Origin of the sequence: Winogradskyella ouciana (genome assembly GCF_009709615.1) — a bacterium.
GTDB classification, from domain to species: domain Bacteria; phylum Bacteroidota; class Bacteroidia; order Flavobacteriales; family Flavobacteriaceae; genus Winogradskyella; species Winogradskyella ouciana.
This window is the reverse complement of record NZ_WJYA01000009.1, coordinates 1-57,671: the sequence shown is the minus strand read 5'-3', so window position 1 is coordinate 57,671 and position 57,671 is coordinate 1. Positions and strand designations below refer to the sequence as shown.

51 protein-coding genes (1 of these 51 running past the window's edge) are annotated in these 57,671 nt (G+C 36.0%); 31 read left to right on the top strand and 20 right to left on the bottom strand.

The features are described 5' to 3' along the window. The 14 genes from paaA to F1003_RS14105 all read left to right on the top strand — a co-directional run. On the top strand, nt 1–131 hold the 3' end of the coding sequence (gene paaA / locus F1003_RS14170; protein WP_155090091.1) for a 1,2-phenylacetyl-CoA epoxidase subunit PaaA. It extends 826 nt beyond the left edge of the window; the window shows 131 of its 957 coding nt (coding positions 827–957); its start codon lies beyond the left edge, outside the window; it ends in the stop codon at nt 129–131. An 11-nt stretch (nt 132–142) separates the two neighbouring features. Beyond that, entirely contained in the window at nt 143–430 is a 288-nt protein-coding gene (gene paaB, locus F1003_RS14165; protein ID WP_155090090.1) for a 1,2-phenylacetyl-CoA epoxidase subunit PaaB, read from the top strand. Between the two features lie 149 nt (nt 431–579). Further along, nucleotides 580–1,335 (top strand): 1,2-phenylacetyl-CoA epoxidase subunit PaaC, encoded by a 756-nt coding sequence (paaC, locus tag F1003_RS14160; protein WP_155090221.1) that lies wholly within the window; start codon nt 580–582, stop codon nt 1,333–1,335. 93 nt (nt 1,336–1,428) lie between these two features. Continuing rightward, on the top strand, nt 1,429–1,929 hold the full coding sequence (gene paaD, locus F1003_RS14155) for a 1,2-phenylacetyl-CoA epoxidase subunit PaaD (RefSeq protein WP_155090089.1): 501 nt from the start codon (nt 1,429–1,431) through the stop codon (nt 1,927–1,929). Between the two features lie 83 nt (nt 1,930–2,012). Continuing rightward, nucleotides 2,013–2,795 carry an enoyl-CoA hydratase-related protein gene (locus tag F1003_RS14150; RefSeq protein WP_155090088.1) on the top strand — a complete coding sequence of 261 codons (783 nt, stop codon included), beginning with the start codon at nt 2,013–2,015 and terminating at the stop codon, nt 2,793–2,795. Between the two features lie 43 nt (nt 2,796–2,838). Further along, a complete protein-coding gene (locus F1003_RS14145; protein ID WP_155090087.1) occupies nt 2,839–3,774 on the top strand; it encodes a pyridoxal-phosphate dependent enzyme in 936 nt (311 codons plus the stop codon). A gap of 62 nt (nt 3,775–3,836) precedes the next feature. After that, nucleotides 3,837–5,033, top strand: coding sequence for a 3-hydroxyacyl-CoA dehydrogenase NAD-binding domain-containing protein (locus tag F1003_RS14140; RefSeq protein WP_155090086.1), 1,197 nt, complete (start codon nt 3,837–3,839; stop codon nt 5,031–5,033). A gap of 76 nt (nt 5,034–5,109) precedes the next feature. Further along, on the top strand, nt 5,110–5,517 hold the full coding sequence (locus F1003_RS14135) for a PaaI family thioesterase (protein ID WP_155090085.1): 408 nt from the start codon (nt 5,110–5,112) through the stop codon (nt 5,515–5,517). A gap of 26 nt (nt 5,518–5,543) precedes the next feature. Next, entirely contained in the window at nt 5,544–6,404 is an 861-nt protein-coding gene (gene ypfJ / locus F1003_RS14130; RefSeq protein WP_155090084.1) for a KPN_02809 family neutral zinc metallopeptidase, read from the top strand. Nucleotides 6,405–6,655: 251 nt separating this feature from the next. After that, on the top strand, nt 6,656–7,867 hold the full coding sequence (gene pcaF / locus F1003_RS14125; protein WP_155090083.1) for a 3-oxoadipyl-CoA thiolase: 1,212 nt from the start codon (nt 6,656–6,658) through the stop codon (nt 7,865–7,867). 232 nt (nt 7,868–8,099) lie between these two features. Continuing rightward, nucleotides 8,100–10,637, top strand: a complete 2,538-nt coding sequence (gene paaZ / locus F1003_RS14120) for a phenylacetic acid degradation bifunctional protein PaaZ (protein ID WP_155090082.1) — start codon at nt 8,100–8,102, stop codon at nt 10,635–10,637. 55 nt (nt 10,638–10,692) lie between these two features. Beyond that, nucleotides 10,693–10,824 carry a GIY-YIG nuclease family protein gene (locus tag F1003_RS17310; protein WP_368732366.1) on the top strand — a complete coding sequence of 44 codons (132 nt, stop codon included), beginning with the start codon at nt 10,693–10,695 and terminating at the stop codon, nt 10,822–10,824. 199 nt (nt 10,825–11,023) lie between these two features. Beyond that, on the top strand, nt 11,024–11,776 hold the full coding sequence (locus F1003_RS14110) for an enoyl-CoA hydratase/isomerase family protein (protein ID WP_155090081.1): 753 nt from the start codon (nt 11,024–11,026) through the stop codon (nt 11,774–11,776). Between the two features lie 84 nt (nt 11,777–11,860). Then, nucleotides 11,861–12,460: an acyltransferase gene (locus tag F1003_RS14105; RefSeq protein WP_155090080.1), complete on the top strand. Its 600-nt coding sequence runs from the start codon at nt 11,861–11,863 to the stop codon at nt 12,458–12,460. Nucleotides 12,461–12,579: 119 nt separating this feature from the next. Here F1003_RS14105 and F1003_RS14100 read toward each other — a convergent pair whose 3' ends face one another. Continuing rightward, nucleotides 12,580–13,053 carry an Lrp/AsnC family transcriptional regulator gene (locus F1003_RS14100; protein ID WP_155090079.1) on the bottom strand — a complete coding sequence of 158 codons (474 nt, stop codon included), beginning with the start codon at nt 13,051–13,053 and terminating at the stop codon, nt 12,580–12,582. Between the two features lie 198 nt (nt 13,054–13,251). On the opposite strand from F1003_RS14100, the gene F1003_RS14095 reads away from it, so the two are divergent. The 4 genes from F1003_RS14095 (at nt 13,252) to F1003_RS14080 (ending at nt 19,227) form a co-directional block, all read left to right on the top strand. Beyond that, on the top strand, nt 13,252–14,523 hold the full coding sequence (locus F1003_RS14095) for a dihydrolipoamide acetyltransferase family protein (protein WP_235898389.1): 1,272 nt from the start codon (nt 13,252–13,254) through the stop codon (nt 14,521–14,523). A gap of 168 nt (nt 14,524–14,691) precedes the next feature. Further along, nucleotides 14,692–15,762, top strand: a complete 1,071-nt coding sequence (locus F1003_RS14090) for a branched-chain amino acid aminotransferase (RefSeq protein ID WP_155090078.1) — start codon at nt 14,692–14,694, stop codon at nt 15,760–15,762. Nucleotides 15,763–16,045: 283 nt separating this feature from the next. Beyond that, a complete protein-coding gene (locus F1003_RS14085) occupies nt 16,046–18,094 on the top strand; it encodes an alpha-ketoacid dehydrogenase subunit alpha/beta (protein ID WP_155090077.1) in 2,049 nt (682 codons plus the stop codon). A 32-nt stretch (nt 18,095–18,126) separates the two neighbouring features. Beyond that, nucleotides 18,127–19,227, top strand: coding sequence for a bestrophin family protein (locus F1003_RS14080; protein WP_155090076.1), 1,101 nt, complete (start codon nt 18,127–18,129; stop codon nt 19,225–19,227). 72 nt (nt 19,228–19,299) lie between these two features. Here F1003_RS14080 and F1003_RS14075 read toward each other — a convergent pair whose 3' ends face one another. The 6 genes from F1003_RS14075 to F1003_RS14055 form a co-directional block, all read right to left on the bottom strand. Further along, the gene (locus tag F1003_RS14075) at nt 19,300–19,491 is read right to left on the bottom strand and encodes a cold-shock protein (protein ID WP_155090075.1); all 192 of its coding nucleotides are present in this window, start codon (nt 19,489–19,491) and stop codon (nt 19,300–19,302) included. 132 nt (nt 19,492–19,623) lie between these two features. Then, on the bottom strand, nt 19,624–21,300 hold the full coding sequence (locus tag F1003_RS14070) for a SulP family inorganic anion transporter (RefSeq protein WP_155090074.1): 1,677 nt from the start codon (nt 21,298–21,300) through the stop codon (nt 19,624–19,626). A gap of 126 nt (nt 21,301–21,426) precedes the next feature. Next, nucleotides 21,427–21,981, bottom strand: coding sequence for a DUF4136 domain-containing protein (locus F1003_RS14065; RefSeq protein WP_155090073.1), 555 nt, complete (start codon nt 21,979–21,981; stop codon nt 21,427–21,429). Between the two features lie 20 nt (nt 21,982–22,001). Next, on the bottom strand, nt 22,002–24,002 hold the full coding sequence (gene hutU, locus F1003_RS14060) for a urocanate hydratase (protein WP_155090072.1): 2,001 nt from the start codon (nt 24,000–24,002) through the stop codon (nt 22,002–22,004). Next, nucleotides 24,002–24,172: a C1orf53 family protein gene (locus tag F1003_RS16585; protein ID WP_162306989.1), complete on the bottom strand. Its 171-nt coding sequence runs from the start codon at nt 24,170–24,172 to the stop codon at nt 24,002–24,004. Before F1003_RS16585 ends, hutU begins: the two co-directional genes overlap by 1 nt. A 468-nt stretch (nt 24,173–24,640) precedes the next feature. Beyond that, nucleotides 24,641–28,807: a DUF8693 domain-containing protein gene (locus F1003_RS14055; RefSeq protein WP_155090071.1), complete on the bottom strand. Its 4,167-nt coding sequence runs from the start codon at nt 28,805–28,807 to the stop codon at nt 24,641–24,643. A 149-nt stretch (nt 28,808–28,956) separates the two neighbouring features. Here F1003_RS14055 and F1003_RS14050 point away from each other — a divergent pair, with 149 nt between their 5' ends. From F1003_RS14050 to hemL, 3 genes are read left to right on the top strand one after another with little or no spacing between them, the layout of a single operon-like run. Next, nucleotides 28,957–29,847 (top strand): 1-aminocyclopropane-1-carboxylate deaminase/D-cysteine desulfhydrase, encoded by an 891-nt coding sequence (locus F1003_RS14050; protein WP_155090070.1) that lies wholly within the window; start codon nt 28,957–28,959, stop codon nt 29,845–29,847. Continuing rightward, nucleotides 29,829–30,647 (top strand): glucosaminidase domain-containing protein, encoded by an 819-nt coding sequence (locus tag F1003_RS14045; protein WP_306461434.1) that lies wholly within the window; start codon nt 29,829–29,831, stop codon nt 30,645–30,647. Before F1003_RS14050 ends, F1003_RS14045 begins: the two co-directional genes overlap by 19 nt. A 3-nt stretch (nt 30,648–30,650) precedes the next feature. Next, nucleotides 30,651–31,937 carry a glutamate-1-semialdehyde 2,1-aminomutase gene (gene hemL, locus F1003_RS14040; protein WP_155090069.1) on the top strand — a complete coding sequence of 429 codons (1,287 nt, stop codon included), beginning with the start codon at nt 30,651–30,653 and terminating at the stop codon, nt 31,935–31,937. A 49-nt stretch (nt 31,938–31,986) separates the two neighbouring features. On the opposite strand, the gene F1003_RS14035 is transcribed toward hemL, so the two are convergent. The 3 genes from F1003_RS14035 to F1003_RS14025 form a co-directional block, all read right to left on the bottom strand. Beyond that, nucleotides 31,987–32,316 (bottom strand): hypothetical protein, encoded by a 330-nt coding sequence (locus tag F1003_RS14035; RefSeq protein ID WP_155090068.1) that lies wholly within the window; start codon nt 32,314–32,316, stop codon nt 31,987–31,989. A gap of 81 nt (nt 32,317–32,397) precedes the next feature. Then, on the bottom strand, nt 32,398–32,805 hold the full coding sequence (locus F1003_RS14030; RefSeq protein ID WP_155090067.1) for a DUF4890 domain-containing protein: 408 nt from the start codon (nt 32,803–32,805) through the stop codon (nt 32,398–32,400). An 81-nt stretch (nt 32,806–32,886) separates the two neighbouring features. After that, nucleotides 32,887–34,383, bottom strand: a complete 1,497-nt coding sequence (locus F1003_RS14025; protein ID WP_155090066.1) for a hypothetical protein — start codon at nt 34,381–34,383, stop codon at nt 32,887–32,889. 336 nt (nt 34,384–34,719) lie between these two features. Here F1003_RS14025 and F1003_RS14020 point away from each other — a divergent pair, with 336 nt between their 5' ends. The 6 genes from F1003_RS14020 to F1003_RS13995 all read left to right on the top strand — a co-directional run bounded on the left by F1003_RS14020 (nt 34,720) and on the right by F1003_RS13995 (nt 38,423). Further along, entirely contained in the window at nt 34,720–35,187 is a 468-nt protein-coding gene (locus F1003_RS14020; RefSeq protein WP_155090065.1) for a hypothetical protein, read from the top strand. Nucleotides 35,188–35,214: 27 nt separating this feature from the next. After that, nucleotides 35,215–35,694 carry a hypothetical protein gene (locus F1003_RS14015; RefSeq protein WP_155090064.1) on the top strand — a complete coding sequence of 160 codons (480 nt, stop codon included), beginning with the start codon at nt 35,215–35,217 and terminating at the stop codon, nt 35,692–35,694. Between the two features lie 70 nt (nt 35,695–35,764). Next, nucleotides 35,765–36,460, top strand: coding sequence for a CPBP family intramembrane glutamic endopeptidase (locus F1003_RS14010; protein WP_155090063.1), 696 nt, complete (start codon nt 35,765–35,767; stop codon nt 36,458–36,460). 7 nt (nt 36,461–36,467) lie between these two features. Beyond that, complete coding sequence (locus tag F1003_RS14005; protein ID WP_155090062.1) at nt 36,468–36,734, top strand: hypothetical protein; 267 nt, start codon at nt 36,468–36,470, stop codon at nt 36,732–36,734. Between the two features lie 32 nt (nt 36,735–36,766). Beyond that, nucleotides 36,767–37,645 carry an alpha/beta hydrolase gene (locus F1003_RS14000; protein WP_155090061.1) on the top strand — a complete coding sequence of 293 codons (879 nt, stop codon included), beginning with the start codon at nt 36,767–36,769 and terminating at the stop codon, nt 37,643–37,645. Continuing rightward, complete coding sequence (locus F1003_RS13995) at nt 37,605–38,423, top strand: alpha/beta hydrolase (protein ID WP_155090060.1); 819 nt, start codon at nt 37,605–37,607, stop codon at nt 38,421–38,423. Before F1003_RS14000 ends, F1003_RS13995 begins: the two co-directional genes overlap by 41 nt. A gap of 52 nt (nt 38,424–38,475) precedes the next feature. On the opposite strand, the gene F1003_RS13990 is transcribed toward F1003_RS13995, so the two are convergent. The 5 genes from F1003_RS13990 to F1003_RS13970 all read right to left on the bottom strand — a co-directional run bounded on the left by F1003_RS13990 (nt 38,476) and on the right by F1003_RS13970 (nt 45,566). Further along, nucleotides 38,476–40,977: a zinc-dependent metalloprotease gene (locus tag F1003_RS13990; RefSeq protein WP_368732365.1), complete on the bottom strand. Its 2,502-nt coding sequence runs from the start codon at nt 40,975–40,977 to the stop codon at nt 38,476–38,478. Nucleotides 40,978–41,072: 95 nt separating this feature from the next. Then, nucleotides 41,073–42,053, bottom strand: coding sequence for a hypothetical protein (locus tag F1003_RS13985; protein WP_202913899.1), 981 nt, complete (start codon nt 42,051–42,053; stop codon nt 41,073–41,075). A gap of 141 nt (nt 42,054–42,194) precedes the next feature. Further along, nucleotides 42,195–43,883 (bottom strand): lysine--tRNA ligase, encoded by a 1,689-nt coding sequence (gene lysS, locus F1003_RS13980; RefSeq protein WP_155090059.1) that lies wholly within the window; start codon nt 43,881–43,883, stop codon nt 42,195–42,197. Between the two features lie 107 nt (nt 43,884–43,990). After that, nucleotides 43,991–44,398, bottom strand: coding sequence for a DUF1573 domain-containing protein (locus F1003_RS13975; protein WP_155090058.1), 408 nt, complete (start codon nt 44,396–44,398; stop codon nt 43,991–43,993). A 109-nt stretch (nt 44,399–44,507) separates the two neighbouring features. Beyond that, entirely contained in the window at nt 44,508–45,566 is a 1,059-nt protein-coding gene (locus tag F1003_RS13970; protein ID WP_155090057.1) for a response regulator transcription factor, read from the bottom strand. A gap of 108 nt (nt 45,567–45,674) precedes the next feature. Here F1003_RS13970 and F1003_RS13965 point away from each other — a divergent pair, with 108 nt between their 5' ends. From F1003_RS13965 to lipB, 3 genes are read left to right on the top strand one after another with little or no spacing between them, the layout of a single operon-like run. Next, the gene (locus F1003_RS13965; protein ID WP_155090056.1) at nt 45,675–45,833 is read left to right on the top strand and encodes a YqaE/Pmp3 family membrane protein; all 159 of its coding nucleotides are present in this window, start codon (nt 45,675–45,677) and stop codon (nt 45,831–45,833) included. 39 nt (nt 45,834–45,872) lie between these two features. Then, nucleotides 45,873–46,676: a hypothetical protein gene (locus tag F1003_RS13960; RefSeq protein ID WP_155090055.1), complete on the top strand. Its 804-nt coding sequence runs from the start codon at nt 45,873–45,875 to the stop codon at nt 46,674–46,676. 3 nt (nt 46,677–46,679) lie between these two features. Further along, nucleotides 46,680–47,378 (top strand): lipoyl(octanoyl) transferase LipB, encoded by a 699-nt coding sequence (gene lipB / locus F1003_RS13955; RefSeq protein WP_155090054.1) that lies wholly within the window; start codon nt 46,680–46,682, stop codon nt 47,376–47,378. 102 nt (nt 47,379–47,480) lie between these two features. Here the strand turns inward: lipB and F1003_RS13950 are convergent, their stop codons facing one another. From F1003_RS13950 to rnhB, 5 genes are all read right to left on the bottom strand, one after another. Further along, nucleotides 47,481–48,125, bottom strand: coding sequence for a DNA alkylation repair protein (locus F1003_RS13950; RefSeq protein ID WP_155090053.1), 645 nt, complete (start codon nt 48,123–48,125; stop codon nt 47,481–47,483). A 135-nt stretch (nt 48,126–48,260) separates the two neighbouring features. Next, nucleotides 48,261–49,310, bottom strand: a complete 1,050-nt coding sequence (locus F1003_RS13945) for a nucleoid-associated protein (protein ID WP_155090052.1) — start codon at nt 49,308–49,310, stop codon at nt 48,261–48,263. A gap of 154 nt (nt 49,311–49,464) precedes the next feature. After that, nucleotides 49,465–51,030 (bottom strand): OmpA family protein, encoded by a 1,566-nt coding sequence (locus F1003_RS13940; RefSeq protein ID WP_155090051.1) that lies wholly within the window; start codon nt 51,028–51,030, stop codon nt 49,465–49,467. An 81-nt stretch (nt 51,031–51,111) separates the two neighbouring features. Continuing rightward, nucleotides 51,112–53,469 (bottom strand): ribonuclease HII, encoded by a 2,358-nt coding sequence (locus tag F1003_RS13935; RefSeq protein ID WP_155090050.1) that lies wholly within the window; start codon nt 53,467–53,469, stop codon nt 51,112–51,114. A gap of 30 nt (nt 53,470–53,499) precedes the next feature. Next, complete coding sequence (gene rnhB / locus F1003_RS13930) at nt 53,500–54,102, bottom strand: ribonuclease HII (protein ID WP_155090049.1); 603 nt, start codon at nt 54,100–54,102, stop codon at nt 53,500–53,502. A gap of 214 nt (nt 54,103–54,316) precedes the next feature. Here rnhB and F1003_RS13925 point away from each other — a divergent pair, with 214 nt between their 5' ends. Further along, nucleotides 54,317–57,577 carry a SusC/RagA family TonB-linked outer membrane protein gene (locus F1003_RS13925; RefSeq protein ID WP_155090048.1) on the top strand — a complete coding sequence of 1,087 codons (3,261 nt, stop codon included), beginning with the start codon at nt 54,317–54,319 and terminating at the stop codon, nt 57,575–57,577. The last annotated feature ends 94 nt before the right edge of the window (nt 57,578–57,671 follow it).

Sequence of the window (57,671 nt, the reverse complement as noted above, 5' to 3'; positions counted from 1 at the left end):
GCCATGGTCCAATGAATAGAGAAAGAATGAAGGCAAGAGTCGGAGCATGGGAACGCGGAGAATGGGTTAGAGATGCAGCAATGGCTTATGTCGAAAAGAAACAAGAACGAAAAGAAAAACAAGCAGTTTAAATAATAATATTATGTCAACAAAAAACTGGCCACTTTGGGAAATCTTCGTTAGAAGTAAAAACGGTTTAGAACACAGGCATTGTGGAAGCCTACACGCTACAGATGCAGAAATGGCACTAGAAAATGCGCGAGATGTTTATACTAGAAGGAATGAAGGTGTTAGCATTTGGGTTGTAGAGTCTAAAAATATCACAGCCTCAAATCCAGAAAACAATGGAGAATTATTTGAACCTGCTCAAGACAAGGTCTATCGTCACCCAACATTTTACGATTTACCAGATGAAGTGAAGCACATGTAAGAAAAACTCTGTTTTGTCATGCTGAACTCGTTTCAGCATCTCATCAAAAGAAGAAACTAAATGTCACCTTGAGCATTGATAGAGATGAAATAGAAATTTCATTAAAAGCACGTTGCGAAGCAATACGAAAGGTCTCAATTGAAGTAAACATGAAAAACGAAAACTTATACAATTATATCCTTGGAATAGCAGATAATAGCCTAATTCTCGGACAAAGAATGGGAGAGTTGTGTGGTCATGGACCAACATTGGAAACCGATATTGCCTGTACTAATATATCTTTGGATTTATTTGGGCAAGTACGCAGCTATTTCCAATATGCCAGTAAGATTGCTGGTGATGGTAGAACGGAAGATGATATTGCCATGCTACGTAAAGAGAGAGAATACATCAATGTTTTACTTGTAGAACAACCAAATACTGATTTTGCATACACTATGGCACGTCAGTTTTTATTCGACGTATATCATTTAGCCTTTTTAGTAGAATTACAAAAGAGTGCGGATTTAACACTATCTGCTATTGCTAGCAAAAGCATCAAAGAAGTGAGCTATCACGAGCGTTTCTCATCAGATTGGGTAAAGCGTTTAGGTGATGGTACAGAAGAAAGCAATACCAAAATGCAAGAAGCGATTGATGCATTGTGGACCTATACTGATGAATTATTCCATCAAACTGAAGCAGATAAAGCTATGGTTGCAGAAGGTATTGGCGTAGATGTCACTAAATTAAAAGATAGCTATTATAGACATGTCAGTGAACTTTTAGAAGAAGCAACACTTCAGGTGCCTGAGTCTAAATACTTTCAAAAAGGAGGTAAAGAAGGTATTCATACAGAGCATTTAGGGTATATGTTAGCTGAATTACAATACATGCAACGCACTTACCCAAACATGGAATGGTGATAAATTTTTGATTTGTCATCCTGAACTTGTTTCAGGATCTAATCAATTGAAATTAAGTATTACTCTGAGCGCAGTCGAAGAGTCTCAATACATATGACAACAACAGAACAAGACATAGACAAAAAACTAATTCCAATTTTGGAAGGCGTTTCTGATCCAGAAATTCCGGTACTATCCATAATGGATATGGGAGTCGTGCGTTCTGCTGTGATAAAAGATAACACGGTAAAGGTCCAAATTACACCAACCTACAGTGGCTGCCCTGCCATGGATGTTATTGGTGATGATATAAAAGCGGCTTTAAAAGAAGCAGAGTATAATTCAGAAATCGAATTAATCTTGCATCCAGCTTGGACGACCGATTGGATTACACCTAGAGGACGAAAAGCATTAGAAGAATACGGAATAGCAGCACCTTTAGATGCAGAAGCAGATAAAGATGTTTTATTAAATGGAAAACGAATTGTAAAATGTACTAATTGTGGTTCGCAAAACACGAGATTGGTAAGTCAGTTTGGTTCAACAGCGTGCAAAGCACAATTTCAGTGTGAAGATTGTCAAGAACCGTTTGATTATTTTAAGTGTTTAAAATAATAACGTCATTCCGAGCGAAGTGAAGGAATCTCTTGGTGAGATTGCCGCGTCCTTCGTCCTCGCAATGACAATTAAATATTAAGATGAAAGAAAGTATACTACTAAAAATAGAAAACAAAGTAGCCACAATAACACTTAATAGACCTGAAGTGTTCAACAGCTTTAACCGTGAAATGGCATTAACCCTTCAGGATATCCTAGATGATTGCGAAGCTAATTCTGAAGTAAGAGCAATTGTCCTAACAGGAAATGGAAAAGCATTCTGCGCAGGTCAAGATTTAAAAGAGGTGACTTCCCCAGAATTAAAACCAGGATTCAAAAAAATTCTTGAAGAACATTATAATCCAATCATCACAAGAATCAGAAACATTAAAAAACCAATCATCGGAGCTATTAATGGAGTAGCAGCAGGTGCAGGAGCTAATATTGCATTAGCTTGTGATATTGTCGTTGCGCACGAAAAAGTAAGTTTTATTCAAGCTTTCAGTTTAATCGGGTTAGTGCCAGATAGTGCTGGTACATTCTTTTTGCCGCGCTTAATTGGTTTTCAAAAAGCACAAGCATTGGCAATGTTAGGAGATAAAATTTCAGCTGAAGACGCAGAAAAAATGGGAATGATATATAAATCAGTTCCTTTAGAAGAGTTTGAAGAAACAATATCTAAACTAGCAATTAAACTGGCCAATATGCCAACAAAAGCATTAGGTCTTATTAAAGAGTTATTTAATAAGTCAATGACAAATACTTTGGAGGATCAGTTGGCATTAGAATCAAAATTACAAATAGAAGCAGCAAGCAGTAATGACTACGCAGAGGGAGTTGCAGCATTTATAGAAAAACGTAAGCCTAATTTTAAAGGGAATTGACAGTTTATTGTCATCCTGAACTCGTTTCAGGATCTCATTACATATGAATAAACAAACCCTCATACAAACACAAAACCGAATAAAACCATTTATTCACCAAACACCTGTGCTAACATCACAATTGTTAAATGAAAAAGCTGGTTGTAATTTGTTTTTTAAGTGTGAGAACTTTCAAAAAATGGGTGCGTTTAAAATGCGAGGAGCAACCAATGCTATACTATCGTTATCAGAAGATGAAAGGCAAAAAGGAGTAGTTACACATTCGTCTGGTAATTTTGCACAAGCAGTTTCATTAGCAGCACAAAAATTAGGTGTAAAAGCCTATATCGTTATGCCAGAAAACGCACCTCAAGTAAAAAAAGATGGTGTAAGAACTTATGAAGGTGAAATTATAGAATGTGAATCAACACTGCAAGCGAGAGAAGCTGCAGCCAATAAAGTTAGAGAAGAAAAAGGTGCATCATTTCTGCATCCATCAAATCAAGATGAGGTGATTTACGGCAACAGTACAGCTGCTATGGAGCTGTTAGAAGAACAGCCAAATTTGGATGTCATTTTAGTGCCAATTGGTGGTGGCGGACTTATAGCAGGTACAGCTTTAGCAGCATATTATTTTTCAATAAACTGTAAAGTCATTGGTGGTGAACCGATAGAAGCTGATGATGCTTATCGTTCTTTCGCTTCGGGTAAAATTGAAACTAATAAGGGAGCAAACACCATAGCGGATGGGTTGAGAACACATTTGGGAAATAGAAATTTTCCAATTATAAAAAAGCATGTCGATAAGATTATTCGTGTTGAAGAAGATGAAATTATAAATACGATGCAACTCATTTGGGAGCGTATGAAGGTGTTAGTAGAACCATCAAGTGCTGTACCTTTTGCAGCAGTATTAAAAAATAAAGAAGAATTTAAAAATAAAAACGTCGGAATCATTTTATCTGGCGGAAATGTAGATGTGACAAACCTTCCCTTCTGATTAATTGAAGGATTGTCCCCTTGACGGGACTTTAGGGGTGTTTTCAAAATGAAAAATAAAACATGAACGTAGGAATCATAGGAAGCGGAACAATGGGAAGCGGCATCGCTCAAGTAGCGGCTACTGCAGGTTGTTCTGTAAAATTATATGACACTAGTCAAGTAGCATTAGATAAGGCTAAAGCAAGTCTCGAAAAAATATTGAACAGACTCGTTGAAAAAGGTCGTATTGATAGTAATGAAAAAAACAGAATTCAATCTAATATTTCATATGTCGATAGCTTAAAAAATTTATCAGACTCAAACCTAACCATTGAAGCGATTATTGAAAATCTTGACATCAAACAAAAGGTGTTTTCAGAATTAGAAAGCTACGTGGCAGATGATTGTATCATAGCATCAAACACATCGAGTTTATCAATTGCTTCTATCGCTGCCTCATTAAAAAAGCCAGAGCGTTGTATTGGAATTCACTTTTTCAACCCAGCACCATTAATGAAATTAGTTGAGGTAATTCCTGCGATTCAGACCTCAAAAGCGGTTTTGGATACATCTGTTGAAACTATTAAGAATTGGAAAAAAACAGTAGCTGTTGCAAAAGACACACCTGGATTTATAGTGAATCGTGTTGCAAGACCATTTTACGGTGAATCATTAAGAATCTATGAAGAAGGTATAGCCGACCTGCCCGACGGTCAGGCGGGTTTTGCAACCATTGATCACAGCTTAAAAACACTAGGAGGTTTCAGAATGGGACCTTTCGAGTTGATGGATTTTATAGGTAATGATGTCAATTACACAGTAACTGAAACCGTATTCAAAGCCTTTTATTTCGATCCAAGATACAAGCCAGCTTTCACCCAAAAACGATTTGCAGAAGCAGGTTATTTAGGTCGTAAATCTGGAAAAGGGTATTACGATTATGACGAAAATGGAAAGAAGATTGAAAGTAATGCGGTCACTCTGAGCGCAGTCAAAGAGTCTCTAAAAGAAAAAATTTTCAATCGTGTATTAGTAATGCTAATCAACGAAGCTGCAGACGCCTTATTTTTAAATATAGCATCCGCAGAAGATGTTGACAATGCTATGACAAAAGGTGTAAATTACCCAAAAGGATTATTGGCTTGGGCAGATGAAAAAGGCATCGATTGGTGCGTGAGTAAAATGGATGAATTGTATAACGAATATCACGAAGATAGATACCGTTGCAGTCCACTTTTGCGAAAAATGAATAAAGAAAATAAAACGTTTTTTAACTAAAATATCATTCAGAGCGAAGCGAAGAATCTCTCAATGAGATTACCACGTCCTTCGTCCTCACAATGACAAAATAAATATGAAAGGAGAACAAATCCCACATAAAATGTTAAGTCAAGACGCATTCAGCACTTGGATGGGAATCGAGATTATAGAATCTGAAATTGGTCGCGTTAAAATCGGAATGACTATTCGTAAGGAAATGTTGAATAGTATGAACTATGCTCATGGAGGTGTTAGTTATACTTTGGCTGATACTGCATTTGGATTTACATCAAATACACATGGGAAATATGCTGTTTCAATTGAAACGAGTATTAACCACATTGAAGCATTAGAAGAAGGCGATTATTTGGTTGCAGAATGCATTATCGAAAAGGTAAATAACAAACTAGGTTTTAACATCGTAGAAGTGAAACGTGGAGAAGAATTAGTAGCTTTGTTTAAAGGAGTCGTTTATCGAACTCAAAAACAATGGGAAGAATAAAATAAAAACCAATCAAATTTTTAGATATGAAATGGCAAGGCAGAAGAAAAAGCGGTAACCTAGAAGACCGTAGAGGTATGAGCAACAAGGGTAAATTAGCTGCTGGCGGTGGAGTTATAGCTGTCGTTGTAATTCTGTTACAATTGTTTGGAGGGGAAACAGGTCAACAACTAGCACCAATTATTGAGCAAGTTGGTGGCGGACAGACCACACAGCAGGTAGAGCAGCGCGAGTTGACCGAACAAGAAAAAGTCATGGGAGAATTCATGAATGCAGTACTTGTCGATACAGAAGATATTTGGAACCGCCTTTTTAGAGAAAACAACTTGGGCGATTATAAAGAACCAACTTTAGTTTTATTTACTGACGCTGTTTCAACCCAATGTGGAAATGCGAGTGCTGCCTCAGGTCCATTTTACTGTCCAGCAGACCAAAAGATTTATATGGACTTAAGATTTTTTGATGAGCTAAAAACCCGTTTCGGAGCAAAAGGTGGCGATTTTGCCATTGCCTATGTAACGGCTCATGAGGTTGGCCATCATATTCAAACGATTTTGGGCACATCGAGTAAAGTACGTCAGCTACAAAGCCAGACGAATCAAACGCAAGCCAATAAATTATCCGTAGCACAGGAGTTGCAAGCTGATTTTTACGCAGGAGTTTGGGCGCATCATAATAAGAAATATTTACAAGCTGGCGATATAGAAGAAGCTATGAGCGCAGCAAGAGCGGTTGGAGATGATGCCATACAGAGACGAACCAGAGGAAGCGTAAATTCAGATAGTTTTACACACGGTACATCAAAACAGCGTATGGATTGGTTCATGAAAGGCTATAACACAGGAGATATGAGAAAGGGAGATACGTTTTCGGCACTTTTGAATTGACCAATTCCTACGTGTCACACTGAGCTTGTCGAAGTACAGATAGGAATATCTTGGCAAAAAGACAATTGACTTGAGTCATTAAAAAAATATAGCAAGTAAGTGCGTTAGGGATTGAAGCGGCATCCTTTTTTAGTGATGGCTGAGGTTCTGGAAGCCAACATCAAAAATGATATAGCGGAAAGCCCGACCTTTAGGTAACGCAAAAAATTATAATAAAATTAAAAAGATACCTGTCTACGCAGGCATTCAATATGAAAGAAGCATATATAATAGACGGAATTAGAACACCAATAGGAAGTTACAAAGGAACACTATCGGCTGTTCGTACAGACGATTTAGGAGCCATTGTGATTGAAGAAATCGTAAAACGAAATCCAAACATTCCAAAAGAAGCATACGATGATGTGATAATGGGTTGTGCCAATCAAGCAGGAGAAGACAACCGGAATGTAGCACGTATGTCTGCGTTATTGGCAGGACTACCCTTTACAGTACCAGGTGAAACCGTAAACCGTTTATGTAGTTCGGGTTTATCAGCAATAATCCACGCAAACAGAGCGATTAAAGGGGGTGATGGCGATTTGTTTATTTCAGGTGGAGTTGAAAACATGACGCGTGGGCCATACGTCATTGCAAAACCTTCAAGCGCTTTTGGTAACGATTCAAAAATGTACGATTCTAGTTTCGGGTGGAGATTCGTTAATCCAAAAATGCACGAAATTTACGGAACGGATGGCATGGGAGTGACTGCCGAAAATCTAGTAGAAAAATATAATATCTCAAGAGAAGACCAGGATAAGTTCGCTTATTGGAGCCAAATGAAGGCGACAAAGGCGCAAGAAAATGGAAGACTTGCAAAGGAAATTGTAACGGTTAAAATTCCACAACGCAAAAAAGATCCCATTAAATTTTCTGAGGATGAATTTATTAAACCTAATACCTCATTAGAAGTTTTAGGTAAACTAAGAACAGCCTTTAAAAAAGAAGGCGGAAGTGTAACGGCAGGAAATTCTTCAGGTTTAAATGATGGTGCAGCAGCAACGATTATCGCCTCAGAAGACGCGGTTAAAAAATACAACCTAAAACCGTTGGCTAGAATCGTGAGTTCCGCAGTAGTTGGAGTAGAGCCAAGAATTATGGGAATCGGTCCAGTGGAAGCTTCAAACAAAGCACTCAAAAAAGCAGGCTTAACTTTGGAGGATATGGATATTATCGAGTTAAATGAAGCTTTCGCTGCTCAGGCATTAGCATGTACTCGAGAATGGGGAATTGCAGATGATGACCCAAGATTAAATCCAAATGGAGGATCTATTGCGATTGGGCATCCACTTGGAGTTACAGGAGCAAGACTAGCATATTCCGCAGCTTTAGAGTTGCAAGAGCAAAACAAGCGCTACGCTTTAGTGACTATGTGCGTTGGTGTTGGTCAAGGATATGCTGCTATTATTGAACGAGTAGAATAGAAAATAGACCGCTACGCTCTTAGAATATAGAATAAAGATAGCAAGAGGTGGTCGTTGAAATGCAGAATATAAAAATCAAATCGTTAAGAATTTCTGAAGCCTTGGAAGAAATTTAGATTTTATTTTTGGTTTTCAAGCTCAATAAGAGATTGAAAAATTCCTCATTTCAACTTGAATTTTTGGTTCGTTTTGTTTCAAGATAAAATGAACATAAATAAAAACAAATAGGAAAATGAATAAAATACCCCATTATATATTAGGTTCATGGACAACAGGAACAGAGGAAGGAACACCAATTCACGATTCGGTAACAGGAGAAGCCTTCACAAGTATCGCAATTGAAGGTCTCGACATTCCTGAAATTCTAAACTACGGAAGAACAAAAGGAGGAGAAAAGCTTCGTAAAATGACCTTTCAAGAGCGTGGAAATATGCTAAAAAAGTTAGCATTATATCTTACCAAAAGAAAGGATTCATTTTACGACTTAAGTTACAGAACTGGAGCAACCAAAGTAGATAGTTGGATAGATATTGAAGGTGGTTTTGGCAACCTATTTGCCAATGCATCCTTACGAAAATTGTTTCCAAACCAACCCTTTCACGTGGAAGGCGATCCAATCGATTTATCGCGTGGTGGACGCTTTATGGCGCATCATATTATGGTGCCTAAACGAGGAGTCGCAGTACACATCAACGCTTTCAATTTCCCGGTTTGGGGCATGTTAGAAAAATGTGCAGTAAACTGGATGGCAGGAGTGCCTGCGGTTGTTTTGCCTGCGCCTTCATCGTCTTATCTAGCCGAAGCTGTAGCAAGAACAATTATCGATTCAAAAATATTGCCAGAAGGTGCACTTCAAATAATTAACGGGACCGTTAAAAATATTTTAGATACGGTCGAATCCCAAGATGTTGTAACTTTTACTGGTTCTGCTTTAACAGGTCGATTGCTAAAAGCACATCCAAGATTAATTGAAGAATCCGTGCCATTTACTATGGAAGCCGATTCGTTGAATGCATCAATTTTAGGAGAAGATGCTAAACCTGGTACACCAGAATTCGACTTGTTCATTAAAGAGGTCCGAAAGGAAATGACCGTAAAATGTGGACAAAAGTGTACCGCAATCCGAAGAGTTATCGTTCCTGAAAATTTAGTTGAAGACGTTCAAATCGCTTTAGGAAAAGCATTGGATAAAGTCACGATCGGAGACCCAAGGTTGAAAGAAGTTAGAATGGGTTCTTTGGTCAGCCGTCAGCAAGTTGAAGCCGTAAGAGATTCAGTAAATGATTTAGCAAAAGAAGCTCAAATCGTTTATGGAGATTTAGATAAAATTGAAACCATCGGAGCTGATGCCAAAAAAGGTGCATTTATTAGTCCGATATTATTACGAGCAGATCATCCATTTCAAAATACAATTATTCACGAACGTGAGGCATTTGGTCCTGTAAGTACTTTAATGCCTTATAAGAATTTGGATGAAGCTATAGCATTGGCACAAATGGGTAAGGGCTCATTAGTGTCTTCAATCGCTACAAGCGACGATAAGATAGCTAAGGAATACACCATAAATGCGGCATCGCATCATGGACGAATTTTAGTGATTAATCGTGAAATGGCGAAACAAAGTACAGGTCACGGTTCACCATTACCATATTTGGTACATGGTGGTCCAGGACGAGCTGGTGGTGGAGAAGAAATGGGTGGCATGCGAGGTATTAAGCATTATTTGCAACGTACAGCTATTCAAGGTTCGCCGACAACCATTACGGAAATCACTGGCATTTATCAACAAAACGCAAAATATAAGGAGGCTGAACAGCACCCTTTTCAATATCATTGGGAAGACATCGAACCTGGAATGTCTCTTAAAACGCATAAGCGTACTTTAACTGATACGGACATCATTAATTTTGCAAATCTCACTTGGGATCATTTTTATGCGCATACAGATATCACCTCTTTAGATGGCAGTATTTTTGAAAAACGTACGGCTCACGGTTACTTTATTATTTCGGCCGCAGCAGGGTTGTTTGTATATCCTAATAAAGGTCCTGTAGCTGCAAATTATGGCTTGGATAGCATTCGGTTTTTAAGACCATTGTATCATAATGACACCATTTATGTGCGCTTAACATGCAAGGAAAAAGTCGATAGAGATGTGGTATCAACAGAGCATCCAAGCGGAATCGTAAAATGGCATGTCGAAGTCTTTGATGCTAATTTTGAAAACAGACCTGAAAGCGAAAAAACTGAAAAAGATAGTCCTTTAGTTGCTGTCGCAACCATATTAACTATGGTTCAGAAAAAACAGGAAACGTTTGTAGAAATGACTGACGAGAAAATAGATGAATTACTATCAAAGTTGAAGTCAGACATGAGACCAGAATGGGGAATCATGACACCACAACACATGGTTGAACATCTGGAATACACTTATAAAATCGCTTCGGGAGAAATTCAAGATTTTGATGTGAATACACCAGAAAAGATTTTGGAAAAGGTACACGCGAGTTTATATAATTACGATAAGTTTCCTAAGAACAGTCAGTTTCCTCTATTAGAAAAAGACACCTTAGATGAATTAAGGCATGCCGATTTAGAAACAGCAATTGAAAAGTTCAAAGAACAACGCAAAAAATATATAGAATATTTTAAAGAGAACCCTGAAGCTATATTAAACAATATGGTATTTGGAGAAATGAATAAGTATGAGTGGTATTTGTTAGAGCGTAAGCATTTAAATCATCATTTCGAGCAGTTCAATTTGTTATAACAATTTGAACTGCTCGAAGCACCCGAGAAATCGGGTGTCTCATAATAAAGAAAGTATGAAACACCACGTTTACATTATAACAAATAAACCAAACGGAGTTTTATATATAGGCGAAACAAATAGATTGAAAAAAAGAATATATCAACATAAACCCAAAGCACATCCAAACACATTTTCAGCAAAATAATTTAAATAAATTAGTTTATTTTGAAGAGCTAGAAACAAATGAAAAAGCTAAGCTAAGGGAGAAGAGAATGAAAAAATGGAATAGAGATTGGAAAGTAGAGCTAATTGAAAAAACAAATCCTGATTGGAAAGACTTATATGATAAAATAAAGTAGAACCAAAAAATAAAAGATTCCCGTTTACACGGGAACACTGACGTGATGACCAAACCATACGTAAAACAAACCATAGAAAACGAAGTAGCATACATAGAATTTTTCCACCCAGCACACAATTCCTTACCTGGAGATGTTTTGGCAGAATTAGCCCAAACCATTGCAGATGCAGGAACTAACGACGAAATAAAAGTCATCGTCTTGAAAAGCGGAGGTGATAGAACATTCTGCGCCGGAGCAAGTTTTAAAGAGTTGATAAATATAAATGATGCAGCCACAGGAAAAGTCTTCTTTTCAGGATTTGCCAATGTGATTAATGCGATGCGCAAATGTCCAAAATTCATAATCGGTCGTATCCAAGGAAAAACCGTTGGTGGTGGAGTAGGATTGGCAGCTTCAACCGATTATTGTATGGCAACAAAATTTGCCGCAATTAAATTAAGCGAATTAAATATTGGCATCGGACCATTTGTGGTTGGGCCAGCAATTGAACGCAAAATGGGATTAAGCGCGATGTCACAAATAGCTATTGATGCCAACTCTTTTTATCCACCAGAATGGGCAAAACGAAAAGGACTGTTCACACAGGTTTATGATAGCACTGAAGAACTTGATGAAGCTGTAAAAACAACAGCTGAACATTTATGTACCTACAACCCTGAAGCCATGAAAGAAATGAAGAAAATTTTCTGGAAGGGTACTGAGGATTGGGACAAACTATTAGCTGAGCGTGCAGAAACGAGCGGAAGATTAGTGCTTTCTGAATTTACGAAAGAGAAGTTGAAAACTTATAAATAACAACTGTCATTCAGAGCGAAAGCGAAGAATCTCACCAAGAGATTGCCGCGTCCTTCGTCCTCGCAATGACAATAATATATAATAATGGCTATCTATTCTTTTAAAGACTACACACCAGTTGTACACAAAAGCAGTTTTGTGCATGCATTGGCTGCCGTCACTGGCAACGTCATCATTGGCAAAAACTGTTACATTGGTCCAGGAGCTGCAATTCGCGGTGATTGGGGACAAATTATTTTAGAGGATGGCGTCAATGTTCAGGAAAATTGTACCATACATATGTTCCCTGGAAAATCTATCGTGTTAAAAGAAAGCGCTCATGTTGGTCATGGAGCCATAATTCATGGAGCAAATTTGGGGAGAAATTGCCTTATCGGAATGAACACAGTCATCATGGACGATGCCGAAATAGGTGATGAAAGCATTGTAGGAGCAATGGCTTTTGTAAATGCAGAAACTATAATTCCAAAGCGAAGTTTAGTAGTTGGAAATCCAGCAAGAGTAGTTAAACAGGTCAGTGATGAAATGATTGCTTGGAAAACGAAAGGGACTGAACTCTATCAACAATTGCCCAAGGATTGTCACGAGTCATTGAGAGCGGTTGAACCTTTAAGAGAAGTACCTGAAAATATGAAAGTTCAAGAAGATGTTTATAAAACGCTTCGAGAGACTTTCAAAAAATAATACTTTAGCCAACAGCCAACAGCCAACAGCCAACAGCCAACAGCCAACAGCCAACAGCCAACAGCCAACAGCCAACAGCCAACAGCCAACAGCCAACAGCCAACAGCCAACAGCCGAATTTAAATCCTACTCAAATCAATTTCATTGGTTTCTTTGCCAGTGGAAAGTGTAATCAAACTCTGCACATTACCTAAGTAGGGAAGTAGAGTTAATTTGGAAATAATAAATGTTTCGTAAGCTTCAATATCTTCCACAATAAGTTTGAGTAAATAATCAAAATTTCCACTAACACGATGGCATTCTACAATCTCCGGAAAATTGTTGATCTCGGTTACAAATTTTTCTAAATAACTTCTCGTATGACCTTGTAGTGTAATACCAATAAATACAGTTAGTTTAATCCCAATCTTTTTATTATCGAGAACAGCAACATATTTTTTAATATAACCTTCTTTTTCTAACTTCTTAATACGCTCAAAAACAGGAGAAGTGGTCATGCCTAATTCCACAGCAATACTTTTAGTAGTTCGATTACTGTTCTTTTGAAGAATAGTCAGGATTTGAGTGTCAATTTTATCTAAAGAATGTGCCATCAGAAAATTATATTTTATAACTGCTTAAACACAAACATATAAAGAATAAAATTCTTATAAAAGCGCAGTATAAAGAATATATCGCTTTTATAACTTAATAATTAAGTTATTAACAATTTAAAATGCTATAATTTCTTATTTTTATTGCTGATTTTAAAAGCTTTAAATTTGAGCAAGTTTGAATTAAAAATGCCTAAAATGGGCGAAAGTATCACTGAAGGAACAATTATCAATTGGTTAGTTGCTGAAGGTGATAGCTTTGATGAAGGAGATATCATTTTGGAAGTGGCAACTGATAAAGTTGATAATGAAGTGCCAGCACCAGCATCTGGAGTTTTAAAAGAAACATTGTTTTCAGCTAAAGATGTTGTTCCAGTTGGAGAAGTGATTGCCATTTTAGAAGTTTCCGAAGAAGTGAAATCTTCAAAAAAGCAAAATGTCATTCAGAGCGATAACGAAGAATCTCCAAAAAAGAAAAAAGAAAGTAAGCGACCAAAACCAACACAATCAGTCTCTACCTCAAATTCATTTTCAGTCAACAATACAAACACTTTCTTTTCGCCATTGATCATTAAAATAGCCAAAGAACATCACATTAGTTTTGAAGAATTAGCACGAATTCCATCCACAGGAAACGAAGGCAGATTACGAAAAAGTGATGTTTTCAATTATATAGAAGAAGGACGTCCATACAAATTCGCACAGCCAATAACCCAAGACCCAACGGCATATCGCATTCCACAATTGACCTTCGATAAAGGCAAAGGAAAAGTCATTGAAATGGATAGAATGCGCCAAATGATTGCTGACCACATGGTGTATTCAAAACATACATCACCACATGTAACTGCTTATGTTGAAGCCGACTTAACCAATATGGTCAATTGGAGAAACGCTAACAAAAAAGCCTTTAAAGAAAAATATGGAGAGCGATTAACCTTCACGCCTTTGTTTGTAGAAGCTGTTGCAAAAGCAGTTAAAGATTTTCCGAATATCAATGCGTCTGTCGATGGTAATAACATCATTGTAAAAGAAGACATTAATATTGGTATGGCAACTGCATTACCAAGTGGTAACTTAATTGTTCCTGTAGTTAAAAATGCAGATACAAAAGATTTAAAAACCTTGGCTGAAAATGTCAACGAATTAGCAAGTAAAGCCAGAGAGAACAAACTCGCTGGAGACGACATAAAAGGAAGCACGTTTACTATTTCCAATGTAGGAACCTTCGGAAGTGTCATGGGAACACCAATCATCAACCAGCCCGAAGTTGCCATTTTAGCATTAGGAATTATCAAAAAAAGACCAGAAGTCATAGAAACCGAAAAAGGAGACGAAATCGCAATTCGAAGTATGATGTATTTATCATTATCCTTTGATCATCGCGTAGTCGATGGTTTTCTAGGTGGAAGCTTCGTACGTAGAGTTGCCGACTATTTTGAGCAATTCGATGTCAATAGAAAAATATAAAAATTAACGTCAATTCGAGTGATTCCGAATGCATTCGGAAGTGTATCGAGAAGTCATTACAAATAAATTCTCGATACAAAATTGCAAAAGCAATTTTACTCGAACTGACGAAAAATATTAACCGTTTGTCATCCTGAACTTGTTTCAGGATCTCATCAACATAAAATCATGAGCTACAATATTTCAATACAAAAAACAGAAACATCTAATCTCGATAAATTAGACTTCAACAATATCCCATTAGGTACCACATTTACAGACCACATGTTTATCTGTGATTACGACAATGGAGAGTGGGTAAACCCAAGGATAATTCCAATGGGAATGATTCCAACTCATCCAGCAGCTATGGCCTTGCATTATGGACAAGCTATTTTTGAAGGTATGAAGGCCACAGTAGATTCAGATGGCAATCCAATGTTGTTTAGAGCAGAGGATAATGCCAATCGTTTGAATTTTAGTGCCGACCGTATGGGCATGCCTAATATTCCCACTGAGTTATTTGTAGATGGCTTAAAACAATTGGTAGATTTAGACAGACAATGGATTCCACCTATTGATGGCAGCGCGTTATATTTAAGACCGTTTATGTACGCAGATGAGCCATTTATTGGTATGCGTGCAGCAACACATTACAAGTTTATCATCATGGCATCGCCAGCAGGTCCATTTTTCAGCAAACGTATAAAATTATGGGCCGAAAAGAAATTCATTAGAGCTGCTCAAGGTGGTACAGGAGAGGCAAAAGCTGCGGGAAATTATGCGGCCGCAATACGTCCAACAGAATTGGCAAAAGCCAAAGGTTACGACCAAGTGTTGTGGTTAGATGCAGTTGAACATAAGTATATTCAAGAAGTAGGTACGATGAATATCTTCTTTAAGATTGATGACAAATTTATTACACCAGAGCTAGACGGATGTGTGTTGGATGGCATAACCAGAAAGAGTGTGATTGCCTTATTGAAAGATCGCGGTTTTGAAGTTACAGAACGAAAAATCACCATTGATGAAATTAAGGAAGCCTCTAAAAATGGTATACTAAAAGAAGCATTTGGAACAGGTACTGCAGTTGGTATTGCTTACATTCAGGAAATCGGATTGGATGGCGAATCCATTCACGTGTCTCACGATAGTCCTGTTGGGATAGAAATAAATCAGCGATTAAACGATATAAAAACCGGAAAAGTTGAAGATAAATTTGATTGGATGACCAAAGTAGCTAAGCAATTGGTGGATTAGGGCGCCTGCCTGCCGGCAGGCAGGTTACCACAACACTTCGACAGGCTCAGTGCAGGTGGTCGTGCTTTCACTACTCGCTTCCCGACGAAAAAGTCGGGAGAGCTCAAACAGGTCGTTCAATCCCTAACGCAAACTCACTTAACCGCAAATACCTCATAGGTTTTGATAACCTTTGAGGCCTCAAACAAAATAATAAACTAGTCTGTCATTCAGAGCGACAGCGAAGAATCTCATGAAGAGATTGCCACGTCCTTCGTCCTCGCAATGACATTAATATAAGCAAATGAATAAAGACATCTTAAAAAAAGGATACTCAAAACTCTGCACAGCGAAAGCCATGACTGAGCTGTACGAAGAAAACTTCAAGCAAGTTTCAAAATATGTACATGCCACATCACGTGGTCACGAAGCCATTCAAATTGCATTAGGTTTACAGTTATTGCCTCAAGATTATGCGTTTCCATATTATAGAGATGATGCTATGTTATTGTCATTTGGTTTAGAACCTTATGATTTAATGTTACAATTGTTAGCGAAGAAAGACGACCCATTTTCAGGCGGACGCACCTACTATTCGCATCCAAGTTTAAAGGATGATGACAAACCTAAAATCCCACATCAATCTTCAGCAACAGGTATGCAAGCCATTCCTGCTACAGGCGTTGCTATGGGAATGCAGTATAAAGAATTACAGGGTTTAAACGATTCTTCTGTTGAGAATCCGATTTCGGTTTGCTCACTTGGCGACGCTTCAGTAACCGAAGGTGAAATCGCAGAAGCGTTTCAAATGGCGGCTTTAAAGCAAATGCCAATTCTATATTTAGTTCAGGATAACGGTTGGGATATTTCAGCCAATGAAGCCGAAACAAGAGCACAAAATGCTTATGAATATGCACAAGGTTTTCATGGCTTGGAAGCGATTTCAATTGACGGTGCAAACTTTACTGAAAGTTATGAGGCTTTAGAAAAAGTCATTAAAACCATCAGGGAAGAAAGACGACCATTTTTAGTGCATGCTAAAGTCCCGTTGCTAAATCACCACACTTCTGGTGTGCGAATGGAATGGTACCGTGATGATTTGGACGAAGCACGAAGCCGCGATCCATATCCAGTCTTAAAGCAACAATTGTTAGATGCTGGATTTTCAGAAAAGGAAATTTTAGAAATAGAAAATTCAGCTAAAGAAAAGGTTCAATCTGATTTCGAAAAAGCTTTAAAGGCAGATGATCCAAAACCGGAAGATTTATTTACAAACGACTTCGTTCCTACCACAATTACAGAAGAACAAGGTACACGCGCACCAGAAGGTGCAGAAAAAGTGGTGATGGTAGATTGTGCCTTATTCGCCGTTGAGGAACTGATGAAAAAGCACAAAGAGTGTTTACTTTACGGACAAGATGTTGGAGGACGACTTGGTGGTGTATTTAGAGAAGCAGCGACTTTGGCTCAGAAGTTCGGTGATGATAGAGTGTTCAATACACCAATCCAGGAGGCATTTATTGTTGGTTCAACGGTTGGGATGAGTGCTGTTGGATTAAAACCTATTGTTGAGGTTCAGTTTGCAGATTATATTTGGCCTGGGCTTAATCAGTTATTTACTGAAGTCAGCAGAAGTTGCTATTTAAGTAACGGAAAATGGCCAGTGAGTATGATTCTTAGAGTACCGATTGGTGCCTACGGTAGTGGTGGACCTTATCATAGTTCATCTGTAGAAAGTGTGGTGACCAATATTAGAGGTATAAAAATTGCCTATCCAAGTAATGGTGCCGATTTAAAAGGTTTGATGAAAGCAGCCTATTACGACCCAAATCCAGTCGTAATTTTAGAGCACAAAGGCTTGTATTGGTCTAAAGTGCCAGGGACAAAAGGAGCAACATCAATAGAACCAGCAGAAGATTACGTATTGCCTTTCGGTAAGGCGTGGGTGTTACAAGAAATCTGGAAGCAGGAAAGTGTTGAAACACTAACCATCGTGACTTACGGTATGGGAGTGCATTGGGCTTATAATGCTTCGGGCGAATTGGATATGCGTGATCAAATCGAAATCATCGACTTGAGAACATTATTTCCACTTGATGAAGACACGATTATGAAATCAGTCAAGAAAACTGGAAAATGCTTGGTCGTTACTGAAGAGCCTTCAAACAATAGTTTTGCGAGAGCCTTAGCTGGGAAAATTCAAGAAGAATGCTTCAAATATTTAGATGCTCCAGTAATGACGATTGGTAGTGAAAATATGCCTGCTATTCCTTTAAATTCAACCTTAGAAGAAACTATGATTCCTTCGACTGAAAAAGTAAAGGCTAAAATTGAAGCGTTGATAAACTACTAGCTTTTCGTATCTTACATACATAAATTCAGTTTATGTATACAAGACGCATTTTTCCCATAAAAGTGGTTTTAAAATGGACACGTAGAAGCATTCTTATGTTTCTAATTCTTGCCACGATTCCTGTTGTATTGTTTGACATATTAGGGATGAAATGGTTGCATGTGCCGTGGCTGCCATTAGGAGTGCTGGGTACTGCCGTTGCTTTTCTCATTGGTTTTAAAAACAATGCGTCTTACGACCGTCTTTGGGAAGCTCGAAAAATTTGGGGTGGTATAGTAAACACATCACGATCATGGACTATTATGGTCAAAGATTTTATTAATAATGATCATGCCAAAGAAAAGTTGTCCGATTCAGATTTACATAATATCCATAAGGAATTAGTGCATCGACATGTAGCATGGTTAACAGCGTTGCGTTATCAAATGCGTGTTAATAAACCATGGGAGCAACTGATGACCCAAAAGTCTAATACTGAGTTTAAGGATTCTTATTTTCTTGTGTGTGAAGACACAATCCCAATTGAAGAAGCAATAAAACCATATATTTCTGACAATGAATATAAAGAAATATTTGCTAAAGGGAATAGAGCGTCTCAATTGTTAGGTATTCAATCTAGACGCTTAAAAGAACTAAAGCAAGATGGGTTGGTTGAAGATTTTAGGCACATGGAAATGGCTAATGTTTTAGTTGAATTCTATACGTTGCAAGGTCAGAGTGAACGCATAAAGAACTTTCCATATCCTAGACAGTTTGCAACGCTCAACTATATGTTTGTTTGGATTTTTATTATTCTATTGCCTTTTGGTATTATGGCAGGTTTTGAAACTATTGGGCATGATATTCAAGAGGATTTAGCCCAACATGCGTCCAGAACATCTTGGGGACATTTGTTACAAGAGTTTATTGCCAAACATTTTGTTTGGTTTTCTATTCCATTTAGTGCCCTTGTGGCATGGGTTTTTCATACAATGGAAAAAATAGGAGAGAATACAGAAAACCCTTTTGAAGGTGGACCGAACGATGTACCAATTACCGATTTAAGTCGAGGAATAGAAATTGATATTAGACAACTTATTGACGATACAGATATTCCAGCACCTTACGATTGGAAGAATGATATTGTAATGTAATTGCCATGAAGCATAAAAAAAAAGCCTATCGAAAGATAGGCTTTGTTCTTAAAAAGATTGTAAGGTATATACTTATATAACTTTTACATTTACTGCATTTAATCCCTTTTTTCCTTCTGTTAAGTCGAATTCTACATTATCACCTTCTCTTACTTCATCAACTAAACCAGAAATGTGTACAAAATGATCTTTGTCGCTTCCTTCTTCTGTTATGAATCCAAAACCTTTAGAATCATTAAAAAATTTTACTGTACCAGTACTCATATTAAAATATATTAAATTAAGTGGCGAAGGTAGTCTAATTAATTGATTTTCAATCATTTTAATCTGATTAATTTCTTAATTAGAAGCTAACAGCCTAATACTTAACCTATAGGGTAATGAAATAATAGAGCATTACATGTTATATTCAGAAAGTGGTTTTGTAAATTTTTCAGGATCTGCTGCTAAATGGTAACGCGGATCGTCAACCGCTTCAATAATCACTTCTTCAAACTTTGGACTTGCTTTACGAAGTAATACTTTGCAATCTTCACTTAAATGTTTGAGTTTAATAGACTTCCCTTCAGCTTCATATTTTTCAACTAAATTGAAGATTGCTTCTAGTGCAGAATGATCGCTAACTCTAGATTCTATAAAATCTATTTCAACATTTTGAGGATCATTTTTGGCATCAAACTTAGAATTAAAATTCTGAATAGACCCAAAAAACAAAGGTCCCCAAATTTCATAGGTTTTGGTACCATCTGGTTGCATACGTTTACGTGCTCTAATCATTGTAGCATTTTTCCATGCGAAAACTAAAGCAGAAATAATAACTCCTGCAATAACTGCTATAGCTAAATCTTGCCAAACTGTAATTGCAGAAACAGCGATTAGTACAATAGCATCAGATAAAGGTATTTTTCTAATGATCCTAAAACTACTCCAAGCGAACGTTCCGATTACTACCATGAACATTACACCAACTAGGGCAGCTATAGGAATTTGTTCAATCAGTGGAGCTCCAAATAGCACAAAGCATAGTAACGCAATTGCGGCAACAGCACCAGATAGGCGGCCTCTTCCACCTGAGTCAACATTAATAATAGATTGACCGATCATAGCACAGCCGCCCATTCCACCGAATAATCCGTTTAAAGTATTTGCAGCACCTTGTGCGATACACTCTCGGTTACCGTTTCCTCTTGTATCTGTCATTTCATCAATGAGATTCAAAGTCATTAAAGATTCAATTAGGCCTACTGCAGCAAGTATGAAGGCAGTCGAAAGAATTAAACTCCAATGTCCAGAGAGTGTTCCGAAGAATCCAAAAATTTGATTTTGAAATGTTGGTAGTCCGCCTTCTAAACCATTTCCGCCACCTTCAGCAATAAACGAACCAACAGTACTGACTTCTATACCACCAAAAATAGTAATACAAGCTACAACAATTATGGCTATTAAAGCCGCTGGAATTTTCTTTGTAAGTTTAGGTAGTCCATACATAATACCCATTGTCAAACCAATGAATCCCATCATCTTCCAGAATGTAGCATTCGAGAACAATGCAGAAAACCATTCTGACGTATTATCTAAAAACGAAATATCTTTCGGAACAGCATTAGGAAATAATCCTAATTGAGAAAGGAAAATAACAATAGCCAAACCGTTAACAAAGCCCATCATAACAGGGTGTGGTATCAATCGTACAAATTTGCCCAGCTTAAAAACACCTGCCAAAATTTGAATACCACCAACAAAAAGAAGTGTTATAAATAGCCACTGTAATCCTAGGTTATCTACTGGAGTGTCTAATGCTAAACCAACTTCATTTCCTTTTTGAATAAGATGTACCATAACTACGGCCATTGCACCTGTAGCACCTGAAATCATTCCTGGTCGACCACCAAATAATGCGGTGACAATTCCCATCATAAATGCACCATATAGTCCAACTAGAGGATCTACACCTGCTACAAAAGCAAAGGCTACGGCCTCAGGTACTAATGCTAATGCAACAGTTAAACCCGAAAGAATATCGTTCTTAGGGTTTTGAGTGAAGTTTTTTCTTGTAGTTTGACCTAATATCATAACTATATCTTTTAGAAGTCGGCAAAGATAAAGTATTTAGAATTATAGCCTAATTACTCATTAAAAGGAATAAAAAAAAAGCACTGGTAAAAACCAGTGCTTAAATAATTTTATATTTAAATTGAATTATTCTTCAGGTGGAAATTGCTCCAAAGTTTTGGCAACAAATTCTTTAATTCGCTCTTCTTTCTTCTCTATATTTCTTGTGGTTAAATAACCAGTACCAGAGCCTTGCCAAATCAATTCTTTTTCGCTAGTGTCTATAAAATCAATAAAAAGCATACCTTCTGTTCTGGTGGAAACATTGCTTCCTCCCCAGCCAGGTCCCCAGCCCCAGCCCCAACGATTGAAACCGCCCCAGCCCCAGCCACCGAAGCCCCAGGCATTGTTGTAGACATCAACACGTTGAGTAGATTTTGTAAAAATACTAACGAGCATATCAGGGTTTTCGGATTTGGTCATGCCTTTTGCCATTAGCTCTGCTTCAATAGCTCTTAATATTCTACGTTTATCAATATCGTTAATCTCTGCTTTGTCAATTCCAGGTTTAAAGAATGCAAAGGTTTTGTAGTTGTCAAAATTTGCCTCTCTATCATAATCGGCTGCAACTCTAACTGAACTACAAGAAGATAGAAGGATGGCGAAAACTAAAATCGGTGTAAATTTAAGTAGTTTCTTCATATCACTTTTTTTTTAATTGTTTAAAATAGATCATCATCAACTTCATTAGGTAAAGTTACTTTTAAATTAGGCTCTACTTCCATGGCACGTTTTATAGCAAAAACAGCACCTTCATTTTGAGCCCAACTACGTCTTGAGATACCATTATTAACATCCCAAAACAACATCCGTTTTAACCGTGTTGATGCTTCTTTAGTACCATCAAGAACCATACCAAAACCACCGTTAATCACTTCTCCCCAACCAACCCCACCACCATTATGAATACTGACCCAAGTTGCACCTCTAAAACTATCACCAATAACATTGTGAATGGCCATATCTGCTGTAAAACGAGAACCATCATAAATGTTGCTCGTTTCTCTGTAGGGTGAATCTGTACCTGAAACATCATGATGATCTCTTCCAAGAACAACTTCGTCTATTTCACCTCTAGAAATAGCTTGGTTAAAAGCTTCTGCAATTTTCATTCGGCCTTCGGCATCTGCATAGAGAATTCTGGCTTGAGAACCCACAACAAGTTTGTTTTCTTGAGCTCCTTTTATCCATTGAATGTTATCCGCCATTTGCTGTTGGATTTCTTTAGGGGAATTTTTCATGATTTCTTCTAAGACATCACAAGCAATGTTATCTGTTTTTGCTAAATCTTCTGGTTTTCCTGATGCGCAAACCCAACGGAATGGCCCAAAACCATAATCAAAGCACATGGGTCCCATAATATCCTGTACATAGCTTGGATACTTAAATTCTCTACCAATAGTTGGATTCTCAGACATTACATCAGCACCTGCACGAGAAGCTTCAAGAAGAAATGCATTTCCATAATCAAAAAAATAGGTGCCTTTTGAAGTATGTTTATTGATAGCCTTAGCATGTCTTCGCAAGGTTTCCTGTACCTTTTCTTTAAACAATTCTGGCTTATTTGCCATCATGTCGTTGGCATCTTCAAAAGATATATCAGCAGGATAATAACCTCCAGCCCAAGGATTATGAAGCGACGTTTGATCACTTCCTAAATCGATATGAATATTGGCTTCATCAAATTTCTCCCACACATCAACTACATTTCCTAAGTAAGCTAGGGAAATGGTTTCCTTTTCAGCTTGTGCTTTTTTGACTCTGGTAACAAGCTCATCTAAATCAGTGATCTTTTCATCAATCCAACCTTGGTCTAAGCGTACTTGAGTTATTTTAGGATTAACTTCGGCACAAACGGTAATACAGCCCGCAATGTTTCCGGCTTTAGGTTGTGCGCCAGACATGCCTCCTAAGCCTGAAGTCACGAACAAATTACCTTTTGGTTCTTTACCTATTTTTCTAAATCCGTTTAAAACGGTAATCGTCGTACCATGGACAATGCCTTGAGGGCCAATGTACATGTAACTTCCGGCTGTCATTTGTCCATATTGGGTAACTCCTAAAGCATTGAATTTTTCCCAGTCATCTGGTTTAGAATAGTTGGGAATCATCATACCATTTGTGACGACAACTCTAGGTGCCTCTTTATGTGAAGGGAATAAGCCCATTGGATGACCAGAATACATCACAAGGGTTTGTTCGTCATTCATCTCTGCCAAATATTTCATGGTCAGTCGATACTGAGCCCAATTTTGAAATACAGCGCCATTACCACCATAGGTAATCAATTCATGTGGATGTTGTGCAACAGCATAATCCAAATTGTTCTGAATCATTAACATGATGGCAGCTGCTTGTTTTGATTTTGCTGGATACTCCTCTATAGGCCTTGCGTACATTCTGTAATCTGGTCTGAAGCGGTACATGTATATTCGGCCATGTTTTTCGAGCTCAGACTTAAACTCAGGTAATAGAATTTCGTGATGCTTTTTGTCAAAATAGCGCAAGGCATTTCGAAGGGCTAATTTTTTTTCTTCGGCATTTAGAATGTCCTTTCTTTTTGGTGCATGATTTATGGATTCATCATACACTTTTGGCACTGGTAAAATCTCTGGTATGCCTTCTAATATTTGATCTTTGAATGGAACTTTTAACTCTTGCATTATTGTATTGAATCTTTATTGTTGGTCTTAGAATTGAATCCGTATGGACAATGCCTGCATCCGCTTTCACAACAATAGCCACGTTTAAGGTGATATTGTTCGGTAAAACAGCGATAGCCTTCGGGCGTTAGATAGTAATCTCCGTCTTCAATTGGGACATATTTTTTCATAGGCCTATCCCTAACCCTTTCCCAAGGAAAGAGAACTCGGTTGTTTATACTTTTAATAAATGGTTATAAGTTTTTCAGTTTGTACAAAACTGATTCGCTTTATCAACAAAGATAATGTAAATTGGATTGATTTTTGAATTGGATAGATTGTGATATTAATTTCAAAATATATGGTGCCAAGAGGGTATGTTGGGATAACTATTTTTCCATTTATGTTTTTAAAATATAAAGCTTTGAAATGGAATAAAGTGCTGATAAATCATGAGAAAATCCACCTTAGACAACAGCTAGAATTATTGATTATTCCATTTTTTGTTTTATACGCCTTTGAGTTTTTTATTCGATTGATTCAGTATAAAAACTGGAAACTTGCCTATCGCAATATCTCTTTTGAACGAGAAGCATATAGTAATGAAAAAGACCTAGATTATTTAAAATCCAGGCTTTTATACAGTTTTATAAATTTTGTCAGAAAATAATCTTTGCAATTTTTTGCTTACCATCTGTTAGTCTTATTTTTAAGAATAAGGTCAACTCATTTGGTCTTATGGCATTGATATTGAAACGATTTCTGTTAATTGATTTATTGGCAAAAAGGTTTCTTCCTAAAATGTCGTAAATTTCTATAGATTGAATGTTTTCATAATCAGATTCAACTACGATGTTTTCATTTTCTTCAAATATCTGAACTCCGTTTACACTGTCAAAATCTTCGATACTCAGGCTAGAATTAGTATACCTTAGTATAAATCTGTCGTTGAATGTGCCTTCACCTGAATTAAAATTATAAGGACTGTCGCGCAAGTCATGGATTATATTTTCGTAAGTATCTTCGAGGTAAATATCTTGTGTGTTAGTTCCTTCAAATAATCCATCGACACCACTAATAGAAATTGTGTAAATTTCATTTTGTAAGATTTCAATGCCTAATGGTACTTGGTCTTCAATTTCAAAGGGTAATTGACGTCCTTGTATTACCATACGTTCATTATCTAGCATTGAATAAATATTCATTGTGTTAGACTCAAAAGTGTAAGCATCATAAGACCTGTCTTTTGCTTGGGTTGCTCCTTCAATATAACCAACCATAGTGCTAGAAGTTTGTTCATTTTCTTTGCTTAAATTGAGCCATATACGATGACGCTCAATGGTATTAGTCGTTTCAGAGATTGGATCACTACTTCTGTAAAAGCTACTATTGTCATTCCCTATATCTCTCATTGTATTACTAAATGTTACACTCCCAGTTTCATTGTCATTAAGTGCTAGCACAAAGAATCCTTGACCAGATCCAATATAGTAATCAGTTGCTGTAACTTCATTGGGATATGTGTTTGTACCAGATAAGTTATAAGTTAAATAATCATTAGGGCTATAATTTAAACCATAATCATCATAAAAAGGATCGGGATTACCAGCATTTGGGTCAGTGCCATGTGTCCAAATATGTACCGCTCCTTCAATTAAGTTGTTGTTTCTAGTGCCATCATCATAAGTGATAAAGGCATTAGCACTAATGGCGGATGGGTATGGATTACCTATAAGATTCCAATTGTCGTCGAATGGTGTGACTGTAACAAAATCGTTACCATAGGGTTGATACGAAAAGCTACAATATGTTGGGCTATTATTTCCGCTTTCAATAACACGCGTTATTATCCCATTATTTGGAATAGTTCCAGAAATTGAGGTCTGATAATTAGTGGCAGTTTGGCCTTGATCTGTTGGGCCATTAGATATATAACCTCTACCGATATCCATATTGCCAGAATAATTTTCCCAATCACCATAACAAATAGGTATATTCGCATTAACGCATGGTCCTGGTGGTACTGAAATAGTTCCGTTAGGTATTGTTGGTCTCCATCTATAAGTGGCTCCAGGTGTATTTATTCCATAAATATTTGAAAGACTAAAATTAGAAACTGGAGACGACCAGTACACATAGTCACTTTGACTTATATTTGGGGCTCTGTCTAAAATTAGTGTGCCAATTCCAGTATTGTTATTGGCATTTGGTGCTCCTTCATTAACCTGAATTAATTTTGAATTATTACGAATATGTAAAACCGAGTTGCCTTGTAAATCTATAAAATCCGTTATGGTTAAACTTCCATAATTGGCGTCAGAATCGTCATCGTCTATTGTTAGTGTTGCATCAGCTTCAATAGTTAAGTTATAACCAAATCCATCTGTTGTCCCATCAATTATTGGATTATTACCACCTGTATCAACTATATCTATACAATTGGCCGCTGAAGGTACTCCATTAGGAAACCAATTAGTAGCGGTATTCCAATCTGTATTGCTAGGAGTACCATTCCATACTTTTTTATTATAGGTAACCGTAACCATATCTGTACAACCATTAGCTGTTTCGGTAGCCGTATAGGTTTGTACACCATTAGGTGCAGCATATACTGTGCCGGCATAGTTGCCCAATACATAAGGTATTGTAAGTGCTGAATCTGTATATAAACCAACAGCTGGTGACCATGTGACTTCTGGTGGAGAAGGTGCAGCGTCTGCTGAAATTGTTATATCATCAATAGCCCAGTGGAAAATATCAAATGAATCACCAGTAAGTCTAAATCGAAAATAGAGTGTGTTATTTCCATCCAATGAAGATATATCTACGTTTCGTGTTTCGGTTATATCGGGAGGATTTGCCACAGTATATTGCGTAGTCCATGGAGCACCTCCAGTTAAGGAAGTTTCCAAAAATATTGAAAAATTAGTGCCAAACTGCCACAAATCGTGATTAAAGCTTAGTTGAAGGTTTGTATAACCAGTTATTGTGATAGCTGGTGAAGCTAAAGTCCATGTTGAAATATCAGAACCAGAAGTCCAATCTAACATAGCTTCATTAGCTGTACCACCTGCATTAGTTGTATTTGATATAATCCAATCAGCACTTGCGGCTCCATTAGCAATTGTCCAACCCGCAGGAAAAGTTGCTCCATCAAAAGATTCAGAATAAACTGTTGTAATGGCTGGAGGAGGAGGGACATTTGCATCGAGTTCAACATAATCTAAGTTACATTCATCTGATCCTATAGGGTAATTAGTATCTGTGATGGAAACCGTGCAAAGACTAACACAAGTTATGTCTGCCACCCATCCAGGATCTGTAATTGAACTATCACTTGTAAACACAAATGTTAAGGCACCACTTGCATGCGAAGAAGTAACAGTACCAGGATTATTTGTACCAGTATAAGTTCCTATAAGAGGGAATGTATTATTAGGGCCATCATAAATGTAGAGAAAATCATAGGTGTTTTCTGTTTCGAAAGCTGTAAAAGTTGCAACCAAACTAGTACCAGGTATATCTGGTGTTAATGTTGTAGTTGTATTTTCATTATTAGAATAATCACCACCAGTACCACCACTATCAGTAAATGTAGATCCACAAACAGTCGGCGGAACATAAGGAGCGCACGTTATGTCCGCTGCCCATCCTCCATCAGTAATCGATGAATCGCTATCAAAAACAAAGGTTAGCGCACCAGATGGATCACTGGATGTAAAAGGACCAGGAATTCCTGTCCCTGCAAAAGTTCCTAAGAGTGGATAAGTAGCATCTGGACCATCATAAACTGATAGATCATCACAACAAGATTCGGTTTCGAAAAACGTAAAAGTCGCAGTAACCGCATCTCCTGGAGTAATCGGAAAAATAGTTGTGGTTTCTAGTTCGTTGTTAGCATAATTTCCCGAAAGACCACCAGTATCATAAAATGTATCACCACACATTGGTGGGGGTACTGGGCAATTTAGGGTAAAGCTAACATTACCGCCAGAACTGTTTTCAGAATCTAGCATAATGTAATAGGTTGTGCCAGCTGTCATACTAAATGAACCACTTGTTTCATTGTTGCCAAATAAATCCTCAATACATGTCCAACCTGTTGCTGAACAGCTTGTTTGATATAAATAATTAATATGGTCGAAAGTAGATATCTGTGTGATTGTATAATTACCGGTTACTGTTGGTGTAAAAGAGTAAATAGCTTCATCACCAGGTACATCTTCACAGGCTGAATCATTGAAGGCTCCAAACCCAGAGTCTATTGTTGCATTTATTGCTGTAGCTCCACAGGCAGGTATGTTGGTAATGCTGGAGCAAGGATCTACAACTTCTGAAGCGCAAATCTCAAATGTACCTTCGTCATTTCCTCCCCAATCCCAAACCCTAAGATAAACTCTTGTACTTGGTGTAAGTACATTCAAAACACTAAAATTGGCTTCAAGAAAACCATCGCCTGAATCATCATCACATTCAACAATGGTTAAATTACCTCCACAAGTACCAGTATAAAGAGCGACAACTCCATCGTCAAAAGTAGACGTTAGTATGTGATTTAAATCTATTTGTAAACTTGTAGTAGTAGGCCCAAGATCGATATAAAACCAAACGTCAGCACCGTTATAGTTAGCACTAACTGGTTCACATCCTGTTGGAGGATCAATATTTGGATTGCTTGAATCCGTTGCTCCAGTATTATCTCCTACAACATATGTACAAGAGCCAACAGGGCTTAATGGTAAAGGAAGTGCAGTACAAGGGTCGTCTTGTGCAAAAGAAAGGTTTAAATTTGCTAAAATTAATATTAAGAGTAAAGTTCTAGTCATAATCTATGTTTTAAAACAAAGCCATAACCATAACTCACAGTTATGCAGAAGGTTATTTGCAATAGATTATGTAGGGATTGGGTTTAAATGTATTAAAAATATAGTTAATTTAACATTATGATAAGAAATTTGTTTAAAAATCAGTTGAAATGTTAAAAAATAAAGATTTAAAAAACATTCATATTGATAATCAGGTCTTTATAAAGCCAGAATATCTTATCCATCCATTTATTTCTGGAAATAAGCACCGAAAACTTAAATACAATATACTCGAGGCTAAATCTCAAAAGATCGACTTACTTCTTACATTCGGTGGTGCTTATTCTAATCATATAGCGGCAACAGCCTATGCAGGGAAAATTTACGGATTAAAAACAATAGGTATAATAAGAGGTGAAGAATTGGAATCTAAGATAAACACAAACCCAACACTGAAATTTGCACAATCTTGCGGAATGCGCTTTAAGTTTGTTACTAGAGAAGCGTATAGAAATAGGGCTAAGACTGAGTTTATAAAACAGCTAAATTCTGAATTTGGTGATTTTTATCTGATTCCCGAGGGTGGTACTAATGACTTAGCTATAAAGGGGTGCGAAGAAATTCTCAATGATGAAGATAGTGAGTTTGATTTTATTTGTTGTAGCGTGGGCACAGGTGGCACGATTTCTGGACTGATAAACTCATCAAAGAAGCATCAAAAAGTATTAGGATTTCCTGCGCTTAAAGGTGACTTTTTAAATCAAGATATTCGTAAATTTGCAACTCAGGAAAATTGGGAACTAATTGATAAGTATCATTTTGGCGGCTATGGAAAAATAAAGCCAGAGTTAATTACGTTTATCAATAAGTTTAAAAAAGATTTTGACATTACTTTAGATCCTATATATACAGGAAAAATGATGTATGGAGTTTTTGATTTACTGGATAAGGGATTTTTTCCAAAGGACTCAAAAATACTAGCGATACACACTGGTGGATTACAGGGAATAGAAGGGATGAATGTAAGATTAAAACAAAAAGGTTGGCCATTAATAAAATGAATTTCAATTATAAATATGTAGTGTTGATTTTAGCTGTTTTCGCTTTTAGTTGCGGACCTAAGAAAGGAATTGCAACTAAGAAAAAGCATGAAAAAGGTAAAACGGAAACTGTTGAAGTAAAAACTGCTGATACATCTATTGATGAAGTCGAAAAAGAAGAAATAATAAAGCCGCCTTCTTCCACAGATAGATATATTGCTACCTATGCTGAGATTGCGAAAGCAGAAATGCGCAAATCTAAAATACCTGCCAGTATAACCCTTGCTCAAGGTATTCTTGAGTCTGGCTCGGGTAGGGGAAGATTGGCGGTTGAAGCCAAAAATCATTTTGGTATTAAATGCCACGGTTGGAAAGGTGCTAAAATTTATCATGATGATGATGCTTCACAAGAATGTTTTAGAAAGTATAGAAAAGCCGAATCCTCATACGAAGATCATTCCGATTTTTTAACCGGTAGAAAACGTTATGCTGATCTTTTTAAATTAAAACCAGATGATTATAAAGGCTGGGCAAGAGGTCTAAGGGCAGCTGGTTATGCTACGGATAGAAAATATCCTCAAAAACTCATCAGCTTAATTGAGCGTTATGAGTTATATAAATATGACCAAGAAGTTTTAGGCAATAAAGATGTTGAAATTGTAAGAGTAAATAGTGGGGTTATTAGATATGTTATCGAAAAAGGCGACACGTTATACTCATTGGCAAAACGCTATAATACAACTGTTGAAGCTATAAAAAAATTAAATAATCTCAGTTCTAATGACCTGGCATTGGGTCAGGAAATAATGATTCCCAATTAATTTATGTTATACCAAAGAAGTAGTGCTTTATTTAAAGAGGCACAGCAAGTAATTCCCGGAGGGGTAAATTCGCCAGTAAGAGCATTTAAGGCGGTAGGTGGTACGCCTATTTTTGCAAAATCGGCAAAAGGAGCATATATCTATGACGAAGATGGCAACCGATTTATTGATTACATCAATTCTTGGGGACCAATGTTGTTGGGTCATGCGTTTCCTCCTGTGGTTGAAGCAGTAATAGAAAAAACAAAAGAAGGAACCTCTTTCGGAATGCCAACAGCTTTAGAAACGGAAATAGCTGAGTTCGCGGTTTCAATGGTACCTAATATTGATAAAATCCGTTTTGTCAATTCTGGTACTGAGGCTTGTATGAGTGCTGTAAGATTAGCAAGAGGTTTTACAAAGAAAGATAAAATTGTAAAGTTTGCTGGTTGCTATCATGGACATAGTGATTCATTTTTAATTGCGGCAGGAAGTGGAGCAGTAACTTTTGGAACGCCAAATAGTCCTGGTGTTACTCAAGGTACTGCTAAGGACACCTTATTAGCGCGTTACAATGATATTGATAATGTAAAAGAGCTTGTTGAAGCTAATCCTAATGAGATTGCGGCAATAATCATTGAGCCCGTTGCTGGCAATATGGGATGTATTCCACCGGTTGAAGGATTTTTAGAAGGTTTGAGAGAACTTTGTGATGCAAATGACATCCTTCTGATATTTGATGAGGTAATGACAGGTTTTAGATTAGCTAATGGAGGAGTGCAAGAATTAAAGGGTATTGATGCAGATATAGTTTGCTTTGGTAAAGTCGTTGGAGGTGGTTTGCCAGTTGGTGCCTTCGCAGCGAGAAATGAAATAATGGATTTCCTTGCGCCATTGGGTCCAGTATATCAAGCAGGAACTCTGAGCGGAAATCCTTTGGCTATGGCAGCTGGATTAGCCATGCTTAAAGCTATTAAGGCAGACAAAGGGTTGATGAATCGACTAGAGGAGAAGACAAAATATCTTCATAATGGTATTGCTGATGCGCTAAATAAGAATAACGTAACACATACCATAAACAGAGTGGGCTCAATGATCTCTGTGCATTTTTCAGAAGACGCAGTTATCGATTTTGAAAGTGCCGCTAAAGGGAACAATGATACATTTAAGAAATTCTTTCATGGAATGCTAGACAAAGGTATTTATATTGCTCCAAGCGCATTTGAAACTTGGTTTATTACGGATGCCTTAACTTATCAAGATTTAAATGAAACTATTGCTGCTGTAGAAGAGATAGCGAAAACATTGTAAATAAAAAAACCTCGCATTTAGCGAGGTTTTTTTATTTAAGGTGGTTTTTTTATTCTTCTTGGAACGATTGATATCTTTCAAACTGCTCTTCAGTTAAAATGGCTTTCATTTTATCTTCAAGCAATAGTTTAATTTTTTCAACAGCACCCTCTTTTACAACTTCAGCTTTTTCTAAATCTAAAGTAGCCTGTGTATATTCCTGTACGGCTAAATAGACCTTTTCTTTTTGCTCATCATCAAATTTTAAAAACTTATGTAATGCTTCCGTTTTTTCAGCAGCTTTTGCATTGACTTCTATCTTATTAGATTGCGCATTTGCAGAATCTGTTCCAAGAAACATTGCAAAAACGAATAAGCACAGTGTAATTATCTTCTTCATTAGTAGATTGTTTAGTTATTTAGAGTACTAAAATAATAATTTTATTTAAAACTAATTAACAAATGATGGCGACAGTTGAAACTAATATTTCTTTTCTGAGGTTCGTTTTTTGTTTTGATGTTGCATTTCTTTATACTTTTTGTATTGTTCTTCTGTAAGGATTTCTTTTAGTTTACTATTGGTTCTAGTCATTATCTTATCATTTTGCTTTAACATAGTTTTTTTAGCCTCCTCTTTATTCATCTTATTTTCAGCTTTTAAAGCCTCTTTTATTTTGAGTTTAACCTTTTGCATTTCTTTGTTATGATCTAAAAATACAAGCCTTACTTTTTCTTGTTGATCGGGAGTAAGCTCAAGTGTTTTTACGAGCTTTTTCACTTTGTTGTCTACAGATTGATCTGTCTTTATTTTTTCTTGCTTAACTTTTTGTTCTTGAGCTACGGCATTTAAAGTGAAAAATGCTACAGCAATTAATACTAATTTTTTCATGTTGTTTGTCTTAAGTTTTTAGATCATTAATGAATGGCCAGCAATAAAAATACTAAATTTTAGCCTTTAATTTCTAGTTGGTTAGGACTTTATCAGATTTATTGTAGTTTGATAAAGGGTGTTTTCTTCAGTCTTGTTTTTTAACCAAGCATAAAAACTGATGACAAAAATGTCTTCTTTTTGAATCGATGTCCACTCGAAAGTAGATTTTATTAATTTCGAAAACTCATTGCTTTCTACCATTTCAGGTTGTTTGTATATTTTTTCGGCATAGTTAATAAAAGTTACAATGCGTGTTTGGTGAATCTGTTTTAAATATCCTTTATAGCGACGCTTAAAGCTTTTTAGCCTAGAATAAAGTAGGTCGTCATCTTGTAATTCTATATAAAGTAAAATTTCTGCTAAGTTTTTTTTAATTACCCAATCTATACCTGCTTTTTCAATGTAATACTGGTCTGTATGGTAGAATTTTGATAGAACGGATTTAGCATTTGTGAGGTCGCCTTTCTGAAAGTAAAACATTAAAAGCGATAAGTGTAAGTCCAATTGTGATTCAATATCGCTATGCTTTTTCTTAATTATGGTTTCAACAAGCTCAATAGCCTTTTCTTGCTGCTGATTATAATTATAATTCAATGCTTCAACCAAGGTCTTTTTCAAAATAAACTCTTTATGGTAGATGCCTTTTTTTAGTTGCATCAACTCTTCCATTTCAGAGATGTACTCTAGGGAAGCTTCAAATTTTTTGTTCCTGAATAGTGTGTTAGCTATGATGTAAACAATATGTATTTGGTAATACAGTTGCTTGTTGGTGTCTTTCTTTTCTTTTAGAATATTATAGCTTTTCAAAACAAAGTTTTCAATTTCGAAATATTTGTTGGTAACTAAAGCAGATATATTAGCTATGGCTAAAATTTGATATAAAGATTTAAAGGATAATGATTGGTCAATTTTAATACTGTAGTCGGCTAGGATGGATTCTAATTCTTTTTCAAAATCAATCACTTTTCCTTCGTAGCTGATGGTATTTAGTACGGATTTTAGTTTTGCATACACAATATTGAGTTGGTCCTCGAGCTGGTGCTTTTTCTGATTCTCTTTTTGTTTAACAATAAGTTGCTCTAAATCTATCTTGGGATTATTGGGAGCATATTGAATTTTGGTGTGATAGATCTCATTGAGGATTGGGTAGAGCAAGTGCTCGTCTGCTAAACGCTCGGCTTTATCTAGGATTTTATATGCGATATCATAATTTCTCTGAAGTAAATAAGTGCGAGATGCCAAAATGTATTTTATAATCTGCATGTCTATTGAATTCTCATCTTCTAGATTTTTGTTAGCCGTAAAGTCAATTAAAGACTGAAACAGGCGCTTTCTAAGCGCATGGTAAGCATTGCAATTATCTTCATTGTAGAGGTGTTTACAAATAGATTTAGAATCTAGTTCCGGATGGGTCATTAACTTGAATAACTGTATGTTTTTGGTGTCCTTCCGTTTATTCTTTTGCTGTAAATATGCTATGAATTTTTGCTGGTCTTCTGGGTTAAAAGTGTCGATAATGGATTTTAATGCTATCATTTAATCGTCATTATATTTTATAATAGTTTAATAAAAATAGTAATTAATTAGAATAACAAATAAAATATATCGTCAGTAATTATGAATAATTGATTTTTATCTGATTGTGTTTTACTTCAAATTTGTCCTGTAATCATTAAAACAAAACATTATGAAATCTAAATCAAGCTTCAGGAAAATTGAAGACATTAAGTTGACCTTGTTAGTAATAACCTTGGGTTTTGTGACCATTTTTTCAAAATCAATTTCAAACTACGTAGTTAAAATCCTATAACGATAAAATTGAGTTTTTAGCAAGTCAAACTGTGGAAGGTGCAAACTTTATAAGGTATTAATATGAAGCAAAAAAATCTAAATATTGCTTTTTTCATTACCGTCGGAGTTTCAATCATTGTTTTTATTTATCTCGTTTTTTTAGGGTATGACGAAATAAAGACCTTAAAGGATGTTGTGAAGATTGTGGCTTCGATTATGTTTCCGCTCCCTTTGTTGTTTTTTGTAAGATTTATTGTGATAGAGCATTTTTTGCCAGAAAACACAGATGAATACAAAGAAAAGAATCAGAGGCCAGCTACAATGCTCTTAGTAGTGTCCATTGTTGGTGTAATTCTTTTAATGCAACTAATGGAATTTGTAACTCAAAAAAAGCTCGAAGACGCACTAATATTGGCGCATCTTATCAATTCAACGACTATAAGTTCTTATGTGTTTAATTTTTTATTGTATAACAATCTCAAAGCTAATGGAATTTTAAGTGGAGTTCTAATGGCTTTGGCAATTCATATTTTCTTTTTATCTGCTTAGAAGTAAAAATCATCAAAAATTAATATTATGGACATTATCAAAACATCAAAAAAACAGACCAATTCAGGAAAGCGTGAGTTGTTATTTACAGTTCAAACTATTATAGTTACTGGCCTTTTGGCTTTTACGGCTATTGCATTCTTCTTTTATAACGATCTCTCTGTTGTAAAAGGAATAAAGGTCATTTTTGCACCATTTTTATCGGTTGTGCCACTTCTCTTTGTACTTTCTATTTTACGCGATTTGCGAAAAGGATTCATAGAGGGTAATTATACCAAAAACGAAATTCTAAAATTTGGCTTAATAACCGTTGGTATAACAGCGGCATTTACAGGTATTACTTTGCTCTTATCAAAGATTGATGCTCTAGAGATTTTATTAGCTGGTATCATTGCCATATTAAGTACCGTATTTTTTCTTCGAAGCAAGATTAAGGACATTTTAGGAATGTCCATTGTCACTGGTATAGCCGAAGGCATCATCGTCTATATGATCTTTTTGTTTTGATGATAGGTTAGTTAGTAACCCAAAACCTCGCAGATTGGTTTAGAGCTGCGAGGTTTTAAAATTATTAATCATGAAAAATAGATTGACTAAATACCTATCGGAATTTTCTAATATAAAATTAACGCGACCTGTATCCGATAAAGTAAGACTTCTTGAAATACTTGGAGTTGTTTTAACAGGGACTGGAAAGTTCGTTTTTATGGATTATCTCAATTGGCGATTACCATATGTTGCTGTTGCAATTTTGGCTTGGTCTTTTTATGTGTATTACCGTTATAGCAAAGACAAAAATGTACTTGCAGATTGGGGTTTTCGATGGGATAATTTTAAAACGGTTTTGAGATTAATGTTGCCATTCGCACTGATATCAATCCTATCTTTTTTTGTTATTGGCTATGTGCAAGGCACTATAAATCTCACCTGGCATATCATTCCTTTGCTTATTACTTATCCCATTTGGGGAAGTATTCAGCAGTTTTTAACTATTGGGTTGTTGGTAGGTAATTTAAAGGATTTTAGAAAGGTAAAACTAAATAAGAGTTTTATAATTCTAGTTACGGCAGTTTTCTTTTCAATAGTACATTACCCATCGGTTTGGCTAATGCTGGGAACATTTGTCTTGGCCTTGGTTTACGGATATATTTACCTTAAGGCAAAAAACATCTTTGTGCTTGGGTTGTACCATGGTTGGTTGGGAGCGTTGTTCTATTATACGGTTGTGAATCAAGATCCTTTTGCAGATGTGTTTTTGAAATACCTAACCTAAAGCAGCCATGAGAATAGATTTTTTTAGAGTAATTATATTATTGCTTCTAGGCTTTTTAACCTTTCTACTTCTCGAAGTTTTTCCTGTTGGTGGAGGTGGTATAGCTTTAATTGTTGTTTTAACAATTCCTTTTATAATTTTAGTAGCAATAACAATGGCAATAATTTACAATAGTTATTTCAAAAAGAAAAGCAAGATGAAAAAGGATACGGCATTTTATCTAATGGTTTTAATCTTAATCATTCTAAACTGTGTTCTCTTTCCGCATAGGTAATTTTTCCTATCTTGTATAAATAACAACAATTTATGGCTTATTGGGTCTCAACTATTTTAACAATTCTGGGAATATACATTGCTATCAGCATTGCGCTGTATTATTTGCAGGATTATATGTTATTTAAGCCCGAAAAATTGCCTAAAGATTTTCAGTTCCATTATGAAAATCAGGAAACCAAAGAATATAATCTAGAAACCAGAGATGGAGCTGTAATCAATGGCTTGCGATTTTTTCCGAAAGGGGAAAGTAAGGGAGTGGTCTTGTATCTAAAGGGAAATTCAAAAAGTATAAAAGGCTGGGGAAAGTTCGCTGTAGATTTTACGAGGCATGGTTATAATGTGCTGATGGTAGATTACCGTGGTTTCGGAAAAAGCACAGGAAAACGTTCGCAAAAAGCCATAAAACGCGATTTGCAATTGGTTTACAACAAGATTAAGGAACAAACCACTGAAGACCGAATCATTCTTTACGGTCGCTCTTTAGGTTCAGGTTTTGCTACAAAGTTGGCATCCATGAATAACCCAAAAAAACTTATTCTCGACGCTCCGTATTACAGCTTAACTAAAGTAACTGCCCGCTATGCACCATTTATGCCGTTATCTCTTTTAATAAAATATCCATTGCCAACCTACAAATGGTTAAAGTATGTAAAATGTCCAATTCATATCATACATGGTACACACGATAAATTGATTCCGTATAAGTCTAGTGTAAAATTGGCCCAAATCAACCCTGACTTAACAAAACTGTATACCGTAATTGGTGGTGGACACAAGAATTTAAATAATTTTGAATCGTACCATGAGATGTTGGATGAAATTTTAAACAGCGAATCAAAAACCATAGACTTAGAAACCACAAGTATTAATGTCATTCACTCATCAAAAAAAACGAAGAAAAGGGCTTAAAGGAATACTAATAATTCTTTTTGGTTTATATGTTATGATAGGATCTGCACTTTACTTTTTTCAGGAAAAAATTCTGTTTCTACCCACTACCTTAGAACAAGATTATCAATACCAGTTCGATTATCCGTTTGAAGAATTGTTTCTAAATACAGATAATGATGCAACTATAAACGCACTTCACTTTAAAGCTGAAAACCCTAAAGGAGTCATCCTATATTTTCACGGTAATGCAGGTGATTTAAGCCGATGGGGAAAAATCACGGAATACTTTGCGGAAAAGAATTACGATGTCTTGGTCATGGACTACAGAACCTATGGAAAAAGTGTTGGAAAACTAAGTGAAGACGCTATGTATAAGGATGCGCAATATTGCTATGATTATTTATTGAAGCATTATTCTGAAAATGAAATTACATTATACGGTAGGTCTTTAGGAACCGGAATTGCCTCGTACTTAGCTTCAAAAAACAGACCGAAACAACTCATTCTAGAAACACCGTATTACAGTATTTTAGATGTAGCGGAGCATCGTTTCCCTCTGTTTCCTGTAAAGCAATTGTTGAAATATCGCTTTCCTACGTTTCAATATTTACCAAAGGCAGAATGCCCTATAACCATCATTCATGGTACGGCAGATAGTGTAGTTCCGTATTCGTCTGGTAAGAAGCTTTCAGAATTAGAAATGAAGGTTGATTTTATTACTATTGAGGGAGGTGGACATAATAATCTCGTTGAATTTGAAGGTTATCATAAGGCCATTGATAACGTGCTAAAATAAAAAAAAGGCTTCAAGTTAACTTGAAGCCTTTTTAAAAAATTAATATCTCGTATTAGTCCTTTTTCACAATAACTTTAGGATCTAAAATGTCATTAATTCGCTCAATAGCATCTGCAATATGAATTCTGCTCATAGCATCTCCACCACGTGCAGAACGCAGTTGACTACGTAATGTTTTTAGCTCTGCTCTTACGACCGCTCTAATATCAGATTGGCTTGTGTTAACAGGTGTTGTTTTAACATAAGGACTTCTTGAACGTCCACTTTGGTTTTCAGCAGTCATTAAGTATGCTAATCTATCGATGTGAGCACGTTGTAAATTACGTCTATAGGTGTCAATTTTCTTGCCAGTACGTAACTCGCTCCAAACACCTTGGCGTAAATCCTTCATCATTTCTGGTAAAGAGTATGCATCGCTGTCAAAAGTATGTGCTTCAGTTAAACGTTGCATTTTGCCTAAACTTAAAATGTTGTTAAGTGTTCTTGCTTGTAATGCTCTAACACGTTCAACAGAACCGGTAAATTCAATACGATCAAAAATATCTTTATCAATTAACCAGTCTGGGGTGTCAAATAAATTATCCTGAACAAACTCCATTGCTTCTTTTTGATGTGCTTTTGGTACTGGTGTATAAACTGCGCCTTCTTGGTCAGCAGTTTTATAATGCTCATAAACACCACCAATATTGTTAGATACATGTCCCATATAACGGTTAAACTGAGAGACAACATGGCCGTACATTTCCTGCAAGTCGTCATAATCTTCACCAGCTTCTGTAGTCCACTCAATTAAGTTTGGTACAATACGCTTAAGGTTTTTAATACCGTATTCACTTGCCAACATGGCGTTGTCACCTAAATCCTCAGTTTGTGAGCTTGGATCTACAACATCACCTGCTTGTTGGTGGCCAAATCTGTACATTGGGTCACCTGCGTGTTCTGTAATCCATTGGTTAAGAATTGGCTTTTCTTCTTCTGCTGTTTTGTCTAAAATAGGTCTGTAGCCCCATTCTATGGCATATTTGTCGTAAACACCAATATTTGGCATCAATGCCACACCTTCATCTCCAGGCTGAGCAACATAATTAAAGCGGGCATAATCCATTATAGATGGTGCCGTTCCATATTTACTCGTAAATTCGGCATCACGTAGTTTTTCAACAGGATAAGCAACACTACTTCCCATGTTATGTGGTAAACCAAGTGTATGACCTACTTCGTGAGCAGATACAAATCGAATTAAACGTCCCATAACTTCATCCTTAAACTGTGGACTCTGTGCGTCTGGATTAATCGCCGCAGTCTGTACAAAGAACCAACCGCGTAATAAGGACATTACATTGTGGTACCAGTTGATATCACTTTCTAATATTTCACCTGTTCTTGGATCACTAACGTGTGGTCCGTTTGCATTAGGAATAGGTGAAGCCAAATAACGTACAACAGAATAACGTGCGTCCTCTGGACTCCATTCTGGATCTTCTTCAACGGTAGGTGGATCTTTTGCAATTATTGCATCTTTAAAGCCAGCGGCTTCAAAAGCTACTTGCCAATCTTCAATGCCTTGCTTAATGTATTTTCTCCATTTTTCTGGAGTTGCTCTATCGATATAATAAACGATTTGCTTTTTAGGAACAACTAATTCGCCACGTTTAAACTTTTCAATATCTTCATCTTTCACCTCTAATCTCCAACGGTCTAAATACGTTAAAGATTTACTCTTTTGGTCTTCTTGCCCGTAATCTGTAGTACTACTTGTAAACCAACCTACACGCTCATCAAAGTAACGACGTTTCATTGGGTTGTCTGGTAGTAAAATCATTGAGTTATTGATCTCAATTGAGATACTTCCAGTACTTGAGTTTGATGGTGGACGCCCTGCAGCATATGTTTTTACGTGGCGCGCTTCAATATTTCTTGGATAACTTTTAATACTTTCAATAAAAGACTTATCGCTCTCTAAACGTGTTACTCTATAAGGAGTTCTTCTAAACTGTGGAAGTCCAAGAGACTTTACATCCTTTTCAAATAAGGGTGAAGCATCAATTACAGTACTTGTAGAGTCTTTGCTATAGGCTTTAATTGGGAAGGTGTATAGTACAGGTTCAAAATTAGAATTCTCAACCGCTTCATTAACAGGTAATGAATCTGCTGCTGTAACATTATAAGACACAACTCTAAGCACTACTTTTTTACCTTTTCTTTCCCAGCGGAGAACTTGCTCGTTTTGCTTGCCTCCACCAAAACCTAATCCACTTGCTGTTTTGGCTATACGAGTAACCATTAGCATTTCTCTATCAAAAAGAGAATCTGGGATTTCGTAATAGAATTTGTCATCTAAAGTATGAACCGTAAAGAGACCTTTGTCACTTTTAGCGTCTTTTGTGATGACTTTGTTATAGGGTTTTGGGTCGTTTTTACCAGGTTTTTTTGCTGGTGGTTTTGCCATTACGGTGGCATCCTTTTTTGATTTACTGGCTTTTTTGGTTGTTGAGCATGAAAATGCCAAAAAAGCACATACTACAAGAAGTAGTTTAATTGATAGTTGTTTCACTTTTGTCGGTTTTTAAAAAATTTGTATGAAAATACGGATTCTACTAAGAATCTTTCATTTACAGGCCCTTTTTTAGTATTTTTTTAACGTGATTGTTAAAGTGTGTCCAAATAATCTTGGATTAAATCAACACCCTCCGTATGTACCATTGTAGTCCCAATTAAGGGCATGCTTACTCCTTCAAGATAATCAGAAATTCTGTAAGAAATGCTAAATTTTCTTGTAACGATATTAGAGTCTTCCAAAGAGGTTTCGAAAGCTAAATTTAAAGTCGATTCCAATTCACATTGACCACCAGGAATATGGCAATGTGCACAATTAACATCAAAATAGCTTCTTGCTCTAGACTCTAAAGATGCAGAAGTGTCTTTCCAATTTACAATAGCCGAAACTTCAGAACTACTCGATAAGCCTATTAAATTTTGACTGTTGATAAAATCATCGATTTGGTTGTTGCCATTTATGGTAAAGTTTAGGTTTCTAAGTTTTGGGCCTATTGGAGTAATGTCGTCATAGGAATGATGGCACGTAAAACAATCCGTATTTGATGGGATTTTATAATTTACCGTATTGGTTTCTCCATCGTTATCAATCCATGCTATTGGAACCGTACTTCCACTTAAATCTAATGTGGCTTCAGTTTGCTCTGCGTTCCATTTGTAATTTCCCGTTTGCCATTCTCCATTAACTTTTATAAGTATGCGTGTTTCAATAATTTGTTTGCCTAGGGATAAGTTGCGCTCGTCTATATTGTAATAGAATGTCTTGGCTATAACCGTATTGTCTGGGAAAATCGGTAACCCATCTCCATTGTAGGTCATACTTGTGTTTTCTGGCAAAGCAATAAGGCGTTGCTTGTGGGAGTAGTCTGAAAATAGAGTAGTGTTTAGATCATATTGAAAAGTGCGAGAGGAAGCATTTAAATCGCTCAAATTACCTACAAAAAGATTTAATTCTGACAAATTAGGTCTAAATTCAGCAACGACCAAAGGGTCTTCTAAAGGGGTGATGTCATCGTCATTAGCACATGAAAATGTAATAAGTACTAGAGCGAATATAAAAGTAAGTTTTTTCATTATGGGATATAAAACATTTTTATAGCGAGTGTGAAAATACTAAAAATGAAGAAAATAGCAATTCCTTAAGTGAAATGCATTTTGAATAAAAAAAGGATGGCTGATAGGCCATCCTTTTATGTGATATCTAATTTTTTTAGATTATACCATTTCAACAAACAAGCCTTCCTCAGTTTTTTCAACCTTAGTTAAACCATGTTTGCCAAGCCCCTTAATGCCTTTGTCCCAACCTTTGTTACTTAATCCAGATTGTGATTTAAGCTCGTTTAAATCCATACGTTTTTGAAATTTTAGAATTTCAAAAATGGCTTTTTCATTATCACTTAAATCTACTTTTTTCTTCTCTGGTCGCATCTGAGGGAAGAATAATACTTCCTGTATACTCTGATTGTTGGTTAAAAACATGATTAGCCTGTCCATGCCTATTCCCATACCTGAAGTAGGAGGCATACCATATTCTAAAGCACGTAAAAAATCATAATCTATGGTTCCCGTGGCTTCATCGTCACCTTTCTTAGCTAATTCTAATTGATGCTCAAAACGCTCACGTTGGTCAATTGGATCATTAAGTTCAGAATATGCGTTAGCAATTTCTTTACCACAAACCATTAACTCAAAACGTTCGGTTAATTCTGGGTTTTCTCTGTGCTCCTTACACAATGGACTCATCTCTTTAGGATAGTCCGTAATGAAGGTTGGTTGTATGTAGTTGCCTTCACATTTTTCACCAAAAATCTCATCGATGAGCTTACCTTTACCCATGGTGTCATCCACTTCAATATTCATGCTTTTAGCAGCAGCTCTGATTTCATCTTCAGATTTGTCGTAAATATCAAAACCTGTGAATTCTAGAATAGAATCGCGCATGGTGATACGCTTATATGGTGCTTTAAAATCGATGTTATGTTCACCGAAAGTTGCTTCTGTTGTTCCGTTAACGGCAATAGCGCAGTGCTCTAATAGTTTTTCACAGAAATCCATCATCCAGTTGTAATCCTTGTAAGCGACGTAGATTTCCATAGCTGTAAACTCAGGATTGTGGGTTCTGTCCATACCTTCGTTACGGAAGTTTTTAGAGAATTCATAAACTCCTTCAAAACCACCAACGATCAATCGTTTTAGATATAGCTCGTTCGCGATTCGCATGTACAACGGAATATCTAAACTGTTGTGATGCGTCACAAACGGACGCGCTGCAGCTCCACCAGCTATAGGCTGTAAGACTGGAGTTTCAACCTCAAAATAACCAGCGTCGTTAAAAAATTGACGCATGGCGTTGAACAGTTTTGTGCGCTTTATAAACACGTCCTTAACGTGAGGATTTACAGCCAAATCAGCATAGCGTTGTCTGTAACGTTGCTCAGGATCTGTGAAAGCATCGTATGTTTTTCCGTCCTTTTGTTTAGGAATAGGTAAGGGTTTTAAAGCTTTACTCAGTAATTTAAATTCCTTTACCATCACGGTTTTTTCACCAACTTTAGTAGTGAACAATTCTCCTTCAATACCAACAAAATCACCTAAGTCAATGAGTTTTTTAAAGACATCATTGTACATCGTCTTGTTCTCACCAGGACAGATTTCGTCTCTATTAAAATACACCTGAATGCGACCTTCGCTATCTTGTAATTGCGCAAAAGACGCTTTTCCTTGAACATTAATAGCCATAAGACGACCAGCAATAATCACCTGTTTACCTTCTTCATAATCAGTTTTTATCTGTTTGGAAGTATGATTTACTGGATATAAATCGGCTGGATAAGGATTAATCCCTAAAGCACGTAATTTTTCTAACTTTTCGCGTCTTACTAATTCTTGTTCTGAAAGTTGCATCTTAATTCATTTGAGACGGCAAAATTACGTTATTTATTTAAAGTATAAAACAAAGAAAACTGCTAGAGAACAATATCCTTTAGCAGTTTTGTTGTTTTGGTTTGAAATTATTTTGAAGCTATAATATTTCCTTTGATTTTAAGGATCTTGTTACCGCCTTCGGCATTAGAAGTAACTGTAACAGTTTTAGTAAATGGACCTAATTTTTTGGTGTCGTACTTAATTTCTAATTCACCTGAATCTCCCGGCATAATAGGAGCTTTAGAATAACTAGGAACTGTACAACCGCAGCTTGTTTTTACTTTGGTTATCAATAATGGTGCATCTCCTTCATTAGTAAATGTAAAGGTTCTTGTACCGTCTGAGTGTTGTTCTATGGTTCCGTAATCGATGACTTCAGTCTTAAATTTAATGACAGCAACTTTTGTATCGTATTTGTCGAATTCTGTTGAAGTTGCATTGAAGAGGCCAATGGCTAAAACTAAAATGATAATGGTGTTGAATGTTCGTTTCATGATTAAAATTTTTTATGATTAATACTGCAACAAACTTCAGTTATAATTTCAAAAAAAATGAAAAATAAAGGTTGGAAATCGGTACTAGTACCTAGGTTGAATTTTTCAACTATTTAATAAACAACGATTTAACATCATCTCTAGATTGCACATTCAATTTCTTATAGATGTTATTGGTGTGTGATTTTACAGTGCTAACACTTAGATAAAGTGCTTCGGCAATGTCTTTATTGGTTTTGTCTTTAAGCAAATGCTCTAAAACAACTTGCTCTTGTTTAGATAATTTAGCTTTTAAGTCTTCGGTTTTCGATTGCTTTTGTTTCCAATTACGATACAATAAAAAAGCATTCAGTAAAAACGAAAGCGCTAGAATAAAATAGAGGTAAATATTCCAATTGGTTGCTACGGCATTTCCACTAGATGAGGCTAGCATATAGCGATCTGCGGCCAATTCATTTCTGTACTGAACCGTATAAGTGGCATTCGGATAGGCGTTCTCGAGCCGTGTCTTTAGATTATCGTAATATGTGTTATTCTGTAAGTCCTCAACATAGTAGCTATGCAAATCACTGCTTCTATCCGATAGATAGGCATAGATAGATAGTTCCGCAATGGGCTCGTTTAAAGCCTCTCCGTAAGATTGTAGTGCTTTAAACCATTTTTTATTGTTGAGTTTGCGATTGGCTTCACTTCGTACAGCGCCATAGGCGAAACGCATATCGTTTTTCAGTGAATCGATTTTTAAAAATGCATTGGCTTTAGGATTACTCGATTCTATTTTGCAAAAGACTTGATTGCCAAATGAAAAAGGAAGATTGAGCGTATCGGTGTTTTTTGCAATAAATAATAGTTCTTCACTATCGCTGCAATGGCCGTTAAAATGATTGAGATCTTGTTGGGTTTCAGAACACTTATCAACATGGATGCGATAAATTCGATTTTCAGCATCTAGCATATTGCCTTTAAATTCGAAGAAGCCTGTTTCATCAGCTGTAGTCTTGGCTATAATCTGCTCGGAATATACACCTGACATTTTACGATAATCCTCAACTATTGAAAGATAGACTGTGTTTTGCCATTCATCAGGATTAATATAACCCGAAAATGAATATTGTGCTTCACAGAATAGCGAAGTCAATAAAAATGCTATTAAGATTCTAAATTGCATAAAACGAATCTACAAAATTTTGTTCAGTAGCGTAATGTGACTTTTAAAACTGTAACAATTTTAACAAAACTGCGTCATATCAGTACATCAAATCATCAAACGAAAATTATGAGTATCTGGCGAGTTATATTGTCTATTATTTGCCCACCTTTAGCCGTATTGGATAAAGGTTGTGGTTCTATTTTTATCACTTTTTTATTATGGCTTTGCGGTTGGGTTCCTGGCGTAATTGCAGCATTGGTAATTCTAAATAATCCTGAGCGATAAATCCGTATCTTTGTACTTTACTAAATCCATAAAGTACACATGAAAAAATTAATTCTATTATTTGCTATTACCTGTTTTTTAACGAGTTGTAATGTTACTGAATCTATAATCTTTAATGAGGACATGAGTGGTAAATATGCTACCACAATGGATTTGGCGCCAATGATGGAATTTGCATCAGAAAATAGGCCTTCTTCTGCGGAAGGACCAAAGATGGAAAAAATGGATACTACTATAGTTTTTAATGACTTTTATGAAGCTCATAAAGATAGCATAGCTACTCTTTCAGAAGAACAAAGAGCTAAATTTGAAACATTAAAGGGAATGGTTCTAGACATGAACATCGATGAGGCCAACAATGTTTTTAACATTAAAATGGGAAAGACTTTTGAGGATTTCAATGAATTGGGAAATGTCTTTGAACAGATGGATGAAACCATGAATTATGTTAAGGCTATAGGGAATAAAGATGGGCAAGCGCCATCGGAACAATTAGATGAGTTGACAAAGACTGATAAAGTAAAATATACATTTGAGAATAATACATTTTCACGTTTTGAGCCTAATTCAATGAATTCTGATGATTCTGAAGAATCTTTAGATGAAATGGAAGAAGAAGGCGAAAAGGATGAATTTTCCGAGCAATTTGAAATGCAGTTTCAAGAGATTTTCTCAGGATCTTATTACACGCTTATTTATAAATTTCCGAGAAAAGTAAAATCGGTGTCAAAAGAAAATGCTGTCATTTCTGAAGATGGTAAAACGGTAACTTATAAAGTTGATTGGGATACGTTAAAAGATGATGATACGGCATTAAATTTAGATGTTGTTTTAGAAGATTAAGATTTGAATAAAACCGTAAAGTTTGAAGATTTAGGCTTAAAGGATTTTAAAGACACTTGGGACTACCAAGAAACCCTTTTTAAAGCCATTTTAGATACAAAAATAAAGAATAGAAGAGAAGATGCAGGTTTAGAGACCGAAAACCATTTTCTTTTTGTGGAGCATCCTCATGTCTATACTTTGGGCAAGAGTGGAGACTTGTCTAATTTACTGCTGTCCGAGGAGCAACTCACAGAAAAGGGAGCAACATTTTACAAAATTAATAGAGGAGGAGATATTACCTATCATGGTCCTGGACAAATTGTAGGCTACCCGATTTTAGATTTAGATAATTTCTTTACCGATATCCACAAATATCTCCGGTTTTTGGAGGAAATGATAATTCTTACCTTAGCAGAATACGGTTTACAAGCCGAGCGCAGTCCTGGCGAAACAGGCGTATGGTTAGATGTTGGCACTCCGTTTGCACGTAAAATCTGTGCCATGGGAGTACGTGCCAGCCGTTGGGTGACCATGCATGGTTTTGCACTGAATGTCAATGCAGATTTAGGTTATTTTGACAATATTATTCCATGCGGCATTAGAGGGAAAGCAGTCACTTCTTTAAATAATGAACTCGGTATGAGCACAATTGATGAAGTAGAGGTAAAGCAGAAGCTTTTAAAGCATTTTAAAACGCTTTTTGAGGCTGAGATCGTCTAAAGTATTTGTATTTGATTACATAAAATCAATTGTGATTGTTCGTGATGAAATTCAGAAGCAATAAATTATAAGTTGTTGTAGAAAAATTTTCTTTAAATGACCTCACTTTTTTAATTTAGCAACCTCTATTGGAATGAATTTCGGAAGATAACTTGGGACACAATTTTTTGCTACCTTTTCATCTTTATAGAGTCCTGTTTCTTCTCCAATTAAAATACATCTATTACGATATTTTTCTTGCCATTTTCCTATTTGACCAGCAGTATAATTCATTGCCCATTGAACCTCAGGTTCTTCTATCATGAGGTTTTTCTCTATTAAATCTAATAGTTCTTCTGTGTTAGATTGATTTGTGTTCCCCATCCATCTTAATCTTGCTAGATAATACCAAAAAACTCTCCGTTGTAATTTAGAAGGACTATTATTCCAGGATTCCATGAGAGAAATTAGCTTTTTGCTTTTAGTTAATTGATTAGCCATCAACCAATCCATCAAATGATTTCGCTCATCAAATTCGTGCTGCTGAATATCATTGTCGAGTTGGTCAATTAATTCTTGATTTAGATGTTTATTATCCATTATTAAAATGGCTAATTGGCGAGACAAAAATTTCTCAGTTTTCCAAAGTTCTATAGCCAAAGTATGGTCTTTATTTATCTCTTTCGCGATTTTTCTCAAGTCTCCCAACTTTGTTGCTTCATTCTCTATTTGATTATAAATATATTGGGCTTTAGACGATAGTTTCATTTAATACTATATTGGTTTAAAATTACACACAATTGTGTCAGTATGGGTTGATGTTAATACTTTGACTAAGTTAAGTATAACTGAATTATATCGATTGATAGTTGAAGATAATTGAAAATTTTTAAAAATTAAAAACTAAGCCTCAGCATTAAAAAAGACCTTATAAAAGTGCATTTTTTTATCGTCGTCATAACCGCGTTCTAGGTATTCGGCAGAGGCATCTGGTGCATCTACATCGAGTTTTATTTGTATATTGGTGTCTAGTTTTATTTCGGTTTTAATCTTTTGTTTTTGCTTTTTTAAAACCCGTTCCGATACATCAAACTGGTTCCTAATGAGGACTTTGTTTTCGGCTTCGTAGCTTTTTTTATAGTCTTCAAAAAGTTGTATTTGGTCTTCTTCATCAAAGACTTCTTCTTTAAAAGTTTCAATATTTACAATTTCATTTTCCTTGAAGAAATCAACCGTGTTAGCTAGGAAATTGCTCTGAGCCTGGCCACCAAAATTAGGCTGCAATACTTCTTTAGAAAACTCTCTACAAAGCTCAATACAGTTCTTAGTGTGTTGGTTGCTGTCGTCTGGGTATTTGATGTTTAGGAAGCTTTTAATCCAATATTGTGTATCGTAGGTGTTGTTGTCTACACAAAAGACAATTTTGCCTTCCATGTCTGAGGTATTGAGAACTAAACAACCTTTATCTACTTTTTTCGCCTGTATGCCTTTTTGCACTAAAATATCATAATTGCCACCTTCTAAATAGGTTTGAAAAAACTCGGTTTTGTTTTCAATTTTATAGATACCGATGGCGTCCGTAAAATAATCTTCATACTGTATGTTTTCAAAATGACAGACAAGCACATCGCCTGTTTTAATTTGAGCTGAATTACTCTGCTCATATAAGTGCGTGAGGATATGTTTAGAAATTTCAACAAAATCAGCTTCGTCCTTAAATAATTGCTCGGAATACGTGTTGATTTCGTTCAAACCAACGTCGCTGTGATGATGAAAACGATAGCTTTCTGCTGCACTCACAAAAGGTTTTAACAGATAGGGTAGCATGAGGTTATAAGTGGCTTCATCAAAATCTACAGTAGTGTCGGAAAATGCATTTTTTGTGTCATTAAATTTATTACCGACTTTATGAATAATACAGTGCTTTATAGATGCTTTTTGGCGTTTAATCATTTTAAAATTCTGATATAATGACAAGGTTACGAAACGCTTGCACAATTAATTAAAATTAGAGTTGCAATGTTACAAAAGGAAGGACATATAACGGAGAAAACGCCAAAATAAATTTGGCGTTTTCAGGACTCGAGGACTTTAGATTTGGTTATCGTTATGTTTTTACAAATTCTACGCGTCTGTTTAGTGCTTTTCCGTCTGTTGTACCATTATCTCCGACAGGTTGTGTTTCGCCTTTGCCATCTGTAGTTAACCGATCAGCAGAGATATTGTAAATGTTTACCAGTGCATCCTTAACTGCAGCAGCCCTAGCTTTGGATAATTTTAGATTGGCATCATCTGGGCCATCAGAATCCGTGTGCCCAATGATATTGAGTTTTATGCTTTCGTCTTGCATCAGCACTTGTGAAATCTGACGTACAATTCCAAGTGACTGAGGTTGAATATTCGCAGAACCAGAATCAAACAAGATTCCGTTAGTTGATATCTTTCCTTCACTTAGTAATTTGCGTCTTAAATCCACACCGCCTTCGGCGACTTTAATGTTTTTAATAAACACTCGTTCTTCACCATCTTTAAGTCCATACAAATGAAACTTTAAATAATTTAGAACATCTAATTCTTCAATAAATCTAGGGATATCAACATATTTTACTTCATTAACCCAAAGGCGATAACGTTTTTTGGTTACTGAGATAGCAATGTGAGGTTGATTTTTGACTTCGTCTCTAATATCTGCAGTCAGTCCAGAATTAATCATTCCGCCCTTACCATTAAAGTGATTGTAAGCATTAATATTAAATGCTGCATACTGACCCAACGGCAGTGTTACTGCAGCATAATGCGTCTTTCCGTTACTAAACGCATTAGTGTCGCTAAGCACGATATGAAGTCTGGCACCAGAAGAGGTTTGGTTGCTTAAGCCAGAGGTTAACACATCAAATTCAATAGTATAGTCTTCTGGGAGCTCATTAATATCAGGAATAACATAAAGACGATACCCAGCTTTGAGCTCAAACCAATTGCCTTCAACTTTATTAAGTTTTACAATTGCACCAGAGCCATTGGTGTTCCATTTACTAGGAAGGTCACCAACAAAATCTTGGGAAAAATCGTCAAAGAATAAAATTTTGTCACCTGGTACAAAATCATATTTGCTATAAACTTCTAAACCATCTGAAACATTGGATGGTTCTTCTTCTGTATCGTCATTAGAATGGCCATTATTGGCATCGTTATCTGATTCTTCATCTCCATCATCATTATCATCGTCTGAGGTTGTGGTATCGTCATCCTCTTGCGTTTCGCGTTCGCGCTGTCCTAACAGTAATTCCTTGGCTGTCTTTATGCTGTACTGTAAGGCTTTTTTTGCACGATTGACTTGTAAGGTAGCCTTGCCTTGTTTTAAGACTCCTACACCATCCAAATCGTTAATAATATCTGGTGCACTTTCGCTCAGCGAAGACATTTCTGCGAGCGCTTCTTCAAGCACATCTATATCGTCGTCTTCCAAAGGTGTGCCTGACGCTGCGTAGCCATCGTATTTATAAACTTTGTCGTATAAATCAAACGATTCCTGTACAAAACTATCAACACTTGCTACGCCTACACGGCTTTTTGGACGCTTTATTTTTTTAGTTTGTGCATCAAGGTTGGGAGAAAGAAAAACGGTCAGACAAATGGTGATTAAAAACTGTTTAAAAAATGCTGGATGTTTCATTTTAAGTAATTGATTAATAGCTCTCTAAAAATAAGAATAACTATTGATACTAAAAAATGAAATGTGTATTTGGCTATGTATTTAGTGTAGTTTGTAAACTATTATAGTTTTATCATCGGCTTGTGTAATGAGCTCTAGACCTTTGTCTTGGTCTAACTTTTGTAGCTCAGCTAAAGAAGTGCCAAAAACAGGAAAGTTAGGAATAGACTTCGCTTGGCTATCAAACAAATATACTTTTTTAGATTGTAGGTCTGTTGTGGTCACATAGATTTTATCGTTGAGATAAAAGATTCTAGGTGCTGTGTAATTGCCATAATCTAAGTCTACAGTTCTTGACTTTATATTTAGCTTGTTTTCGGTCATTGAGACCAAGGTTTTGCTTGTGGTTTCCAAATGATGGTTGTTGGTTAAGTTGAGGTTTTTTGTGCTCAACTTTCCTCTCGTATCTACTTGTACTAAATGCCCTAAGGTGTTTGTTGTAGTAAATTTATTTTTATAGAGATACACCTCATTGTCAGAAAAACGGATCTTATCCTTTACGTTGATACGCACGTTGCCTTGACGATTTAATATTTTCAATGTTTCGCCTGCTGCAAACGCAATGTAGTCTTTACTGCCTATTCTAAAATGCTTGGGCTGAGTAGTAATTTCAGAACCATTGTTTCCGTAGTTAAATCCATTTACGGATTTGCCTTTAGCGTCGTACATCAAAAGGTTTTTGCCTTGGGTGATTAGCAATCTATAGTTTTTCCGTTTATCATAATCAAAAACTGAAAGTGGTTGTGTAATTTCATCATTGAACCTATGCGGAAATGGCGAGACATCATTACCGTTTCTGTCCAACACATACAAACGGTTAGGAGTAACAAATGCAAGTTGTAATCTTCCGTTTTTGTACATGTCTATTTGTTCTATCTTTCCGAGGATTTTTCCTTGTAATTGTTTTTGCCAGAGAACGTTACCTGTGCTTGAGATAAGGTATAGCACATTGTTAACGTCTTGCACTGCTATATCATGAGCTTTGGTTGCGTGATTTTTAACGGTTTGAGGTGTGGAAATAATAGGATCGTCAAGAGTCACGGAAAATGCTTCCGTTACTGAGTTTGAAGACCGTCTTTTTTTGAATTCTTTAATTACACCGTTAACATGGGCATAGCCATCTTCAAAAATAAATTGAACCGCATTGGCATTATAACCTTTAATGGTTTTGCCAAAGATTTTTGATAAGCCTTCAGAATTTTTAAAAATAAAAAGCGAAGCTTCATCACTAAGGTTGTCGCTAATACTTTCAAAAGCATCAGTGTTCACTAAAGTATTATTGTTGAGTGCATCAGTAATAATTGATTTTAAGGTCTCAGTGGAATTTGAAAAGATGATGAATTCATCATAAATTGAAAAATAACGAGCATTTTCAAACGTAATAAAAGGCTGTAATCGATCTTGAAAAAAATCAGAATCCCCAAACTCATAAATATCAATATCTCTAAAGGTTTCAATATTTGACTTTACTTCTATGGTTTCTAAAACTAAATCTGTATCTAAAGAGTGCAAGATAATTGCATTATCAATTTGAGCAATTTCATTGGTGAAGTTTAAGAATGTCTGCATACTATCAATTTCCACTTTGCGCAACTGGTGAATGTTTTTGTTGAAAACTGTAAAATCATCATACGAAATACTTATTAATGATTCCGTATTTGATGGCGCAATGTTTATAGATTGGGTTTTTTGCGGAATTGTATTTTTAAAGCAATCGATTTTAATTTCAATAGAATCACTTGATGTGGTAATACCATTGTATTGAAGACTTTTGTCTGAATAGTTTAAGTCTAAAACAGAATAATTGGTGCTCTCATCTTCTTTAGAAAATAGAAGTCTAGAATAATTTGAAGAGTTGGATTTAAAAACCAGAGATGCAATTGACTCGCTATCTGAAGTTTCTATAAGGGTTGTTAGGTCATTATTATCTTGATTATAATTGAGGTTTTTTAAAATTTCCAGATTATTTGAAGCGGCAAAAACATTGCTTAAGCTTTTATGATAGAAAACCGTAGAATCTATTTGGGTTTTATTGACTTTTAAATCATTGAGGTTTTTAGAAATATGATTTGGTATAGAATCTACTATAAATAGAGTAGAATCATTCTCTGTAAGAATGAGGTAATCTGAGTTATTTTCGCCCAAAAAAGCGATATAAATCTGCCTTGTTGTATTGAGGTTTTCTAAAACAGAGGATCCATTTGTTAACTCCTTAATATATATACTAGATAAAATGTTATGATTTTTTATGCTTTTAACAAAGTCATTTAATTCGTTAACTGCAAAAACGGAATTGGTTTCAGGCGGTAAGAATTTATAAGGTGATTTAATTTTGTCATAGTCTTTCTGACAAGATATTACCACAGAGAACAAAACCAATAAAAAACAAAATCGCTTCATTAAGATGTATATATCTGCAAATATAAAAAGTTATATGTCCAAACGATATTGCTCTGGTAATAATCTAAAGGATTTTCTGTGGTATTTTGTGATACCGTATTTTTCAATGGCTGCTCTGTGCTCTTTGGTAGGGTAGCCTTTGTTTTGTTTCCAGTTATACATTGGGAATTCTTCATGGATTTGTTCCATATATGCATCTCTATAGGTTTTTGCCAAGATAGATGCAGCAGCAATATTAAGAAACTTACTATCTCCTTTTATAATGGTTTTATGTGGGATAGATTTGTAAGGTTTAAACTTATTACCATCTACAACTATATAATTAGGATTAATTTTTAGTTGAGAAATAGAGCCGTGCATAGCCTTAATGGAAGCATTTAAAATATTGATACTATCAATTTCGGTTCCGGAAATATGCTGAACGGCGAATGATAGGGCTTCAGTTTCAATAATGGGTCTTAGTAGTTTTCTGTTTTTTTCTGAAAGTTGTTTAGAATCGTTTAATATGGTGTTCTTAAATTTTGAAGGTAATATAACTGCAGCAGCTGTAACAGGGCCAGCCAGGCAGCCTCTGCCAGCCTCATCGGTACCGCATTCTAATTCAAAAGATGAAAACTGAATTTTTAAAGTCAAAATGTTAAAGTTTAGACAAAGTTAAAATTTTAACGCAACCCTTTTACAGTTTTTGCATCTACCTAGTGAGTTATATGTTATAAACATTGAATTTTTGTTTGCAAGTTTTTGTTTGCGTATTGATAATTACCTTAACATTTTTTTGGCAAAAACACTTGTTTATTTAATATTTAATTAAGATGTTTGCAACTAGACTAACTCAAATAATTGTTTTATGAAATTAAAGTTAACATGGTTATTAACGCTTTTCATGGCGTTCGTGATGCAATTTTCTTTTGCACAAGAGAAAACTGTCACAGGTACAGTTACAACAGCAGACGATGGTTTACCCCTTCCAGGTGCTAGTGTAATTGTAAAAGGTACCTCAAGAGGTGCGCAAACAGACTTTGATGGAAAATATTCCATCGGTGTCAATACAGGAGATGTATTAGAAATTTCTTATGTAGGTATGAAGACTGCCGAAGTTACAATTGGCGCTAGTAATACTTACGATGTAGCATTAGAACTAGACAACGCTTTAGAAGAAGTTGTTGTTATTGGTTATGGTACTACAACTAAAAAAGCTTATGCTGGTACAGCGAAAGTGGTAAACAATGAAGATATAGAGACGAAAAACTTCTCTAACGTATCTCAGTCACTTGCTGGTGAGGCAGCTGGTGTAACAGTAATCAATACTTCTGGGCAACCAGGTACGACTTCTACAGTACGTATTAGAGGTTTCGGTTCCATTAATGGTAACAGAGCACCACTATATGTAATCGATGGTGTACCTTATACTGGTAGTTTGAATGCGATTAACCCAGCGGATATTAAATCTACTACCATCCTTAAGGATGCAACTGCAACAGCTATCTACGGTTCTCGTGGTGCAAATGGTGTTGTATTGATCACAACAAAAGGAGGTAGTTCAACAGAATCTTATGTTGAGCTAGACGTTAGAACTGGTGTTAACGCACAGTTGATTCCTCGTTACGATGTAATAACTTCACCTGAAGAATCTATTGCATTTGTATGGGAAGGACTTTTAGGTAGAGGTCAGGTAACTGGTGTTGCAGATCCTGTAGCCTTCGCAAACAACACGTTGTTTACGCCTGGTATGATTGATCCTGCATACAATATGTGGAATGTTGCTGATGGTGGTGAATTAATTGATCCGGTAACGCGTGCGGTAAGAGATGGTGTTACAAGACGTTATACTCCATTGCGTTATGAGGATGCAGCTTTTGATGCAGCCTACAGAACAGAGGCCAACTTAAGAATGGCTGGTGGTAATGCTGACTCTAGATATTTTGTGTCTTTTGGTTTCCTTGATGATGATGGTTATGCAAAGAATACAGGATTTAAGAGATATACGACAAGAATAAACGTTAACTCTAACGTAAAAGAGTGGTTGACACTTGGAGCTAATATAGGTTATGCTTATTCTCAAACACAGAATAATGGACAAACAGCAGGATCTGAAAACGTATTTGAATTTGCAGATAAAATGCAGCCGTTTTTCCCAGTATTTTTAAGAGATCAAAACTATCAATTGGTGCCAGATCCTATTTTCGGTGGGTTCCAGTATGATTATGGTTCAGCATCTGTAGGGCCAAGTAGTCCAAACCCAACAATACCAACTAGATCAAGAACCAACGCCAACTTATTAAACCCTATTGGTACAGCAACTTTAGATTTTGTTGGTACTGATAGACACGAAATGAACGGTAGTTTTACTGGTAAGATCAAGTTTACTGATGATTTGACTTTCGAAACTACATTTGGTGCACAGTATTCTAATAGTATTTTCAAATCTGTTGGTAACCCATTCTATGGAACAGCAAGAAATGATGGTGGTAATATTACGCAAACAAATACAGAAAGATTGACACTTAACTTCTTACAGTTATTACGTTACCGTAGAGATTTTGGAAACCACTCTTTAGAGGCTTTAGTGGCACACGAGGGGAACAAGTTTGAAACTAATTTCCATTCTACTTTCAAGACTACAGTGGTGAATCCTGATATCGACGAATTAAATCAATATATTGTTCAGCCAGGTCCTTCTACAGGAGGTAGATCTGCAAGAACTTTGGAATCTTACTTCGGTCAGGTTAATTACGATTTTGACGATACATATTACTTAACGTTATCTGCTCGTCGTGATGGATCATCTAAGTTTGCTTTCAACAAATGGGAAACTTTCTATTCTGTTGGTGGTGCTTGGATTATTTCAAACGAAGATTTTATGTCCGATAGCTTTATTAACTTCTTAAAGTTAAAAGCATCTTATGGTAAGACAGGTGATGAAGCAGGTGTAGGTTTCTATACAGGTATCGATACATTTAGTATTACCAATAATGGTTCTGGTGGATTTGCTTTCCCAGCTAACACTTTTGAGAACCCTGATTTAACTTGGGAGACAGCTATACAATATCAAGCTGGTCTTGAGTTTAGTCTTGGGACTTGGTTAGATGGCTCTATTGATTACTTTATCAAGGATACTGAAAACCTATTCTTTACAAGAACCAATACGATTTCTACTGGTGTAGCAACTTTAACTATTAATGAAGGTGTACTTAGAAATAACGGTTTGGAATTTGATTTCACAGGACATGTTATAAACACTGATGACTTTAAATTAGACCTAAGTGTTAATGGTGCTTTGATAGATAACGAAATCAAGGAAATGTATATCAGTCCACAAACAGGTGAGCAAGAGGTGCTTGATACTAGAAATGCACCTTATGGATATTCAGTTGGTAGTTCTATTTTTGATTTTTATATCAGAGAATGGGCAGGTGTTGATCCATCAGATGGTGCACCAATGTGGTACCAGTACTATGATGATCAAAATAACAACGGTGTTTTAGATTCAGGAGAAGAGTTAAATATTGGATTAACACAATATCTTGCTACAACAACAACAGACCCTAATATACAGCGTACAATTACTAAGACGTATTCAAATGCAACTGAAAAGTATGTAGGTAAGTCTGGTATTCCAGATGTGTCAGGAGCATTCCGTTTATCTGCAAAGTATAAAAACTGGAACTTATCTACACAATTTACTTATCAAATTGGAGGTTATGCTTTAGATAACCAATATGGTGAGTTAATGAGTGACCGTTTTGGTGCTGGTGGTAATAATTATCACTCTGATATTAGAGCAAGATGGCAACAGCCAGGTGATATTACTAATGTTCCTAGACTATCGGATAATGCTGTAGTGAACGGTACATCAACTTCAACAAGATTTTTAACTAAAACTGATTTCTTGGCCTTAAATAATATTTTAGTAGGTTATACTTTACCTTCTAAATTCTTAGACAAGACAGGTTTAGATTTAGTAAACATATATGTCTCTGGTGACAACTTGTGGTTAACAAGTGCTAGAGAAGGTTTCAACCCTAGAACAAGTGAGAGTGGTAATACTGGTCGTAGATTATACGCGCCGTTGAGTACTTTTACTTTGGGTGTGAAATTGAAATTTTAACTTAAAAAAAAGCGATAATGAAAAAAAATGTAATTAAATTAATGATGGTCTCGGGACTACTTCTAACATTCTTAGGGTGTTCTGATGACTTTGT

Bases quoted from the DNA above. Each gene is read 5' to 3' on its own strand.
- paaB (WP_155090090.1), top strand. From the start codon at position 143: ATGTCAACAAAAAACTGGCCACTTTGGGAAATCTTCGTTAGAAGTAAA.
- paaC (WP_155090221.1), top strand. From the start codon at position 580: ATGAAAAACGAAAACTTATACAATTATATCCTTGGAATAGCAGATAAT.
- paaD (WP_155090089.1), top strand. From the start codon at position 1,429: ATGACAACAACAGAACAAGACATAGACAAAAAACTAATTCCAATTTTG.
- F1003_RS14150 (WP_155090088.1), top strand. From the start codon at position 2,013: ATGAAAGAAAGTATACTACTAAAAATAGAAAACAAAGTAGCCACAATA.
- F1003_RS14145 (WP_155090087.1), top strand. From the start codon at position 2,839: ATGAATAAACAAACCCTCATACAAACACAAAACCGAATAAAACCATTT.
- F1003_RS14140 (WP_155090086.1), top strand. From the start codon at position 3,837: ATGAACGTAGGAATCATAGGAAGCGGAACAATGGGAAGCGGCATCGCT.
- F1003_RS14135 (WP_155090085.1), top strand. From the start codon at position 5,110: ATGAAAGGAGAACAAATCCCACATAAAATGTTAAGTCAAGACGCATTC.
- ypfJ (WP_155090084.1), top strand. From the start codon at position 5,544: ATGAAATGGCAAGGCAGAAGAAAAAGCGGTAACCTAGAAGACCGTAGA.
- pcaF (WP_155090083.1), top strand. From the start codon at position 6,656: ATGAAAGAAGCATATATAATAGACGGAATTAGAACACCAATAGGAAGT.
- paaZ (WP_155090082.1), top strand. From the start codon at position 8,100: ATGAATAAAATACCCCATTATATATTAGGTTCATGGACAACAGGAACA.
- F1003_RS17310 (WP_368732366.1), top strand. From the start codon at position 10,693: ATGAAACACCACGTTTACATTATAACAAATAAACCAAACGGAGTTTTA.
- F1003_RS14110 (WP_155090081.1), top strand. From the start codon at position 11,024: ATGACCAAACCATACGTAAAACAAACCATAGAAAACGAAGTAGCATAC.
- F1003_RS14105 (WP_155090080.1), top strand. From the start codon at position 11,861: ATGGCTATCTATTCTTTTAAAGACTACACACCAGTTGTACACAAAAGC.
- F1003_RS14100 (WP_155090079.1), bottom strand. From the start codon at position 13,053: ATGGCACATTCTTTAGATAAAATTGACACTCAAATCCTGACTATTCTT.
- F1003_RS14095 (WP_235898389.1), top strand. From the start codon at position 13,252: ATGGGCGAAAGTATCACTGAAGGAACAATTATCAATTGGTTAGTTGCT.
- F1003_RS14090 (WP_155090078.1), top strand. From the start codon at position 14,692: ATGAGCTACAATATTTCAATACAAAAAACAGAAACATCTAATCTCGAT.
- F1003_RS14085 (WP_155090077.1), top strand. From the start codon at position 16,046: ATGAATAAAGACATCTTAAAAAAAGGATACTCAAAACTCTGCACAGCG.
- F1003_RS14080 (WP_155090076.1), top strand. From the start codon at position 18,127: ATGTATACAAGACGCATTTTTCCCATAAAAGTGGTTTTAAAATGGACA.
- F1003_RS14075 (WP_155090075.1), bottom strand. From the start codon at position 19,491: ATGAGTACTGGTACAGTAAAATTTTTTAATGATTCTAAAGGTTTTGGA.
- F1003_RS14070 (WP_155090074.1), bottom strand. From the start codon at position 21,300: ATGATATTAGGTCAAACTACAAGAAAAAACTTCACTCAAAACCCTAAG.
- F1003_RS14065 (WP_155090073.1), bottom strand. From the start codon at position 21,981: ATGAAGAAACTACTTAAATTTACACCGATTTTAGTTTTCGCCATCCTT.
- hutU (WP_155090072.1), bottom strand. From the start codon at position 24,002: ATGCAAGAGTTAAAAGTTCCATTCAAAGATCAAATATTAGAAGGCATA.
- F1003_RS16585 (WP_162306989.1), bottom strand. From the start codon at position 24,172: ATGAAAAAATATGTCCCAATTGAAGACGGAGATTACTATCTAACGCCC.
- F1003_RS14055 (WP_155090071.1), bottom strand. From the start codon at position 28,807: ATGACTAGAACTTTACTCTTAATATTAATTTTAGCAAATTTAAACCTT.
- F1003_RS14050 (WP_155090070.1), top strand. From the start codon at position 28,957: ATGTTAAAAAATAAAGATTTAAAAAACATTCATATTGATAATCAGGTC.
- hemL (WP_155090069.1), top strand. From the start codon at position 30,651: ATGTTATACCAAAGAAGTAGTGCTTTATTTAAAGAGGCACAGCAAGTA.
- F1003_RS14035 (WP_155090068.1), bottom strand. From the start codon at position 32,316: ATGAAGAAGATAATTACACTGTGCTTATTCGTTTTTGCAATGTTTCTT.
- F1003_RS14030 (WP_155090067.1), bottom strand. From the start codon at position 32,805: ATGAAAAAATTAGTATTAATTGCTGTAGCATTTTTCACTTTAAATGCC.
- F1003_RS14025 (WP_155090066.1), bottom strand. From the start codon at position 34,383: ATGATAGCATTAAAATCCATTATCGACACTTTTAACCCAGAAGACCAG.
- F1003_RS14020 (WP_155090065.1), top strand. From the start codon at position 34,720: ATGAAGCAAAAAAATCTAAATATTGCTTTTTTCATTACCGTCGGAGTT.
- F1003_RS14015 (WP_155090064.1), top strand. From the start codon at position 35,215: ATGGACATTATCAAAACATCAAAAAAACAGACCAATTCAGGAAAGCGT.
- F1003_RS14010 (WP_155090063.1), top strand. From the start codon at position 35,765: ATGAAAAATAGATTGACTAAATACCTATCGGAATTTTCTAATATAAAA.
- F1003_RS14005 (WP_155090062.1), top strand. From the start codon at position 36,468: ATGAGAATAGATTTTTTTAGAGTAATTATATTATTGCTTCTAGGCTTT.
- F1003_RS14000 (WP_155090061.1), top strand. From the start codon at position 36,767: ATGGCTTATTGGGTCTCAACTATTTTAACAATTCTGGGAATATACATT.
- F1003_RS13995 (WP_155090060.1), top strand. From the start codon at position 37,605: ATGTCATTCACTCATCAAAAAAAACGAAGAAAAGGGCTTAAAGGAATA.
- F1003_RS13985 (WP_202913899.1), bottom strand. From the start codon at position 42,053: ATGAAAAAACTTACTTTTATATTCGCTCTAGTACTTATTACATTTTCA.
- lysS (WP_155090059.1), bottom strand. From the start codon at position 43,883: ATGCAACTTTCAGAACAAGAATTAGTAAGACGCGAAAAGTTAGAAAAA.
- F1003_RS13975 (WP_155090058.1), bottom strand. From the start codon at position 44,398: ATGAAACGAACATTCAACACCATTATCATTTTAGTTTTAGCCATTGGC.
- F1003_RS13970 (WP_155090057.1), bottom strand. From the start codon at position 45,566: ATGCAATTTAGAATCTTAATAGCATTTTTATTGACTTCGCTATTCTGT.
- F1003_RS13965 (WP_155090056.1), top strand. From the start codon at position 45,675: ATGAGTATCTGGCGAGTTATATTGTCTATTATTTGCCCACCTTTAGCC.
- F1003_RS13960 (WP_155090055.1), top strand. From the start codon at position 45,873: ATGAAAAAATTAATTCTATTATTTGCTATTACCTGTTTTTTAACGAGT.
- F1003_RS13950 (WP_155090053.1), bottom strand. From the start codon at position 48,125: ATGAAACTATCGTCTAAAGCCCAATATATTTATAATCAAATAGAGAAT.
- F1003_RS13945 (WP_155090052.1), bottom strand. From the start codon at position 49,310: ATGATTAAACGCCAAAAAGCATCTATAAAGCACTGTATTATTCATAAA.
- F1003_RS13940 (WP_155090051.1), bottom strand. From the start codon at position 51,030: ATGAAACATCCAGCATTTTTTAAACAGTTTTTAATCACCATTTGTCTG.
- F1003_RS13935 (WP_155090050.1), bottom strand. From the start codon at position 53,469: ATGAAGCGATTTTGTTTTTTATTGGTTTTGTTCTCTGTGGTAATATCT.
- F1003_RS13925 (WP_155090048.1), top strand. From the start codon at position 54,317: ATGAAATTAAAGTTAACATGGTTATTAACGCTTTTCATGGCGTTCGTG.